The sequence below is a fragment of the Kiloniellales bacterium genome (genome assembly GCA_030066685.1).
GTDB lineage: Bacteria > Pseudomonadota > Alphaproteobacteria > Kiloniellales > JAKSBE01 > JAKSBE01.
In genome coordinates this window covers 1-53,168 of the sequence record JASJBF010000041.1, presented here as the reverse complement: position 1 = coordinate 53,168, position 53,168 = coordinate 1, and the positions used below count along the sequence as shown (strand labels likewise).

Here is a 53,168-nt window from a genome sequence, read left to right as displayed (position 1 = left end):
CTTGCGAGGGTGAAGAGGCGTGATGGCAAGGTCGGTGAAGCGACAGATCGAGAGCAGCCTTACCCGGGTCAAGGGGCCAAGCAACCCCGCGGACTTGATCAGGCCTCGATCCACGGTTCCCATCAGGGCCTGCGGCTCACCGCCGCGACAACAGGCCGGACACATGACCGCAAGCAAAGACCGACGCCAAAACGCAAAACAAACCCTGGCAAGGCGGGGGCCATCCACACATGATCCGGGCATCCATCGTGCCGTCTGCACCATGGATTGCCAGGTCGCGCGAAGCGGTGCGAAGCACTGGGCTACGCCCCCCTACGCGCCCCGGCAATGACAGCGGGGTGTGGTCATCTCCTATTCACATTAAGACCGCGTCAAAGAAAACGAAGCAACCCTCTAAAGAATCGAAAGAAACCGGTTCACGAGAGCACCGCGATCTGTACGACGGCGGCCAGGGTCAGTTGCGCTCCGACCGCGACGACGGCCCAGAAATCCAGCTTGCTCATGGTGGCTCCCCATCCCTTGCTCTGCGATCTCATCAAAAAGAACATATCATGAACATTTGCTCCGTGCAAGCGCGCTTCCCGGCAGTCGGCGCAAGAACGCCGGGACCTTTGTCCGCTTCTGCGCCATAAGGGGGAATGACCGAGGCGAAGTTCCTGGAAGGCTCGATCCTTCGGCACATCACGGTGATGACCGCCACCGCCTCGATCGGCCTGATGGCGCTCTTCGTCGTCGACCTGGTGGACCTCTATTTCCTCAGCCTGCTCGGCGAGGTCGAGCTGGCGGCCGCGGTCGGCTATGCCGGCTCGATCCTGTTCTTCACCACCTCGATCTGCATCGGCCTGGCGATCGCCATGGCGGCCCTGGTGGCGCGCGCCGTCGGCGCCCGAGAGACCGCGCGAGCCAAGCGCTACGTGGTCCACGTCAGCCTCTTCGCGCTGATCGTCACGGTCCCGCTGGCGGTGCTGGTCTGGCTGGCGATCCCCGATCTGCTGCGCCTGGTGGGGGCCGAGGGCCGGGCCCTGGAGCTCTCGGCGACCTACCTGCGGATCATCGTGCCGTCGATGCCGGTCCTCGCCCTGGCGATGGCCTCGGGCGGCGTGCTGCGCGCGGTCGGCGCCGCCCGGCTGGCAATGTCTGCGACCCTGGCCGGGGGACTGGTCAACGCCGTGCTCGACCCGATTCTGATCTTCGGCCTTGAACTGGGCGTGGCCGGGGCGGCCTGGGCCTCGCTCGCGGCCCGCGCCACGGTCTTCCTGGCCGGCACCTACGGGGTGGTCGTCCGGGTCGAGATGCTGGGCCGCTTCAAGGCCCGCGTCTTCGGCCGCGACGCCGCACGCATCGCCGCCATCGCCGGGCCGGCGGTCCTGACCAACGTCGCGACCCCGGTCGGCAACGCCTACGTCACCGCCAGCATGGCAGCCTTCGGCGACGACGCGGTCGCCGGCTTCTCGATCGTCGGCCGGATCATCCCGGTCGCCTTTGGCGTGATCTTCGCGCTGTCGGGCGCGGTCGGCCCGGTGATCGGGCAGAACTACGGCGCCGGCAGCTTCGCGCGGATACGCCGCGCCCTGCTCGACGCCCTGCTGCTCTCGACCGCGGTTGTCCTGGTCTCGGCGAGCCTGCTTTTCCTCCTGCAGGACCAGATCGCCGCGGCCTTCGGCGCCAGCCCCGGCGCGGCGGCGGTCTGGGGCTTCTTCGCCAGCTTCATCGCCGTCACCTTCGCCTTCATGGGCGCCCAGTTCGTCGCCCACGCGGCCTTCAACAATCTGGGCCGCCCGCTCTGGTCGACCTGGTCGAACTGGGGCCGGGCGACGCTCGGCACCATCCCCCTGGTCTGGCTCGGCGCCGCCTGGCTGGGCCCGGAGGGCGTGCTCTTGGGACAGGCGGCCGGCGGGGTGATCTTCGGCGCCGGCGCCTACCTCGTCGCCTGGTGGCTCTGCGCCGTGCCGGAGCGCCTCGGCCCCTCGCCGACCCGGACCCAGATGTTCCGCATCCCGCTCTCGCCGCTGACCGTCTACCGCGGCTGGACGGGTTTCTTCGACCAGGATCGGGCCAAGACGCGCGGCGAGCCGGAAGGCGGCGCGTGACTCCCTTCCCGGGAGGCTGCCATGCGCGCGCGGGCCTTGTCTCCCAGGCCCGGAGAGGTCACACCTAGGCGCAGGGCCGCAAGCCCGCCTTCACGGCGAACGGGGGAGACGACGGCGCCGCGACAAGCGCCCGGATTCGGGCGCGATGCCCGCTTCGCCTTCGGACTTGGCATGACGACCAACAGCACAGCGCCCGCGCGGATCGGCAGCAACGGCAAGGCCTATCTTCTGCTCACGGTCACCGCCCTCTGCTGGGGCGCGAACGCGGTCTTCGGCCGCCTGGCGGTCGGCGAGATCTCGCCCATGGCGCTGGTCGCCTTGCGCTGGCTGGGGGTGGTCCTGCTGCTCCTGGTCTTCGCCCGTGAGGCCCTGCGCCGCGACTGGCCGTTGCTGCGCCGGCGCCTGCCTTTCGTCCTGACCATGGGCGCCCTGGGCTTCACCGCCTTCAACGCGCTGTTCTACGTCGCCGCCCATTCGACCACCGCCGTCAACATCGGCATTCTCCAGGGCTCGATCCCGGTCTTCGTGCTGCTCGGCGCCTTTGCCGCCTATCGGACCGGAGTCCGGGCGCTGCAGCTCTCCGGCGTGCTGGTCACCCTGGTCGGGGTCGCCACCGTCGCCTCCGGCGGCGAGCCGGCCCGCTTGGCCGCCCTGGCGTTCAATCCCGGCGACCTGCTGATGTTGCTCGCCTGCCTGCTCTACGCCGGCTACACCGTGGGCCTGCGTCGGCGCCCCGAGGTCTCCTCCCTCGGCCTCTTCGCGATCATGGCGATGGCCGCCTTGGCGACCTCCCTGCCCCTCGCCCTGGCCGAGGCCGCCTTCGGCGACTTCGCCTGGCCGACGACGACCGGCTGGGTGATCGTCGTCCTGGTCGCGGTCTTCCCCTCCTTCCTGGCCCAGCTCAGCTTCATGCGCGGCGTGCAGCTCATCGGGCCCGGCCGGGCCGGGGTCTTCGTGAACCTCGTGCCGGTCTTCGCCTCGATCTTCGCCGTCGTCTTCCTGCAGGAGCCCTTCGAGGCCTTCCACGCCGTGGCACTCGGCCTCGTGCTGGGCGGCATCTGGCTGTCCGAGCGCGGCAAGGCCGATTGAGCCGATGGCGTGGCAGGCCGCGGGCCGGAACGGCTCGCGGCCTGCATTTGAATGAGCGATCAGTCCTTCGGCTGCGGGACGATCCGCAGGTAGGGCTTCGGCGCCTTCCAGCCGTCCGGGAACTTCTCCTTCGCGGCCTCGTCGGAGACCGCGGGGACGATGATCACCTCTTCGCCCTTCTGCCAGTTGACCGGGGTCGCGACCTGGTGCTTGGCGGTCAGCTGGATCGAGTCTAGGACCCGGAGGATCTCGTCGAAGTTCCGCCCGGTGCTCATCGGGTAGGCGATGATCAGCTTGATCTTCTTGTCCGGGCCGACCACGAAGACGTTGCGCACCGTGGCGTTGTCGACCGGCGTGCGGCCCTCCGAGCTGTCGCCGGCGTCGGCCGGGAGCATGTTGTAGAGCTTGGCGACCTTGAGGTCGCTGTCGCCGATCATCGGGTAGTTCACCTTGCCGCCGGTCACCTCCTCGATGTCCTGGGCCCAGCGCTCGTGGTCCCCGACGGGATCGACGCTTAGGCCGATGATCTTGGTGTTGCGCCGGTCAAACTCCGGCTTGAGCCGGGCCATGTAGCCGAGCTCGGTGGTGCAGACCGGCGTGAAGTCCTTGGGATGCGAGAACAGGATCACCCAGGAATCCCCGCCCCAATCGTGGAACTTGATCCGGCCGTCCGTGGTCTCGGCTTCGAAGTCCGGCGCCGTGTCGCCAATCCTCAGTGTCATCCTTCTCCCCTTCCTTTGCTGCGGCCGCATCGCCGGCCGCCTGCGGCCGGCGCTATGCACAGCCCTGAACTGTGATGTGTGTGAAATACCACCGGGCTTCAAGGAAAACGCAACGGCGGCAGCCTGTCCAGGACGGTCTTTCGAGAAGGCGCCGTCAGTCCGCCATGGATCGATCGAAGAACGCGGCGATCGTCCGGTCGTGCCAGGCAGCCCGGCTGCCTTTGCCGTGAAAGCCGACATGGCCGCCGCCGGGCGCCAAGCGGATCCGCAGGTTGGCTTGCGCCCGCGCGGCGGCGGCATCGTAGGCGGCCGCCGGGATCCAGGGATCGTCGCGCGCGTGGAGCAGAAGCGCCGGGACCTCGATAGCGGGCAGGAAACCCTGAGCGGAGCAGCGGGCGTAGTAATCCTCGGCGCCGTTGAAGCCGGCCGCGGGCGCGACGACGGTGTCGTCGAAGGCGAGGACGCTGCGCGCCCGCCGTGCCCTCGTCGCCACCTCCGGCAGGACGCCGCCCGGGGTGGCCAGCAGCTCGGCCTTCATGCGCGACAGCAGGTAGGCATGATAGACCCGGTTCCGCGCCGCCATGATGCGGACCTGGGTCGCCTTGAGGTCGATCGGCGCCGAGACGCTGGCGGCGGCCACGACCGGGAGCTCGCGCCCCGCCTCGGCCAGGAACTTGAGCAGGATGTTGCCGCCGAGGGAATAGCCGACCAGGGCGAGGCCCCGGGCCAGAAGCCGGCCGTCCTGCGCCCCAAGCGCCCGCAGGGCCGCGGCCAGGTCCGCGCTGCTGCCGGCGTTGTAGCCCCGCCGGGCCAGCGGCCGCCCCGGCCCGGCGCCGCGCAGGTTGAGGCGCAGCACCGGATAGCCTTGCTCCAGGAGAAGCCGCGTCGTGCCGAGGACGTAGAAGCTGTCCTGGCAGCCGGTCAGGCCGTGGACCAGGACCACCAGCGGCTTGGCCCCGTCGGCGTTCTCCTGCAGCACTGCCAGCAGGCGGTCCCCCGAGCCGTCGTCCAATGCCAGCTCGACCCGCCGCGCGGGCCAGGGCGAGAGGTCCGGCCGCGGCCGCACGATGAAGTTGCGCAGGGTCTGCAGATCGCCGCCGAGCCAGGGGAAGCGGGCGACGAAGTCCGGCGGGTCGAAGCTCGCCCCCGCCCCGGCCGCCGTGGGCCGCTCCTGCCCCTTAGAGAAAGGCCTTGAAAGATCCTCTATGTTCATGTTGTGTTCTTTTCTTACGATCCTCTTGCGGTCCTACAGGGAGCATAGCGTGAGCGAAGTGAACGTCTGGGCGGTCCTTGCCGTCGGCACCCAACTGCTGCTTGCCGTGGTCGTTCAGTTTGCGGTCCTGTCCTGAGCGCAACACGTCGTAAGATCACGACATGGGGAGTCCCGGCGGGCAAGGCCAGCGGCACGAGCCTTTTCCCCGACCGCACTGCCGGACCCGCGCCGGGTGAGAGAGGACTTCGGCCCATGGAGCAGCGCATCAGCATCGTCACCCTTGGCGTGAAAGACCTGGGGGCCGCCCGCGCCTTCTACGAGAGACTCGGCTGGCGGATCGCCAACGAGGGCGAGGAAGCCGCGAGCATCGTCGCCTACGACCTCCACGGCATGACCCTTTGCCTCTACCCTTGGGACAAGCTGGCGGAGGACGCGCAGGTGCCGCCCGCGGGCGAGGGCTTCCGGGGCATGGTCCTGGCCTACAACGTGCGCGCCAAGGAAGAGGTCGCCCACGTCCTGGCCGCCGTCGAGACGGCCGGTGGCCGGGTCGTCAAGCCGGCCCAGGACGCCTTCTGGGGCGGACACTCCGGCATCTTCGCCGACCCGGAAGGCCACCTCTGGGAGGTCGCCTGGAATCCCTTTGCGCCGCTCGGCCCGAAGGGCGAGTTCCGATGGAAGGGCTGCGCGCCCGAATCGTGAAGATTTGGAACCCGGATCTGCGGACTCCGCAAGAACTCCCGCGGGTCGGAGCAATGGCCGCCAGCCGCGGCCAATCCCATTGGTCCGAGAACGCACCCCGGATTTTGCGTGTCTCGGAGCGGAGAGTCAGCGAGAGGATCGTGCGGCACTCGACGCCGACGACCGCCGGACCGGCAGCCACATCCTGAAGTCCCGGTAGAGGCTCGGCGAGGCCGAACCCTTGTCTTCGACCGTCGACGGCCCGACTTCGATCGCCTCGACGAAGGCCCGGGAACCTGTCGTGGGGTCATCCGTCTTCAGGACATCGAGCACGACGAAGCCCGAACGCGGGCTCGCCATCACCGTGTTCTCCGCCACGCCGACCGGCGTCGGAGGATAGATCGTGCCGGAGCCCGAGAGGATCTGCAGCACGTCCGGGGCACCCTCGATCCGGTGCGAGAGGATCTGCAGGTTGTGTTCGTGCCCACTCGCCACGACGACCTCGACATCTGGATGGCGCCGCAGCACGGCATCGAACCTCTCGATGAAATCCCGGTAGTTCCGGTGCGCAAGATCGTCCCTGGTGTAGAGACCGGCCTGCCTCGGCCAGACGTAGACCAGGGACGGCAGGACCGGAAGCGGCAGCAGATAGGGCACCGGCGTGCCCCGGAGGTCGGGTTGGTTCCAAAGCGGAAAGAAGTGGACCTGCCAGGGGTAGAAACCGCCATGCATCCCGTAGGACGCCAGCGGATGGTGGGCGGCGATGACGACCAGGCGACCCTCGGCGCCGGACAGCGCAGCATCGAGCGCGTCATAGACGTCCTGCGCCGGATCGATCCCGGCGTCGGGATCTCCCGCGGCGCAGGGATGAAGCCGGTCCCTGCGAACCAGCCATTCGCTGTCGAGATAGATGAGCCGCAGCCGCGGCCCTACGTCCCGCACGATGGGCCCGGGACAGGCGCCGCGCGGGAGCAGTTCCGCGCCGCCGCCGCTTAAAGACCTGACATAGTCCGCCTGCCGAACCAGCGCCGCTTGGCCCTCCCGCCCGTAGTCGTGGTTCCCCGGGACGAAGACGGTTTCGGCGCCGTTCGCGATCGCGGCATCGATCTGCTCCTTCAGGCGCGATTTGGCGACCTCGTGGAGCGGGTGGTCCTCGGGCGGCAGACCGTCGGGATAGATGTTGTCGCCGAGGAAGACGATGGTCGTCCGCGCACTGTCGAATTCGGCCGCGACACGCCGCAGTTCGGCCAAGACGGGGTCGCCCGCTTCGGCTTCGCCGGCATCCCCGATCAGGATGACCCGGTGCGTGATCTGCGCCTCCTCAGGAGGGCTGGGTGGTGCGGGATTCTGATGCGCAGGGTAGCGGGTATCCAGCGCGCAGGCATTCGCCGACAGTGCAAGCGTCAGGGCCAATGTGGTCAAGACCTTGCGGCGGGTCATTCCCCCCATGCCTTCTCTCCCCGACGCGGGAGAGTCAGGCGACCCGTCTTCGCGGCCTGAGCCGACGCAATGCGCGGCACAGCGGTTCGATCGCTCGCTCTTCCCGATCACGTTAGGTGGGAAAGAGCGGCGCGCTGTCAACTCGTGTTGGCGCAGCGACCGACCCGGGACCCCGGTCGCAACCGGCCATCGGATCGGCCGGGGCACCGAAGATCCGGTTCGACCCGTTATGCGCCGTGCCGGAGCCAGTCGCGGACCACGGCGATCTGGTCCTCGTCCATCAGCGCCGGCGCGTGGCCGCAATCCGGAAACTCGACCAGGGTCGCCTGCGCGCCCCGGCGGGTCATCTCCCGGGCGACCTCGGCGGTCAGGAGATCGGACTCGGCGCCGCGCAGCACCAGCACAGGGCAGGCGATGCGCTCCCAGAGGCCCCAGAGGTCGACGTCCTCCGGCGGCGCCTCGGCGAAGGGCCGGGCGATGCCGGGGTCGTAGCGCAGGCGGAAGCCCCTGCCCGCCTCGTCGCCGCTGTCCTCGCTCACGCCGTGCCGGGTCAGGTGTTGCCACTGCGCGTCGCTCAGCCGGCCGAAGGGCGCGTGGACCTCGCGGAAGTAGGCCTCGGCCGCCGCCAGGTCGGGGAAGCGCGGGTCCCGGCCGACGTAGCCGGCGATGCGCTCCAGCGCCGCCTTGGGAATGAAGGGGCCGACATCGTTGACGATCAGCCGCCGGATCGGCGTGCCCGGCTGGGCCGCCAGCATCATGCCGATCAGGCCGCCCATCGAGGTGCCCAGCCAGTCGAGGCGCTCGGCGCCCAGGCGCGCGATCAGAGCGGTCATGTCCGAGAGGTACTGTGGATAGCCGTAGCCGGCGGGATCCCGCAGCCAGTCGCTGCCGCCGCGCCCGACGACGTCCGGACAGGCGATGCGGAACTCCGCCGAGAGCGCCCGGCAGAGCAGGTCGAAGTCGTGGCGATTGCGGGTCAGGCCGTGGACGCAGAGCAGTGTCTCGGGCCGTTCCGGGTCGCCCCACTCGCCGTAGGCGACCTTGTGGAAGCCCTGGGCAGAGAGCCCCAGGACGAAGCGCTCGCGCAGGGCAGACGCCAGGCTGCCGGCGGCCTCGCTTGGTCCCGGCGGGATCATCCGAGCCGGCTGGGCGGAGTGTCGTGCACGGTCACGAAGGTCTCCGGATGGAATCCATTGAAGTGCGTGGCCAGGGCGTTGGAATAGGCGCCCATCTGGTCGAACTCGATCCAGTCGCCCTCGCGCAGGTCCGCCGGCAGGTCGAACTCGCCCGGCAGGACGTCGAGGGAATCGCAGGTCGGACCGTTGATGGTGAAGCGCTCCCTGGCCTCGGCGACCGCGCCCTCGAGGCGCAGCAGCCGCGCCGGCGGCTTGATCCTGACCTGGTTCATTTCCGACAGCGAGCCGTAGATGCCGTCGTTGATGTAGACCTGGTTGTCCTTGCGCAGCTGGACCTGAACCAGCAGCGAGCAGCCGGAGGCGACCAGCGCCCGGCCCGGCTCGGCCCAGAGCTCGACCGTCGGCTTGAGCGCGATCGCCTTGGCGCCGGCGCGGATCGCGTCCATGAAGTCCTCCAGGGGCGGCGTCTTGTGGCTGACGTAGTCGGCCGGGAAGCCGCCGCCAACGTCGACACAGTGCGGATCGAAGCCCGCGCCCTCGATCACCCGGCCGACCATCTCGAGCGCCTGGGTGTAGGCCTGGGGCGTCATGCACTGGGAGCCGACGTGGAAGCAGATCCCGCCCTGCATGCCCAGGCGGCGCGCCTCGCTCAGCAGCTCGATCGCCTCCGGGACCTCGCAACCGAACTTCGCCGCCAGGTGGTAGAGCGTGCCGTCGGCCGGCGGGGTCCTGAGCCGGACCACGGCGACCACGCCCTCGCCGCCGGTCTCGTCATAGATCTTCTTGAGCTCGCCGAGGTGGTCGACCGAGAAAACCTGCACGCCATAGACTTTGTGGGCGGAGCGGATCACCGCCCGGGCCTTGACCGGATGCATGAAGTAGGAGCGCGCATCGGAGACCGCATCGGCGACCGTCGCGATCTCGGGCAGAGAGGCCGTGTCGAAGTCGCGGATCCCGCCGCGGTAGAGCGCGCCCAGGACCAGGGGATGCGGGTTGCACTTGATGGCGTAGAGCACCCGGCCGGGGAAGAGGGTGACGAAGCGGCGCGCCGAGTCCTCCAGCACCTCCGGCCGGACGCAGTGGACCGGATAACTCGGCTTCAGCGCCCGGGCCACGGCCTGCACGCTTTCGAAGCTGTGTGATTTCTTGACGGTACAGGCGCCTGCGAGCAAATCGTGCCTCCGCGCAGCGTGCGCAACCATGCTTGGCCCTTGTCAGGACTTTCTCTGTCGGCGGTTAATAATCGGTGAGCCTTTCGCGTCGCGCCAGCCGCGCAGCAGGCCCTGGACCGGTGCGCCCAAGGCCAAGCGGCCCTCGCTCATGAAGGCTTCGTGGTTCTTTTCCACTTCTTCCGGGAAATAGCAATAGTTGACCATCATGCCGCAGGCCTGGCGCAGGCCGTTGGCCGAGGTGTCGCCCAGCCAGTTGACCCGCTCCAGCCGGGCGCCGTTCTTCAGGTGGAAGCGCGCCACGGGATCGATCGGCTGGCCGCCGTCCCGGCGCTCCAGGAAATAGCGTGCGCAGAGGCGCTGCAGCGGCGCCTCCAGGACCCGCGCCACGCCCGGCTCGCTCGGCCAGTCGGGCTCGGACACCAGGCTGACGAGCGCCTCCTGCGGCGCCTCGGTCCCGGCGGCGATCCGGATCTCCAGCTTCTCCTCCTCGGTCAGGAGGCCGGGCACCGCCTCCTTGCCGGCGCCCTCCAGCCAGGCGCGGAAACCGGGGATCGGCGACAGGGTGGCGAAGTTCTTGATCTGCGGGAACTCCTGGGAGAGCCAGACAGTCGCCCGCTTGATCAGGAACTCGCCGAAGCTGATGCCGCGCAGGCCCTTCTGGGTGTTGGAGATCGAATAGAAGATCGCCGTGTCGGCCTCGGCCGGGTCGCCGGTCGGCACCGTGACGTCGAGCAAGGCCTGGACGTTGCTGGCCAGGCCCCGGACCAGGGCGACCTCGACGAAGGCCAGGGGCTCCTCGGGCATGCGCGGGTGGAAGAGCGCGAAGAGGCAGCGGTCGGAGTCCAGGCGGTTGCGCAGGTCGTCCCAGGACCGGATCTCGTGCACCGCCTCGTAGGCGATCAGCTTCTCCAGCAGGGAGGCCGGCGAATCCCAGGTGATCCGCCGCAGGTCGAGGAAGCCGAGGTCGAACCAGGAGGTCAAGAGCTCGCGCAGGTCCCGGTCGAGGTCGCGCAGGAGCGGGTCCTCGGCGATCAGCGGCAGCAGGTCGGCGCGCAGATCGACCAGGAACTTCACGCCTTCCGGCAAGGCGTTGAACTGGGTGAGCAACTTGACCCGCGGCGGCTGCAGCGCACGGCGCAGCTGGTGATGGCCGACGAGCCGGCCCTTGAGGTCGTCGGCTGCACGGTAGGCGATGATCGCGTCCTCGACCGCGGCGTCGTCGGTGGCGAAGCGCCGGGCCAGGATCTCCAGGAACTGCCGCCGGCCGGCGGCGTCGCTCTCCAGGTAAGCCTGGCCCAGCTCGGCGGCACGCAGGCGGGCCGAGACCTCGCCGCCGCGGGCCAGCAGGCAGTCGGTCATGAGGCGGGTCAGGGTATCGGGGTCGGCGGCGTCCGGCGGCATCGCCAGGCCGAGAGTGCGCGCCGCCCCGCTGGCGACGTCGCGCCAAGCCGTCTTGAGGTTGCCGAGGGCCCGATCGAAGAAGTTCTCGTTCGCGATGTCACCCATGTCTGCCGCCTAGAGTCCTGGTCCCATCAAGACCTCCGGAAGCCACAGCGCGATGCCGGGGAAGAGGCACAGCAATACTATCCCCAGAATCATACAAAGCATGAACGGCAAAGCGCCCCAGAGAATCGTCTGGAGTCTAACATCGGGCGCGATGCCGTTGATGACATAGAGGTTAAGGCCGACTGGCGGCGTGATCAGGCCGATTTCCATGTTGATGGTTAGGACCACGGCGAACCAGATCGGATCGAAGCCGGCGGCCTCGACGATCGGCACCAGGGTCGGCGCGGTCATCAGGATCACCGCCACCGGCGGCAGGAAGAAACCGGCGATCAGCAGGAAGATGTTGATCGACAGCATCAGCAGCCAGGGATTGACGTCCAGATTGCCGATCCATTCCGCCAGCGACTGGGTGATGAAGAGCGAAGACATCATGTAGCTGAACAGGGCCGCGGCGGCGATGATCATCAGGATCATCACCGATTCCCGCATGGAGTCGCGCAGCACGCCCCAGAGCTCGCGCGGCCTGCGCAGCTTGTAGATCACCATGACCAGCAGGATGCAGAAGACCGCCCCGACCCCGGCCGCCTCCGAGGGGGTGGCGACGCCGCCGTAGAGCACCCAGAGGATGCCGGCGATGACCAGCAGAAAGGGCCCGATCTTGGGCAGCACCTCCAAGCGCTCGCGCCAGGAGAAGTGGCGGTCACCGAGGGCGAAGGTATGGCCCTGGATGCGCGCGTTGATCAGGCCCCAGGCGATGAACAGACCGGTCAGCATGAGGCCTGGCAGCAGGCCGGCGATGAACAGCCGGCCGATCGAGGTCTCGGTGGCGATGCCGTAGACGATCATGGTGATCGAGGGCGGGATCAGGATGCCCAGCGTGCCGCCGGCGGCGATCGAGCCGGTCGCCAGGCCGGCGGGATAGCCGCGCCGGCGCATCTCGGGCACGCCCATCTTGCCGATGGCGGCGCAGGTCGCGGGCGAGGAGCCGGAGAGCGCGGCGAAGATCGCGCAGGCCCCGATGTTGGAGGCCATGAGCCCGCCCGGCACCCGGGTCAGCCAGCGGTCCAGCGCCTCGTAGAGGTCGGCCCCGGCCCGCGAGGAGGCGATGGCGCCGCCCATCAAAATGAACATCGGGATCGACAGTAGGGCGAAGTTGTCGAGCCCGCCGTAGAAGATGTCGGGCACCACCGAAAGCGCGCCCAGGCCGTCGAAGATGACCAGGAAGAGAATCGCGACGAAGCCGAGCGAGAAGGCCACCGGCGCCCCAGAGAGCAGCACCAGCACGGTGACGACGGCAACGATCAGGCCCAGGATTAGGGGGCTCATGGCAGGCTCTCCTCGGCGGCGAAGGGTAGCGCCCGACCGGTGAGCAGGGCGGCGATGTCGGCCAGATACTGCAGGGAGAGCAGGCCGATGCCGAGCGGCATGGCGGCCCATGGGATCCAGAGCCGCGGCGCCCAGACCGTCTCGCCCCGCCAGCCGTTGACGTAGGCCTCGTGCCACCACGAGATCGAGGTCCAGCCGATGATCCCGCAGAAGGCCAGCGACAGGAGGGAGGCCAGCAGCGCCATCCCCAGCCTGCCCCGGGGCCCGAGGTAATGCGGCAGCAGGTCCACGTTGACGTGACCGCGAGTCAGCAGGACGTAGGGGCTGCCGAGGAAGGTCGCGGCGACCAGCGAATAGGTGACGAACTCGTGCTGCCAGATCGCGGAGGTGCCGAGCACGTAGCGCACGAAGACCAGCTGGCAGACCACCAGCACGGCAGCCAGCAGTAGGCCGACCGCGACGATCCCACAGAGCGTGGACAGGCGCCGCACGCCTTGGACGAAGAGGTCCATGATGAGGAGTCCTTCCCGTGAAAGAGCAGCCGGTGACCCGGGCCCATGCCGCCAAATCGTGTCGCCGTCGTCCCCTCACCCAGCTCCGGCTAAGGCTCGGCCTCGGCCTCGCCAAGCCTTCTCAACCCTCTCCCTCGGGGAGAGGGTGGGAGCGGCGCGAGCCGCGAGCGGGTGAGGGGAAGACTGTGCTCCGGACTTAGCCGTTTTCACTCCACCGCCAGGGCCTTCTCGATCAGCTCCTTGCCGCCCGGGACCTTCTCGGCGAAGTTCTTGTAGGACGACTGCTTGGCGATCTCGAGCCAGGCCGCATGCTGCTCCTTGCTCATGGAGACCACCTCGACGCCGGCCTTCTTGTAGGCCTCGACCAGCTTCGTATCGAGGCCCTTGGCGGCGTCGAAGAAGAAGTCCTCGGCCTTCTGCCCGGCCGCCTCGAAGGCCGCCTTCTGCTTGTCGTCCAGCTTGTCCCAGGACTTCTTGGACATGAGGATCGGCTCGTACATGAACCAGAGGGCGTAGTCGCCGGGCTCGGTCAGACAGCTCACCTGCTCGTAGATCCGGTAGGACACGAAGCTGCCCGAGGAGGTGTTGGCGCCGTCCAGCACGCCGGTCTGCAGCGCCGGGTAGATCTCCGACGACGGCATAGCGTTGATCGAGGCGCCCGCGGCCGAGAGCATCTGCTCGAAGGCCGGCCCGGCCGCCCGCAGCACCTGGCCCTCGGCGTCCTTGGGGTCCAGGATGCAGGTCTTCTTGGAGACGAAGCCGCCGGCGAGCCAGGCATCGGAAAGCACAACGATGCCAGAGTCGTCGATGATCTTCTTGATGTCGGCCATGAAGGGCGAGTCGTTCAGGCGCTTGGCGTGGTCGTGGTTCTTGACCAAGCCCGGCATCAGGGTCGCGCTGAACTGCGGATGCTTGCCGCTGGCGTAGTCCAGCGGGAAGGCCGAGATGTCGAGCTGGCCCTTGACCATGGCGTCCCACTGCTGCTTGGGCTTGAACAGGGACTTGCCCGGATAGACCTGCACGGCGACGCCGACGTCCGCGGCCTCGACCTCCTTCTTGATGATCTGCACCATCTCGTCGCGGACATCGCCCTTGCCGCCCGGCCACTGGTGCGAGGCCTTGAGCTTGATGTCGGCGGCCCAGGCCCCGCCGGCCCAATCACCAACCAAGCCGGCGCCGAGTGCCACGACTGCGGCGCTCAGCAAAGCTTTCTTGAAAGACGTCATGCGTTACCTCCCATGGATGCGCCGGCACCGCGCAGGGGCGGTCCGCCAGCCTCTTCTTCCGACAGCGGCCCGGTGCTTTGCCTGTCCGGGCCCGGCGGCTTTCGTGAACCGCTCTTGCCTTTCCTGGACGCGAGCTTAGCGAGCTTGAGAGCGCGAGTCCATCCTTGTATACAAAAAAATTGAAATTGCATCCTTGAGATGCGTTCTGGCATGCGATAGGCTGAAGGTTGATCAGAAAGTCGGGAGTCACAAGCTTGGCCACCAAGGCGAAAACCCAGGCCACCCGGCGCGCCGACGCGCTCCGCGTCCGCCTCGAGAGCGAGATCGCCTCGGGCCAGCTCGGGCCCGGGACGCGCCTGGACGAGAGCCGCCTGGCCGCCCGCTTCGGCGTATCCCGCACTCCCGTGCGCGAGGCCCTGCAGCAGCTTTCGACCGCCGGCCTGGTCGAGTTGCGGCCCCGCCAGGGCGCGGTGGTTGCGGCCATGACCGTGCAGCAGCTGCTGCAGATGTTCGAGGTCATGGCCGAGCTGGAGGCGCTTTGCGCCCGCCTGGCGGCGCGCCGGATCACGCCCGAGCAGCGCGAGGCCCTGACCCGCAGCCACGAGACCTGCGTCGCCCTGGCCGAGACCGGCGACCCCGAGGCCTACTACGAGGAGAACCGGCGCTTCCACGAGGTGATCTACGCCGCCTCCCAGAACGCCTACCTGCAGGAGTCGACCCGTAGCCTGCGCAACCGGCTGCAGCCCTATCGTCGCTTCCAGCTTCACCACCCCGGCCGCATCGACCGTTCGCTGGCCGAGCACCGCGAGGTGGTCGAGGCGATCCTGGCCGGCGACGGCGAGGCTGCCGCCCAGCGCTTGCGGGCCCACGTCAACATTCAGGGCGACGTCTTCACCGACCTGGTGACCGCCCTGCCCCCTTCCTACCTGCAGGCCGCCTCGGCCTGAGACCGGAAGCGAGCGCCATGTCCGAGAACCTCTTCCAGAAGCTGCGGGCCGGCTTTCCCGACGACCGGAGCCGGACCGCGATCGAGCTGCCGGACGGGCGGATCCACAGCTATGCCGATCTCGAGGCGGCCTCGGGACGCTTCGCCCGCCTGCTCCGCGACCTCGGCGTCGCGCCGGGCGACCGGGTCGCGGTCCAGGTCGAGAAGTCGGCCGAGGCCCTCTTCCTCTACCTCGCCTGCCTGCGCGCCGGCGCGATCTACCTGCCCCTCAACACCGCCTACACGCCCGCCGAGATCGCCTACTTCCTGGGCGACGCCGAGCCCGTGGTCTTCGTCTGCACCCCGGCGGCCGAGGCGGCGCTGCGCGACGTGGCCGGGGCAGCAGGGGTCGCCCATCTCCTCACCCAGGGCCAGTCGGGCGAGGGCAGCCTGGCCGAGGCCGCGCGCGACCTGGATCCCGAGGCCGGCTGCGCCGAGGCCGCCGCCGACGACATCGCCGCGATCCTCTACACCTCGGGCACCACCGGGCGCTCCAAGGGCGCCATGCTGAGCCACGGCAACCTGGCCTCCAACGCCGCGGCCCTGCACCGGATCTGGGGCTTCCGGGCGGGCGACGTGCTACTCCACGCCCTGCCCCTGTTCCACGTCCACGGCCTTTTCGTCGCCAGCAACACGGCGCTGCTGAACGGCTCCAGGATCATCCTGCTGCCCCGCTTCGATGTCGAGGAGGTCCTCCGCCGGCTGCCGGAGGCGACGGTCTTCATGGGCGTGCCGACCTTCTACACCCGGCTGCTCGCGACGCCGGACTTCGACGCCGAGACCTGCGGCAACATCCGGCTCTTCGTCTCCGGCTCGGCGCCCCTGCTGACCGAGACCTTCGAGGCCTTCCGGGCGCGCAGCGGGCACAGCATCCTTGAGCGCTACGGCATGACCGAGGCCGGCATGATCACCTCCAACCCTTTGGAGGGCGAGCGCCGCGCCGGCACCGTCGGCCTGCCCCTGCCGGAGGTCGAGGTCCGCATCCGCGCCGAGAACGGCGGCGCGGTCCCGGCCGGCGAGATCGGCGTGCTGGAGCTGAGGGGGCCAAACGTTTTCAAGGGCTACTGGCGCAACCCTGAGAAGACGGCTGAGGAGTTTCGGGCCGACGGCTTCTTCGTCACCGGCGACCTGGCCCGGATCGACGACCGCGGCTATGTCCAGATCGTCGGCCGCGCCAAGGACCTGATCATCTCCGGCGGCTACAACGTCTACCCCAAGGAGGTCGAGCAGGCCATCGACGAGCTGGACGGGGTCCAGGAATCCGCGGTGATCGGCCTGCCCCATCCGGATTTCGGCGAGGCGGTGGCCGCCGTCGTGGTCCCCGCCTCGGGCGGCCCGTCGCCCGAGGAAAGCGAGATCATCGCCCGGCTGAAGGGCCGGCTCGCCGGCTACAAAGTGCCGAAGCGGATCTTCACCGCCGAGACCCTGCCCCGCAACGCCATGGGCAAGGTCCAGAAGAATGAGCTGCGGGAAGAGCATCGCGATGCCTTCCCATGAAGGTCAGGCGCGCAGAAATGACGCTGTCCTTGGCGTTCTTGGAATGGCGCGTTCTTGGAATGGCTCGACCTGACCACCGATTGCCCAGACGCGTCGCGCTCTCGGGCTCTCGAAACTATTCCTTCCGCTCTGCCAATTCGACAGCGTAGAGGATGCCATCCCGCTCCTCGCAGGCGACGACATCGCCTCCCTTGAACTGCCAGTCGGTTTCGTTCTCGCCTTCAAAGCTTATGATTTGATAGCGGTCGGTGTGGTGCTGAAGTTCCGCGTGGACGGTCGTCCATTCCTCCGGGCCGGCCTGCAGCTTGACTTGGATCGGCACGATCGTGACGAAGCCCTCCGTCCAATGGTCTTCGTCAAGCGAGTACTCCTCGATCGTGAAGCACTTCGGATAGTCCCGGAATCCAGGCTGTCCGCGCAGCCTTTCGACGGCGGACTCCGCACTTATTCTCGACGAATACACGCCAATGAAACAGACGTTCTCAATGTCGTCACGTTCATAGGAATGGTGGACAACGAAGACGGAATCATCGCGTTTCAAGACTTCACCCATCAAATCGTGCGTTCTGTCCGTGAAGCACCTCCGCGGACCACGGGCAAGGTCGAGAAGAACGAGCTGGACGAAGCCTACGGCCGCAGCTTCCAGTAGGTCCTGCCTTTACCTTTCCCGGCCAGAAGGCTCCTAGACGAAGGCTTCCGGACACTTCTCCTCAAGAGCCGCGCGCAAGGCCTTGTGGTAGCGGTCAGCTTGATCGAGACCCGCAATCAAGGTTGAGAGATAGTAGCCGGTTTTCGGTTCCTGGTGGTTCCACTGCGGATCAAGATCGTGGCGACGCAGTTCGGCGAGGACGAGGTTGGCGAAGGCCTCGGCCTTCATCATTCCGGAGGCCGCGTCGATGAGGCCGTATTCGTTCCAGATCAGCGACTCCGGGACGCGGCCGCCCCAGATCCGGTTGATGGCGAAGAACACGCCGAAGCCCAGGACCGCGGGGTCGCGCCAGCCGTACCGCTTCAGGAAATCGGGCAGGATGACATCGCCGCAGAAGCACTCGTGCTCACCGTCCCGCTTCGTCATATAGAGTCGCAGGACGTCGAGGAACCCGGGATCCAGCAGAACCAAAGCCCGGACCGCATGACCGAAGGCCGCGATGCCCTCCTCCCCCTCCGACCAGGGCTGTTTCCCTTCGCCGCCTTCGATCCCATCCAGGTAGGCCAGGATCAGCTTCCGCAGGGCACCGCCGACCGGGAGGTCCTGCTCCACGATCCTCTGATAGAAGCTCTCCTCCGAAAGATCCTCGCCGTCGAGTTCAAAACGCACCCGCAGGTACTCGCCCCAGATCAGATCGGCGAGCCGCGTCTCGACCTGTTCAGTCAACGATGACAGCGCCACTTCGACGCCGGCGGCGGTGAAGGACTCCACCGGCTGCTCGACCATCGTGGCCTTGTTCACGAAGGCGTCGAAGGCGGCGCCGTGATCGTGTGGAGGCTCGAACCCGTCCTCGTCTTCATCGAAGACATGGATATCGCCAGCCTGCTCCATGCAAATCGCGGGATCGAAGCAGACGAAGCCGTCACGGGGGCTACCGAAACGAAGACGGCCGTCCGAAAGGAATTCCAGGCCGAGCTCTCGACATCCGTGCCAGGGACCGGCGTAGGGGTCGCCTTCATGCGACCAGCGGGCAAAGGAAATCAGCGGCGAGAGGTTGCCCTCGAGCGACACGCGGCGGAGGACGGAAGGATGGAACTGCACCCAGAAAGCCCGTTCCTCGGGCTCCCAGTACACCTGCTGTACAGTGTCGTGCAGCAGACGCAGGCTTCGCGAGACCGGCAGATCGAACCACCGAGCCAGCTCCGTCGTACCGTTTGGACTGTTGTGGATCCTTTCGATCTGCTCCGCCAAAGACAGAAGCCGATCTTCGCCGACAAAACCGTCGCCGAGAGTATTGCCGCGCATATGCCCGTGCTCGATCATCCGGACCATGGGCCTCTGCGCGATCTTCGGCTCACCGGCAAGGTCCCATAGCTCAAGCGTTTGGCCGAATCGCAGCTTGCCGTCCCACTTCGCGTCGCGATGCGCCTCCGAGCCGTCGCCGCTCCCGAGGCCGAGGAGCCCTTTGAGACCTCTGCGCCCGTTCGTGTAGGGCAATGCCAGGTAGTCCGAGCGGATGGCATAGCGCCCTGAGGGACTGAAACCCCGGAAGTAGTTCAGGATACCGGCTTGCGTCTCGGGCAGGATGAAGGGCTCGAGAGACCAGTCGCTCGGATCGATCCGATAGATGCCGTAGGACGGCGACGAGCCGCTGGGAAGATCGAAATAGCGGCCGATGAGCAGCTTGCCGTCGGCGCACTCACGAAAGGACTCGGGGTTGAGGCCGAGCTGCTGGAACTCCAAGGCTCGCCTTTCCTCGCGCCAGCGTTCGAGCACCGATTTGTCTTCACCTGCGGGGGGCGGTGAGGAGTCGTAGAGCTGCCAGCGATTCGACCGCCGTACCCATCCGTTGAACTGCGTTTCGAGTTCAAGCGGGTCACTGCACCAGACCCAGAGCTTGTATTGGCTGAGAAGCAGGAAGCGTTGGCCACCGCGAAGAACCCGGAGCTTCGGGAAGCGTTCTTCCGACTTGGCCCGACGCAAGACCTGCCCGGTCGAGGCATCGCAGACGGCGAGGCTGCCGTCGGAGCCAGCCGCCAAGACCTCCCTTTCGTTCAAGGGCGCGGCGGCTTCCACCTGCTCGCCCTTGAAGGGAAGGACCATGACCGGATCCGTCTCTCCCTGTCGCTCGATCACGAGTCCAAAGGCATAGATCGACCGCGCGCCGACAACCGAAACAGCAATTTCCACCGGAATCTTCCCCCATGAGGCGTGCTGCCGAGGAGCTATACCCGGTCTTGCTTGCCAGAGTATTGCTGGCCAGTGTGGCCGCGGCGAAGGCTCAGTAGAATTCACGGCGGTAGACCCGGCTCCGGCGTTCGGGAAATTTCAAGGCGGTGAAGCGGACTTCAATCCTCTCGCCCGGGATCGAGCCGAGTGTGTCGCAGTCTCCGATCATCGGGCCCTGGCTCAGTACCTGGCCGGCCAGGTCCTGCGCGAAGGCCCAGACCTCCCGGGCGTTGCCCCGGGCCGCTGTTCCACACTGCGCCCTGGGACCGCTTCATGGCAGCGCCGCTGTGGGGTCGGCGCACCTGAGATATCAGTCGTCCCGGACGATCGGCACCGCGTGCTCGGTCGCGAAGCGGTTCATCACCATGAAGCAGGACAAGGCGTAGACCGCAAGGCTGCGGACCTCGTCCTCGGGGGGCGGCGGCTCGCTCCGCTGCCGCCTGGCTTTGTAGACCTCGAACCAGCGGCGCCCGCGGCGGCCGACGGCGAAGCCGCTCGGCGGCGGCCCGGCCTCGACGATCCGCTCCGCGGAGCTCGCCCTGAGGTGCAGGCTGGGGGCGACCGCCCGGATCGCCTGCTTCAGGGTGGCACTGGTGGTGACCGAAAGCGTGTGGCCGCGGGGATCGACTTCGCTGCTGATCCGCTCCGCGCCGCCGGGCACCACCATGTTGACCTCGAAGACCGCCATGGGTCCGGCGTAGTAGCCGCCCTCGACGGCCTCGGCGACCGCCGGCGCGCGCCAGGGATCGGCGGGCAGGCGCAGCGGCCGCGGCAGGTCGGGCCGGTAGAGCTGCGCGGTCCAGAGCAGGAGAGCGCCCAGGCCCTCGTAGGTCAGGCGCAGGGACATGTAGGGCAGATCCGGCGACTCGTTCCAGAAGGGCCCGTCGCTCAGCTCGAGCTTCGGCTGCAGGCGCTTGGCGAAGTCGCGGACTCCCGCCGCGACCGCGCGCTCTTCGAGCGGCGCCGGATCGTTCTCCAGCGTGTAGGCCATGCGGTAGTCCAGGCCCTGGGCCCGCGCAGCGGCCCCGCCGGGAGTCTCCCAGTGTCTGGTGTAATAGCGCTGCAAGGAGCCCGCGAAGAGGTCGACTCCCACTGGCACGCCCTCCCTACCTGAGCTCTCGGCACAAACTTGGACCGCAAGCGGCCCGGATCGAGCCGGGCCGCGCCGTCACCGCCGAACCATCGTAGCAACTCGGAGCGTGATCAAGCCGAGGATTTCCTGCTTGCTAGCGAACGCAGCTCGATCCGGCTCGGCTTGCTTGCCCCCAGGATCAGGTCGGGGCCGAGGCCGCTCAGGCTGGTCACGCCGCAGAGGCCCATCGCGCGGTCGATCTCGCGGCGGTAGATGTCCAGGACGTGCACCACGCCGGCCTCGCCGGCGACCGCCAGGCCCCAGAGCTGCGGGCGGCCGATCAGGCAGGCGGTCGCGCCCAGGGCGAGGGCCCGGACCACGTCGCCGCCGCGCCGCAGGCCGCCGTCGATCAGCACCGGCACCCGTCCTTCGACCGCGGCGATGACCGCGGGTAAGGCCTCGATCGTGGCGGCGGCGCCGTCGAGCTGGCGGCCGCCGTGGTTGGAGACCACGAGGCCGTCGGCGCCGCGCTCGACGGCGCCCGCCGCCTCCGCCGGGTGCAGGATCCCCTTGACGATCAGAGGGCCCGTCCAGAGCCCGCGCAACCAGTCGATGTCGCGCCACGACAGGGAGGGGTCGAGCAGCTCGGTCATGCGCGCGGCCAGGGCCCTGATGTCGCCGTCCTCGCCGGCGCGCCGGTAGTTGGCGAAGGTCAGGCTCGGCAGCCGCGGGCCAAGGCGCAGCAGCCAGGGCAGCTTGGTCGCCATGGCTGCCAGGTCGGCCGCGCGGAACCGGGGCGGGATGGTGAAGCCGTTGCGCGTGTCGCGCTCGCGGTGGCCGAGGATCTGGTTGTCGACGGTCACCACCAGGCCGTCATAGCCCGCCGCCTGGGCGCGCTCGACGAACTCGCGGGTCAGGCCCCGGTCGCGATAGACGAAGACCTGCATCCAGCGCGGCGCGACGCCCGTCTCGGCCAATTCCTCCAGGGTGCAGACCGAGCCGTGGCTCAGGCAGAAGGCGGTCCCGGCCGCCCGGGCCGCCCGCGCGGCGGCGCGTTCGCCGTCGGGCCAGAACAGGCCGGAGAGGCCGGTCGGCCCGATGACCACCGGCAGGCTCAGCTGATGTCCGAAGAGCTCCAGGGAGAGGTCGCGCGCGGCGGCGCCTTCGAGCGGCCGGGGCAGCAGCTGGATCTCCTCGAAGGCCGCCTCGTTGCGCCGGAGGGTGCGCTCGTCCTCGGCCCCGCCGTCGGCGAAGTCGAAGACCGGACGCGGCAGGCGGCGGCGCGCCAGCTCCCGCAGCGCGGCGACGTTGTAGGCCCGGCGCTTCCAGGACGGCGGTCGCTCACTCATTGCGCAAAATCCCCCGGGCCCTCATCCTTGCGGTCTGCCGGAAGAGGATCGCAACTGCGCGCGCCGAAGGCAAAAGGGAAGAGCAGCATGATCGAGGACCCACCGCTCCTGACCATCCGGCGGAACTTTCCGCGCCCGAGGCCCGAGCAGGTCGCCGCCCTGACCGGCGTGCCGACCGGCCAAGTGGTCGACTGCCTGGACGGCCGCGGCGCCCTCGACGGCCGGATCAAGCCGATCGATCCGGCGGCGGCCGGCTTCTGCGGCGTCGCCCTGCCCTGCCACGCCGGGCCAGCCGACAACCTGGCGGTCTTCGGCGCCCTCGACGCCGCGCAGCCGAGCGACGTCATCCTGATCGGGACCGACGGCTTCACCGCCACCGCGGTCATCGGCGACCTGGTCCACGGGATGCTGCGCAACCGCGGCGTCGCCGCGGTCGTGACCGACGGCTACGTGCGCGACATCGTCGGGCTGCGCGCGGTCGGCCTGCCCTGCTTCTGCGCCGGCGTCACCCCGAACTCGCCGGCCCGCAACGGCCCCGGGACGGTCGGTCTGCCGGTCACCCTGGGCGACGTGACGGTGGCGGCCGGCGACCTGGTGGTCGGCGATCTCGACGGCGTGGTGGTCGTGCCCTTGGCCAGGGTCGACGCCGTGATCGCCCGGCTCGAGACGGTGCGGAAAGCCGAGGCCGAGCTGGAAGCCAAGGTCAAGGCCGGGCTCGAACTGCCTGATTTCGTTAAGACCCTCCTGGCCAGCGACCAGGTGCGCGAGATCGACTAGAGCGGGATGACATGAAGCCAATCCGGCTTCATGTCATCCCGCTCTCTTTCAAAAGTTTAAAGCACGATTCAGACAAGAGGTCGATTCGACCTCATGTCATCGTGCTCTAGGCGGCCGGTCCCGCGTTTGGGCCAGGAGGTCGTGGTCGGACGGCCCGGGCTACCAGAACTTCCGCCGGGCGCAGAGGTCCTCGACCCGCTTGCCCTGACCGGCCAGCGTCTCGGGTGCCGCCGGGCCGAGCAGGTCGGCCTCTTCCTCGGGCCGGGCGGACGCGGCCTCGGGAACTTCGATGGTGATCTCGACGACGCCATCGGCGCCCAGGCCGCGGCGCAGTTCCGCGGGCAGCTTCTTCACCGGGAAGGCTTGGTAGGTCCTTTTCACGAGAGGCTCCGTGTCGGGAGGGCGGCTGCGGCAGGTGCGAAGCTTGACGCTCCGCCGTCGTCCGCCGCGCTGGACACCAAAGTCGCTTCGACACGCTTTTATTTGGTGGGACGCGGAGGCTATACCACGGGGGTAAAGCATTCGTCTAGGAACGACACGAAATTGTCGCAAATGGGAACATCGTGGCGACGGAACGAGTTGCTGCAGTCGGGCTCTGAATCCTGGGCCGAAGCCGAGGGCGATCTGGCGCCATGACCTCCGCGCAGAACCTGACCTGGGTTCTGGAGGCCGAGGTCTTTGATGATCGCCATGAGGGTCTGCAGGCGGCCGCCAGAGCGGCCGGGCAAGATGTCCTCGCCTGGGACGACATCTGGTGGTCGAATGGCGCTTGGCCGAGGCTGTTCGACCAATCCGTCGTTTTCCACGGCAGCCTGGGTAACGCGGACAGAGTCCGGCGGTCGCTTCCCTGGCGACCCGGCGCCTTCTGCAATACCGAGGCATTCCGCTGCTCAAGCTGGTATCGGCAACTGCCCGACGGCCTCTTGAACCGGAGACATGCCTTCACGACCGTGCGGCAGTTCTGCGACGATCCTGAAAGCCACTTCGAGGCGCTGGCCTGTGCCGACGCCGTCTTCGTGCGCCCGGACAGCGCGCTCAAGCCCTTTTCGGGGCGCCTGCTGACACGTGGCGAAGTCTCACCGAAGGCGCTCGATCACGGTTTCTACTACGATGAACTGGACCTCCCGATCGTCCTGGCCCCGCCGCGGACCGTGGAGCAGGAATGGCGCTTGGTCGTCGTCGACGGAGTGCCGGTCGCCGGGTCGGCCTACGACGCCGAGGGCCGCTGCGGTCGGAGCACCGGAGTTCCGTCTGAGGTCTTTCTGTTTGCCGAGAATGCGGGAAAACGGATCGCGGTCGGCGATCGTGTCTACGTCATCGATATCTGCTTGACCAACGACGGCCTCAGCGTGTTGGAGCTGAACCCCTTCAGCGGCGCTGACCTCTATCTTTGCGATCGCGATCGGGTCGTGGAGGCCCTCGGCAAGATCCTGGTGCGGAAACCTAATGCCTGAGCAATCTTTCGGACGCCATCAAATCTCCACCTCGGCTCGGGCCGCGGCGTCGTCAGGCACTATTCATCCCGTACGATCGGCACCCTGTGGGCCACCGCGAAGTCGCGCGTCACCATGAAGGCTGCGAGCGCATATTCGGCAAGAGCTTTGACTTCGTCCTCCAGGGGCGGCGTTTCTTCCTGGATCCACTTCGGCTTGTAGAACTCGTACCACCTCCGGTCGGCCAAGCGCATCACGGCTCCCCTGCTCGGCGCGCCGCTCTTGACGAGCGCCTGCGCCTTTTCTGAAGTGAGATCGAGGCTGGGCGCGAGAAACTCGATCGTCTGGTCCAGGGCGGCGCTGGTGGTGACGAAGAGCTCGCGCCCGATGGGGTCTTCGGCCATGACGATGGCACTCTCCGGACCCGGCACGATCATATGCGCCTCCAGGGTTGACATCGCTCCCATGTAGTAGCCCTTGTCGGAGGCCTCCGCGACCGCGGCCACTTGATAGTGGTCTTCCGGCAAAGCCTTAGGTCGTTCCAGGTCGCCGCGATGTTGAAAGGCTGCCCATATGATCAAGGCCTTGAGGCCGTCCGGGGTCAGCTGCACCGACAGGTAGGGCGAATCGAAGGACTCTTGCCAACAGGGGCTTTCGACCAGGTGGAGATCGGGCTTGAGTCGCTCGGCGAAGTCCCGAACCTCGGCGATGGCCGTCCGATCGTCTAGGGAGAGCGGATCGACACCGTCCGGGAAGACCATCTTGTATTTCATGCCTGCCTCGCGCGCCGCCACCTCGCCGGGAGTTTCCCAGCGCCGCGTGAAATAGCGTTGCAACGGACCCGTGTAGAGGTCGATGGCCATGTGTGATGCTCCCGCATTTGCTTAGCCTTCGTCGGGCTTCTAGCATAGCGATAACGTCATTCCTTTAAGGCAAGCGAAGCGTCTCTTCCGACAACCATTTTTGCGATCATCGACGGCGCGAGCATGCCTGGAGTAGCGGGCGCGGATCGGATAGAACCCCAGGATGGCGCATCGAATCGGGAAGTGGTTGCTTTGGGGGCTGCTCGGCCTGACCGGCCTCGCGGCGGTGGCGGGGCTCGGCGGCACGCTGTGGCTGCGCGGCTCCCTGCCGCAGACCAGTGGCGAGATCCGGCTCGAAGGGCTGGCGGCGCCGGTCGAGGTCCTGCGCGACGCCGAGGGCCTCATTACCCTGCGCGCCGAGGATGATCTCGACGCCTACCGGGCGCTCGGCTTCGTCCACGCCCAGGAGCGGCTCTGGCAGATGGACTTCATGCGCCGCCTGGGCGCCGGCCGGCTGTCCGAGATCATCGGGGCCGCGACCTTGGGAACGGACCGCTTCATGCGCACCCTCGGGCTCTACCGCCAGGCCGAAGAGCAACTCGCCTGGGTGAGGCCCGAGACCCGAGCCACGGTGGAGGCCTACACGGCCGGGGTCAACGCCTTCCTGGCCCGGCGCAGCGGCCCCCTGCCACTGGAGTTCCAGCTGCTGCGCTACGAGCCCGAGCCCTGGCGGCCGGCCGACTCCCTGGTCTGGGGCCGCATCATGGCCTTGCTGCTGTCCGGCAACTGGCGCCACGAGGTGCTGCGCGCCAAGCTGCTGAAGCACATGGACCCGGCCGAGGTGGCCTTCCTCTGGCCGGGCGATCCCGAGGGCGCGCCGACCACGATCAAGGCAGCCTCGGCCGCCCGCCTGCCGGCCGCGCCACGGCTGCGCGCCCTGCTCGACCGAGTGCCGCCGGAGCTGCGCCCGCAGTCGGCCTCCAACGCCTGGGCGATCGACGGCAGCCTGACCGCTAGCGGCAAGCCGATCCTGGCCAACGACCCGCACCTTTCGCTCCAGGCCCCTGGGAAATGGTTCCTGGTCCGAATCGAGACCCCGGCACGGACCCTGGCCGGGGCCACCGCCCCCGGCGTGCCCTTCGTCGTCATCGGCCACAACGACCGCATCGCCTGGGGCTTCACCACCACCCACAGCGACACCCAGGACCTCTTCGTCGAGCGACTGACCGAGGACGGCGGCTACGAGACGCCGGAGGGCCCGCGGGCCTTCGAGGTGGTCCGCGAGGTCATCGCGGTGAAGGACGCCGATCCGGTCGATCTGGAGGTCCGGATCAGCCGCCACGGCCCGGTGATCTCTGACGCCTTCATGGGTCCGCGCAACCTGCCCGACGAAGGCCACGTACTCGCCCTCGCTTGGACCGCCCTCAAGGTCAACGACCGGACCCCGGACGGCCTGCTCGCGCTCAACCGGGCCGGCAACTGGAGCGAGTTCCAGGCCGCCCTGGAGGATTTCCACAGCCCGCAGCAGAACATCGTCTACGCCGACGTCGACGGTAACATCGGTTTCCTGGCGCCGGGCCGGGTGCCCCTGCGCAAGGCGGGCAACGGCACGGCCCCTGTCCCCGGCTGGACCGGCGACTACGATTGGACCGGCCTCCTGCCCTATGCCGAGCTGCCGCGCGCCCTGAATCCGCGCCAGGGCCGCATCGTCTCGGGCAACAACCGGGTCGTGCCCGACGACTACCCGCACTTCCTTACCGCCCACTGGCCGCCGCCCCAGCGGGCGCGGCGGATCCTCGAGCTGCTGAGCGCCGAGGCCCCGCTCGACCCGGCGCTGGTCGGCGCCATGCAGATGGACAGCCACGCCACGGACGCCGCCGAGCTGCTGCCCCGCCTGCTGGCTGCGACGCCCGAGAGCCCGCTGGCGCAAGAGGCGCTGGCCAAGCTGAAGGCCTGGGACTTCGACATGGACCGGACGCGGCCGGAGCCGCTGATCTACGCCGCCTGGACCATCGAGCTCACCCGCCTGCTGCTGGCCGACGAGTTGGGCGAGGACTTCCCCGACCTCGCCCGCCCGGAACCAAGGCGCCTGGCCGCGCTGGTGACCGGGGGCGCGGTTTGGTGCGACGACACCGCGACCGCCGAGCGGACGGAAAGTTGCGACGAACGCATCACCGCCGCCCTGGAGGCGGCGGTCGCCGGCCTGGCCCGCGACCTCGGCGGCGACCTTGAAGACTGGCGCTGGGGCGACCTGCACCGTGCCGAGCTGGCTCATCCCGTCCTGAGCCGGATCCCCCTGGTCGCCGATCTCTTCGGCTTCGGCCAGGAGACCGACGGCGGCAACGAGACGATCAACCGGGGCGTCTACGCGATCGACGGCGGCAATCGCTTCTCCCACGTCGCCGGAGCCAGCCTGCGCATCGTCTTCGACCTGGACGACCTGGACGCGACCCGCGCGATCACCGCCACCGGGCAGTCCGGCAATCCCCTGTCGCCGCACTACGGCAGCTTCGCCCGGCGCTGGCGCGACGGCGCACTTTTGCGCCTCAAGAACGACAGCGAGAAGGAGGTCGAGCAGCTTACCCTCGCGCCGCCCTAGTATTCACGACGGCTCCGGCCATGACAGAGCGTGGCGCCGGGCCCATACTGGCCAAGGGGACAGCCATGACCGTCGGCATCGAGGACATCAGGGCCGCCGCGGAGGCGATCGAAGGCGAGGTAGTGCGCACGCCGCTGATCGCCGCGCCGCGGCTGTCGCAGACCCTGGGCTGCGAGATTTCCTTGAAGCTGGAGAACCTGCAGTTCACTGGCTCCTTCAAGGACCGCGGCGCGCTCAACAAGCTGAAGAGCCTCTCCGCGGCCGAGGCCGAGCGCGGCGTGATCGCCATGTCGGCCGGCAACCACGCCCAGGGCGTCGCGCATCACGCCCAGCGCCTGGGCATCCCGGCGACCATCGTCATGCCGGTCTTCGCACCCTTCACCAAGGTCGAGCGGACCCGCAGCTTCGGCGCCCGGGTGGTGCTGGAGGGCGACACCATCGACGCGGCAGCCGAGGCCGCGCGGCGCATCCAGCAGGAGGAAGGCCTCGCCTTCATCCATCCCTACGACGACCCGATGATCATCGCCGGCCAGGGCACCATCGGCCTGGAGATGCTGGCCGAGCGGCCCGACCTCGAGCTGATCGTGGTGCCGGTCGGCGGCGGCGGCATCGCCTCCGGCATCGCCCTTGCGGCCAAGGCACTGAACCCGGAGATCCGGATCCTCGGAGTCGAGGCCGAGCTCTACCCCTCGATGTACCAGGCGCTGAACGCCCTGGCGCCCAGCGCCGGCGGCACCACCCTGGCCGACGGCATCGCGGTCAAAACGCCCGGCGGCCTGACCAAGGCCATGGTCGCCGAGCTGGTCGACGAGATCCTGCTGGTCGACGAGGCCGGTATCGAGGCCGCGGTGCAGCTGCTGGTCGAGGAGCAGAAGCTGGTCGCCGAGGGCGCCGGCGCGGCCGGCGTCGCCGCCGTGATGAAGCACCCTGAGCGCTTCGCCGGGCGCCGGGTCGCCACGGTGATCTGCGGCGGCAACATCGACGTCCGCCTGCTCGCCTCGGTGCTGACCCGCGGCCTGATCCGCGACGGCCGCCTGGTCAAGCTGCGCGTCGAGATCATCGACCGGCCGGGGGTGCTGGCCAAGATCGCCGAGTGCATCGGCCAGACCGGCGGCAACATCATCGAGGTCCACCACCAGCGCATGTTCTCCGACGTGCCGGCCAAGCAGGCCGATCTCGACATCATGGTCGAGACCCGCAACCCGGCCCACGTCGAGCACATCGTCGGCCTGCTCAAGGCACAGGGCTTCCCGACGCGGATCGTCTCCAGCCGCTCCATCGACTCGGGATCCTGACCGCGGCCGGCCTTGCCCGCGATTGAGGATCATCGCGCAGCCGGCTACACTCTCTGGGTTACGCCAAGTGTGAGGTCGCGATGACGGGGGGAGACGACGGCACGGGGCGCTTCGGCGCGCTGCAGCAGCGGGCGGTCGACGCCTGGCAGGCAGACGACTTGGAGGCGGCGCGGCTCGGCTTCCTGCAGGCGCTAAGCCTGGCCCAGGAACGCGAGGATGTCCCCGGCCAGGCGCTCTGCTGGCACCGGCTCGGGGCGGTCGCGCTGCGCAAGGGCGACTTCGGCGCGGCGGTCGAGCCCTTCGAGACCGCCCTCGCTCTCTACCGGACCCTCAAGGACGCCCCGGGCTACAGCGCGACCCTGCATCAGCTCGGCACAATCTCCCTGCAGCGGCGCGACTACGAGGAGGCGCGCCGCCTGTCGCGGGCGGCGCTGGACGTCCAGCACCAGATCGGCGACGCAAAGGGCGAGGCCCGCTCGCTCTACCAGATCGCCGCCAGCTTCATGGAGGAGGACAACCTCGCCGAGGCCGCCGAGGGCTTCGGCCACGCCATCAAGGTCATGCGGCAGGTGGAGGACCTCACCGGCCTGGCCCTGACCCTGCAGAACCTGAGCGTCATGGCCGAGCGCAACGGCAAGGCGGAGATCGGCTTCCGCTTCCTGGCCGCCGCCGCCGCGCTGCAGGCGAGAGGCGACCAGCCGGAGGCCGAGGCGACCCGCGCTCAGCTCGCGGAACAGACGGCGAAGGCCGGTATGGACGTGGACGGCCTCGACGAGATCATCGCGGCCGCGGCCCTGGCTTTCGAGTGCGACGACGGGGCCGGGCTGATCGCCGAGGCCTTCGGCCCGCCAAAGACGACTGGCGACGGCGGTGACCTGCGCGCGGCGGAAAAGCGGCGGTGACCTCGACGTATCCCCGACCTCCGACCTCGGCAGCCGTCTCGCGGCTCCTACGCCCCGGGTGAGGCGCCGGTCTTGCCCTCCGGCCCGTCACCGAAAGGACCGGCACTTACCGGACTTGACCTGTCGCTTCCATCCCTATCGAGGAATCTGTAGCCTCTATGGCCGGGAGTTGAAGCTGAGTCGGCAACAGGAGAACACACGGGTGGCTCCAAAGCTCGCTCGATCATCGGACTTCTACCTGCGCGTAAAGGAGTCAGGGCAGTGACCTTGAGGTCTTATTCGATTTCGCTAAGACCTTTTGCAGATGTGGTAGCCCCGGAGGAAAAGACGCAACCTCCGGTGGGGCTGACCGCCTTTGGAATCGAGTGTCTGTGCCGAACCAGCGAAGACAACGTTAGACAGCACGCAGTGCCTTGACCGTCTGAGGACAAGAAGATGCTGGGACACAAAGAAGGCCGGCGAGCCAACGCTCTTGTCGCCGCGTTAGCCGTGTACACCTTTTCATCCATCACCGCCCCTGCCTTTGCGGATCAGCTGATGCTTTCGCGGGGGACTTACATGTATGTCGTCGACTATATTAACACGGATATAAGCAATCTCTCGAAACTGGAGTGGCCCAAAAAGTTCTCTAAAGTCTACCTCCCTCCGGGCGAGAAGATGATTCAGATCGATGATTCCGACTTTGGTCCCGACGATTCGAAACGTGCTGAATTCTGGAGCTCGCTCGTCGTGCTAACACAGAAAGGGCTTTTCGGAATCATTGAGGACTATCGGACCAAGGTCTTCGACGAGGACTGGATACGAAAGTTCAACGTGAATACCTCTGTTCGAAAAGACTTGTTTGGCGAGCTTTGGCACTTCATCGACGATGGCTGTAGTACGAACCATAAATACCCGTCCTTGGCTTTCATCCTTGAGAACACCGAAGCGGAGAACCAGCTGAACAGAGGTCAGGTAATCCAATTGCGGCGTGGTGAGGCATTCAAGGTGGTTGAGAGGTTTCCCGATGCCCTGTGGCTGGAAGACTTTGACCCAAACTACGAGGAGTGCGATTCTTTAAGCTCAAGCCCAAGTTTCCGTGTGAAGGTTCCTGAGAGCGCGGTGAAAATCGTAAGAATCGACGAGGATTTTGGAGGCGGATGGGCGGAGGTCGAAGACACCAGGCAGCTCAGGGCCGCGTTCTTCGAAAGAAGCTATTTCTTGGTGCCCGTAAGTTACGAAGGATACTGCACGACCGTTGACGTGCGAAAGGAGGAAAGCAGGGTTTACGAGCTACAGAGTGAATGGGCCGCCACAGTCAAAGCGGCTTTGAGCGCTGTCAGCTTAGACGGTTCATTCAAACGATCCACGAAGACTGTCAGTTCCAATAAAGTCGTTCAGTCTGTAAAGCGTGGATACGAAGGTGCTGACTTTACGGCTGTTCAATATTATCGCCCGTTGGACAATAGCCAAATCGTCCTCGAGACCTGGACTTATCCCTGTGCGGCCGCGCAAGGGGTGCAAACGGAGGCAGGAGTTCGAGAAAATCTCGTTCTTCGCAGGGTCGGTGGATCCTACATAAACATCAACTGCGATCTTTCCAAGAAGCTGGGGCTTCAGATACATAAGGAAAGAAACAAGGTCGTTTTGTCGACCACGGATGAGTATCAGAAGCTGTTCGAGCATATTGCGGAGCGGTTCGGTTATGAGGACGAGGAGAGCATCCTGTCGAAGGTCACGGTTTGGGCGGAGGGCGCCGTCGAAGATCTGAAAGCCTGTTCAGGCGCGCGCACCGCCGAGCCGTCCTAGGGGCCGGTCTCAGTCTTCGATCGCGCATGCCAATGCTGGTGCTCGTAACTGGCCGTCACCTGCAAATCCCGGGCTCGAACCTCAGGGCCGCCAGCGTTTCATTAAAGGCAGCTTGATCTAGGGCACGCCGTTGCGGCCGTGGGCGCGGAAGGCCGGGCGTTCGCTCAGGCGGTCGTAGTAGGCCCCGACCGCCGGCAGCGCGGGCCGCTCGATCGGAGTCAGAAACCAGCGGTTGACGGTCAGGCCGATGGGAATGTCGGCCAGGGTGAAGTCCGGTCCGGCGACATGGCCGCCGGTCTTGGCAAGCTGGCCCTCCAGGACCTCCATCATGCGAACCCAGGCCCGGCGGGAGGCTTCGATCACCGCCGGATCGGCGTAGTCGGGGTTCTTGCGGACCAGGCCGTGGAAGGCCGCGCGCAGGGCGTTGGAGAAGTCCGAGGCCTGCCAGTCCATCCAGATCTCGACCCGGGCCCGGGCCGCCGGGTCCTCGGGCAGCAGGTCGGCGCGTCGGTGCTTGGCCGCGAGATAGCGCAGGATGACGTTGGATTCCCAGAGCACGACCTCGCCGTCGACCACAACCGGGATCATGCCGACGGGATTGAGCGCCCTGAACTCCGGGTCGTCGGTGCCGCGGTGGCCCTGGCCCCAGTCCTCCCGCGCATAGGCGAGGCCCAGTTCCTCGCAGAGCCAGAGCACCTTGCGCACGTTGATCGAATTGTCCCGTCCGAGGATCCTCAGCATAGGCACCGCGCCCCTCCTTACCCACTTCGCCGGCCCCGTCCCGAGACCAAGGCAGCCAGGATACGACGCGACCCGGCCGCGGCTAAGCGAAGAGTCGCCCGGGGCTCGCGACAGGCCGCGATCCGGCTGTTATCTTCGAAGCGTAAGCCAGCTTCGTGCCATCCTGATCGGCGAAAGGCGGATCATGACCCAGGCCCCTAAGGCCGTCTCCAACGTGCTTGAGACCATCGGCAACACGCCCATGGTCGAGGCCAGGGACCTGGACGCCGGGCCCTGCCGGCTGTTCCTCAAGCTGGAGAACCAGAACCCCGGCGGCTCGATCAAGGACCGCATCGGCCGCTCGATGATCGAGGCGGCGGAGCGCGACGGTCGCCTGAAGCCCGGCGGCAGGATCATCGAGGCGACGGCCGGCAACACCGGACTGGGCCTGGCCCTGGTCGCGGCGCAGAAGGGCTATCCCCTGACCATCGTGCTGCCCGACAAGATGGCCCAGGAGAAGATCTTCCACCTGCGCGCCCTGGGCGCCGAGGTGCTGCTGACCCGCTCCGACGTCGGCAAGGGCCATCCGGAGTATTACCAGGACATGGCCGAGCGGATCGCCGCCGAGACCGGCGCCTTCTACGTCAACCAGTTCGGCAACCCGGCCAACCCCCGGGCCCACGTCGAGACCACCGGCCCCGAGATCTGGACCCAGATGGACCAGGAGCTCGACGCCGTGGTCTGCGGGGTCGGCTCGGGCGGGACCATCACCGGCCTGTCGCGCTACTTCGCCGAGGTCGCGCCCCATGTCGAGATGGTCCTGGCCGACCCGGTCGGCTCCGTCCTGGCCGAGTACGTCGAGACCGGGCGGGTCAGCGACGAGGTCGGCTCCTGGCTGGTCGAAGGCATCGGCGAGGATTTCATCCCGCCGATCTCGGACTTCTCGAGGGTCAAGCGGGCCTACACCGTGTCCGACGCCGAGGCTTTCGCCACCGCCCGCGCAGTCCTCCTCAAGGAGGGCATCCTGGCCGGCTCCTCCTCGGGCACCCTGATCGCGGCCGCGCTGCGCTACTGCCGGGAGCAGACTGCGCCCAAGCGAGTGGTCACCTTCGTCTGCGACAGCGGCAACAAATACCTGTCGAAGATGTTCAACGACTACTGGATGATGGACCAGGGCTTCCTGGAGCGGGAGAGCTTCGGCGACTTGCGCGACCTGATCAGCCGGCGCTACCAGGAGCACGCCACGGTCACCGTCAAGCCGGAGGACAGCCTGTTGGCCGCCTACGGGCGGATGAAGCTCTACGACGTCTCCCAGCTGCCGGTGATGGCCGAGGACCGCGTGATCGGAATCATCGACGAGGAGGACATCCTCCTGGCGGTCTTCAGCCACGAGGACCGCTTCGCGGACCCGGTGGAAAGCGCCATGACCTCGCGCCTGGAGACCCTGCAGGCGACGGAGCCGGTCGACCGCCTGATGCCGGTCTTCCAGAAGGGCCTTGTCGCGATCGTGCTGGAGGGTGAGGCCTTCCTCGGCCTGATCACCCGTATCGACCTGCTGAACTACCTGCGCCGGCGGATGAGATAGGCCCACCGCAAAAGTGGGCCTGCCGCGGCGGCTACTTGTGGCGGAAGGTGATCCGGCCCTTGGTCAGGTCATATGGGGTCATCTCGACGTCGACGCGGTCGCCGACCATGACCCGAATCCGGAACTTGCGCATCTTGCCCTTGGGCTGCGCGATGATCTCGTGGTCGTTCTCGAGCCGCACCTTGAACATGGCGTTCGGCAGCTTCTCGACGACCGTTCCACTGAAAGCCAGGAATTCCTCTTTCAAACCATTACTCCATTGTTGCTTTGACGATGCTTTGCAAACGGCCCGCCCGACGCTGGCCGCCCCTCTGTCAGGGCGGCCCCGCGCCAGGTGCGGGTCAGTCGGCCTGCAGGTTGACGGCCTTGGGGCCGCGCGCGTCCTGCTGGACCTCGAAGCTCAACTTCTGCCCCTCGGAGAGCTGTCCGAGACCGGAGCGCTCGACCGCGGAGATGTGAACGAAAACGTCCTTCGAGCCGTCGTCGGGCGAGATGAAACCATAGCCGCGCGTGGCGTTGAAGAACTTAACGGTACCGGAAGTCATGTATCAGTCGTCCCAATAAAAGGTTACCGCCGGGGCACCTTGCCCCGCCAGGGTGAAAGCCGGCACTACAGTGAGGAGAGACGTATTCGGACGCGATGCGTCAAAATGCGGTCTGCCGGATTCGGAATGCAGCCGTCACACGCCCCTATATGGACGCTTCCGCCCTGCCGGACAAGACCTTTCCGGACCGCAGGAGCGCCAGAAGACAAGAAAAAATCCCTGAATCTCAACGGATTGAGACAGCGCGAGGGCGATCCGGCGGAAACGCTATTTCAAGTTGTACTCGGGATCGCCCTTGGCGTCCAAGTGTGCTAAGCTCGCTCCTGGCCGAAAAAGGTCAAGGGCAGATGGCCGGTTGGCGGCGGGCCGGGAGCCGTTCTACGACTGGTCGATGATGCTGAGCTTGGACCTGATTGCGAGAATGAAATCCTGGGTCTTCGTCGCCCCCGTGCCCGGAAGTCGGGCGCGGGCCTTCGAAGTCGCCACCGTCGCCGGGCCCCACGGGCGCAAGCCTCGAGCCGGGTCGCCTGGAACCCATTATAGTCCATTTTTCAAAGACTTGTTGATTATCGGCCGGCCGGACGCCCAAGCCCCTCCACCCAGACAAACGTGAGTGGTCCCATGCGTTTTGCTGCTTTGGTGGTCTCTACCCTCTTCGCCGTCGGGCTCCTCGGCCCGGCCGCGGGCGCGGAAGAGCCACGCCAGGGCCAGGTGCAGCTGTCCCAAAGCTCGCCCGGCACCTCCAACTCCCGACTCGTCGCCCGTGGCGACGACCTCATGGCGATCGGCGACATCTCCGCCGCCCGGTTGCTCTACGAGACCGCAGCCAGCCAGGGCGATGCCATAGCGGCCGCCAAGCTCGGCATGACCTACGACCCGATAGAGCTGAGCGCCAAAGGCGTCGTTGGCATGGTCGGCGACCCTGAAACCGCCGCCAAGTGGTACCGCCTGGCGGTCGACCGGGGCTATAACCCGGCCGCCTCCAGCCTGGCCGCCCTGCAGAATTACTTGCAGTCCGGTGACCCGCCGTCGCGCGGCCAAGCCATCACCAGGGACCCTAGTCCGCCCGCGCCGCAAAACCGAATTCCGGCAAACCAGGGCGGTCAGCGGCTGCAGGAGGCCAACAAGCCGGCGATCCTGGGGGTCGCCGAACGCCTGGATGCGGGCAACGAAATCGTCAAGCCGGAGGGTGCCGTCGGCGAGCTGCGTGTGCAGCTCGCGGCGCTCAACTCGAGGCAAGCGGCGATCGAACAGGGCGTCGAGCTGCAGGTCCGGCATTGGGACCTCATCGGCAGCAAGGTCCTGTCGATCGAGCGGCTGGCGCTCTCAGAGAACCGCGGCACGATGTACGGCATACAAGTCGGCCCCTTCTGGGACGTCGGCTCGGCCACGAACCTCTGCAAGCAGTTGAAGAACCAAGGTCAGGACTGCTTCGTCGTTCCCTGAGCCTTCAGCTCTTGCCCCGGAGCCGCTTTCAGCCCGCGGAACCAGGATCCGTTGGGCGGACAGCTGGACTGGACCTTTCTTACCCTCCAGAACAGCATCGCCAGGGCCGCGAAGGCGGCGGCCAGCACGCCGTCGACCGTCACCATGCGCCAGGCGGCGTCCCGCGGCACCGCGCCGACCACGGCGATGATCAGCAGAAACCCCGAGAAGATCGCGCAGAAGACTGCGCCGAAACGGGCCGTGTCCGGCGCGAGGCGCTGGGCCAGCAGACCGGTCCAGGTGATGCTCAGGGCGAGTTCCGGCGGGGCCGGCTGGGCCTGGCGCAGGATGCGCCGGTAGTCGTCCATCTGGGCGCGATACCAGAAGAAGGCCGAGACACCGAGAAATCCAAGGACCAAGGGCAGCAGCGGCTCCAGACGGTCGAGCTTGAGCAAGATCGGCGCGAGGGCGACAAGAACGACCGCCGGAAGCACCATCTGCAGAAGACGCCAGTGGTGGTGCCGGATTCCCTGGGCGACCCGCCGCGCCGAGACCGGATCGAGCAGAAAGGTCCGGCTCCAGGGGCTGGCCCGGAACAGGAAGCGGCCGTCCTCGAGGTTCCGGAACTGTCGGAGCCGCGATAGATCTTCGAGGTCGTTGGTCACTTTGTCTCCCTCTCCCCGTCCCTGGTCTTGGCTCTTTCCCAAGGGTGCCGTCATGCTGCGCTTCTCCCCCGTCGGCATCCCCGGGCTGGCCCGGAGCCGCCGCCCCCCAAAGGGTGCCACGCCGCGTTCGAAGAATCCGTAAACCCGGCGCGCGGCGGCCGCCCGACGGAGCCGGCGGGGAAAGCGATTGACAGCGGGCAGTCAGGGGTCGAAGTCTCGGGGCCAGCCGTCGGAACCGCGCCACAGGGATTCCGCCAAATGCCGGACGAGCAGCAGAACCGCAAGAACCGCCTGGGTTTCGCGACCCGGACCATCCACGCTGGCCAGGCGCCGGACCCGACGACCGGGGCGATTATGCCGCCGATCTACGCCACCTCGACCTACGTCCAGGAAAGCCCGGGCCAGCACAAGGGCTACGAGTACAGCCGGACCCAGAACCCGACCCGCATGGCCTACGAGCGCTGCCTCGCCGACCTTGAAAGCGGCAGCGCGGGCTTCGCCTTCGCCTCGGGCATGGCGGCCACGGCAACCCTGCTCGAGCTGCTGGACAGCGGCAGCCACGTTCTCGCCATGGACGATCTCTATGGCGGCAGCTACCGGCTGTTCCACAACGTCCGGGAGCGCTCGGCCGGCCTCGCCTTCACCTTCGCCGACCTGAGCGACCGGGCCACGGTCGAGGCGGCGCTCCGCCCGGATACCCGCATGATCTGGGTCGAGAGCCCGACCAACCCGCTGCTCAAGCTGGTCGATTTCGAGATGATCGCCGGCATCGCGAGAACGCGCGGCATCCTGACCGTCTGCGACAACACCTTCGCCAGCCCCTACGTCCAGCGGCCGCTGGAGGCAGGCTTCGACGTGGTCATGCATTCAGCCACCAAGTACCTCAACGGCCACTCCGACATGGTCGGCGGGATCGTGGCGGTCGGCGACAATCCGGACCTCGTGGAGCGTCTGGCCTACCTGCAGAACGCCGTCGGCGCGGTCGCCGGGCCCTTCGACAGCTTCCTCGCCCTGCGCGGCCTCAAGACCCTGGCCCTGCGCATGCAGCGCCACTGCGAGAACGCGGCCGTGGTGGCCGAGTACCTGGAGGACCACCTCAAGGTCGAGGCGGTCTACTACCCGGGCCTCGCCAGCCACCCCCAGCACGAGCTGGCGAAGCGCCAGATGAGCCGCTACGGCGGCATGGTCACGGCGGTTCTGGAGGGCGGCCTTCCGGCGGCCAAGCGCTTCCTGGAGCGAGTGCGGATCTTCGCCCTGGCGGAGAGCCTGGGCGGGGTCGAAAGCCTGATCGAGCACCCGGCGATCATGACCCACGCCTCGATCCCGGCCGAGACCCGCGCCCAGCTCGGCATCGGCGACGGGCTGGTCCGGCTCTCGGTCGGAGTCGAGGACGCCGACGACCTGATCGCCGACCTGGCCCAGGCTCTGGGCTGACGGATTTCGAGCCCGGACCGTCCTGGGCTCTGGGCTCCGGGCCCTGGGCTCCGGACTGACGTTCGCAACGCGCGCGATTTCGGGCCTCGCAACCGCCTGTCGGTCCTTGGACCGCCACCGCGCCGGATGCGAATTTAAACCATTCAACCAGTTTTTAACCGAAGTAGGCGAGGCTTCCGGCCTACGTCTTTTTGGTCAATTTATCTGCTTATTGGGATAGCGGTCGGGTCATGCTTCTGATCGTCGGAATGCTTGTGGTCATCGGCTGCACCTTCGGCGGCTACGTCGCCCTGGGCGGCAAGCTGGGCGTGCTGTGGCAGCCCTTCGAGGTCGTGATCATCTGCGGCGCGGCCCTGGGCGCCTTCATCATCGGCAACCCCAGCCCGGTCATCAAGAAGGCGGCCAAGGCCATCGGCCACGTCATGAAGGGCTCGAAGTTCAACAAGGACAGCTATCTGGAGCTGCTGACCCTGCAGTACCAAATCTTCAAGCTGGCCCGCACCAAGGGCTTCCTCGCCCTGGAGCAACACATCGAGAGCCCCGAAGACAGCGCCCTGTTCCAGCAGTTCCCCAAGTTCATCGGCGACCACCATGCGGTGGAGTTCCTCTGCGACTACCTGCGGCTGATCGGCCTCGGCGCCGAGAATCCGCACGAGATGGAAACGCTGATGGACGAGGAGATCGAGACCCATCACCACGAGCAGCACGCCGTGGCCGGCGCCATTCAGACCATGGCCGACGGCATGCCGGCGCTGGGCATCGTCGCGGCGGTGCTGGGCGTCATCAAGACCATGGGCTCGATCACCGAGCCGCCGGAGGTCCTCGGCGCCCTGATCGGCGGCGCCCTGGTCGGCACCTTCCTGGGGGTCTGGATCTCCTACGGCTTTCTGGCCCCGATCGCCGCCAAGGCGCAGGCGGTCTACGACGCCGAGGGCAAGTACTTCCAGTGCATGAAGGCCGGGCTGCTGGCCTACATGCACGGCAGTTCGCCGCCGGTGGCGGTCGAGTTCGCCCGCAAGGCGCTGCTGTCCCACGATCGGCCCAGCTTCTCCGAGGTCGAGCAAGCTCTCGACGGCTTGCCGTCGGTCGGCTAAGCGCCGGTCCCTTTCGGAGCCCGGGCAGAGGCCATGGCGCAGGACGAAAACAGGCCGATCATCATCAAGAAGGTGAAGAAGGGCGGCGGCCATGGCCATCACGGCGGCGCCTGGAAGGTCGCCTACGCCGACTTCGTCACCGCGATGATGGCCTTCTTCCTGCTGCTCTGGCTGCTGAACGCCACCACCGAGGAGCAGAAGCGGGGCATCGCCGACTACTTCTCGCCCCATTCGGTCGCGCCGAGCTCCAGCGGCGCCGGCGGGGTCATGGGCGGCCAGTCGATGGACCTGCAGGGCACCTTGAACAGCGACCGCTCGCCGGTCGGGATCACGATCTCGATTCCCTCCTCGACCGAGGAGGCGGACCCCACGGAGCAGGGCGAGGAGAGCGAGGCGGCCGCGAAGAGCCCGGACGAGATCTCCGACGAGGCGCTTGAACGCGAGCTGGCGGAACGCGAGGCCGAGCAGTTCGAGGCAGCCGAGGCCGCCCTGCGTCAGGCGATCCAGGGCGTGCCCGAGATTCAAGACCTGGCCGAGAACCTGGTCGTCGACCAGACGCCGGAAGGTCTGCGGATCCAGATCGTCGACCGTGAGAACACCTCGATGTTCCCCAGCGGCAGCGCACAGATGTATGGCCGGACCCAGCAACTCATGGGGCTGGTTGCCGACGCCATCGCGGGCCTGCCGAACCGGGTCGCGATCAAGGGCCACACCGACGCGACGCCCTTCTCCAGCGGCTCCGGCTACTCCAACTGGGAACTCTCCACCGATCGGGCCAACGCCAGCCGACGGGCCCTGCTGGATGCCGGGCTGGACCCCCGCCGGATCGAATCGGTGGCCGGCCGGGCCGATCAGGAACCCCTGATCGCGGAGGATCCTCACTCGCCCCGGAACCGACGCATCTCGGTCATCCTGCTGCGCGAGAACAAGACCCAGATCGGCGGCTCCGGAGCGGGCGGCGACTCCGACGGCTGATCCTGCCCTCCGTGCGCCCTCGGTCGCTGTGCCGGCGTCTTGGCACTGGCCTCCGCCCCCCAGAACCTGTCATAATCCGTCCGAGCCAAGATCAGGACCCCAACCGGCGGCGGCGAAGAGGTATTGGGAGGGCAGCACAACCATGCCTATAGAAATCGCAAGAGGCTTAGCCTCCGGGGCGAGCGCAAGGCGCCGGACCGCGGCACCGTCATGAAGACCGAGACCCCCGGCAAGGAAGCCCGGCCGCCGAGGGGCGGAGGGCTGCGCCGCCACGAGGTTCTGCTGCCGCCGGCGCACACCTTCTACGTCATGGCCGAATCGCCCTGCCCCTACCTGCCCGGGCAGCTCGAACGCAAGCTCTTCACCGAACTGCGGCCCGAAGACGCGGGCGCCTTCTACGCCAGCCTGTCGCGCGGCGGCTTCCGCCGCAGCCACAACTTCGCCTACCGGCCGGCCTGCACGGGCTGCACCGCCTGCGTGCCCGTGCGGATCGATGCCGCGGCCTTCCATCTGTCCAGGTCGTTGCGCCGCATCGCCCGGATGAACCGCGACCTCGTCGCCCGCGAGCGCCAGGCGCGCGCGACGACCGAGCAGTTTCGCATCTTCGCGCGCTACATCACGACACGCCATGCCGACGGCGAGATGGCCAACATGTCCTTCGGCGACTACCGCAGCATGGTCGAGGAAAGCGTCCTGGACACCAAGCTGATCGAGTTCCGCAGCGCCGCAGGGGATCTCGTCGCCGGCCTGCTGACCGATTGGTCGGGCGATGGCGCCTCGGCGGTTTACAGCTTCTTCGATCCGGCGCTCGCCGAACGCAGCCTCGGCAGCTACATGGTGCTCTGGCTGGTCGAGGAATGCCGGCGCCGCGGCCTGCCCTATGTCTACCTCGGATATTGGATCGAAGGGTCGCGCAAGATGTCCTACAAGGCGCGCTTCCGGCCGCTGGAATCGCTGGGTCCCTCGGGCTGGCAGAAGCTGGTGCCGGCCGACGCGCCGGCCTGAGATCCGACCGCCCGAATTCGATCGCCCGACACCTTGTCGATCCGCGCTCCAGGCGTCGCCGCATCGCCGGCCCGCCGCTCGAAACCGCGCAATCGATCCAAGCGAAGAACATTCTTGCATCGGAAGTCTATGCCATCGGTTGTCTTTCCGGACATCCTAGGCTTAATTAGCGCCACACCTGTTCGGCGCGGCCCGCGCCGAGGCGCAGGAACGGTCTTCCCGGCGGCCGAAGTCGAAGTTGCGGGGGACGGAATCACGTACGGCGAAGCGGACGCTTTCTGAGAACAGTCCGGCGCGCCACGAAACAGGGAGAAAACGCAATGGATCGTCGTTCTTTCATCAAAAAGGCGAGTGTGGCTGCAGGCGGGGCCGCTGCGGCGACGACCTTGGCGGCGCCAGCCGTTGCCCAAGCGCGCAAGGAAATGGTCATCGTTTCGAGCTGGCCGCGCGACTTCCCGGGCCTCGGTCTCAGCGCACAACGCCTGGCCCAGCGCATCACCGACATGACCGAAGGCCGGATCACGACGCAGTACTTCGCCTCCGGCGAACGCGTCGGCGGATTCGACGTCTTCGACGAAGTGGCCTCCGGCAACGCCCAGGCCTACAACTCGGCGGACTACTACTGGAAGGGCAAGCACCCGGGCTGGGCCTTCTTCACCTCGGTGCCCTTCGGACTGACCTATACCGAGCAGAGCGCCTGGATCAATCACCTGGGCGGCCAGGAGCTCTGGGACGAGCTGGCCGGCGAGTTCGGCCTGAAGGCGCTGCCTTCGGGCAACACCGGCGTGCAGATGGGCGGCTGGTTCAACAAGGAGATCGAGACGGTCGACGACCTCAAGGGCCTGAAGATGCGCATCCCGGGTCTCGGCGGCGACGTCATGGCCAAGGTCGGCGCCTCGCCGGTCTCCCTGCCGGGCAGCCAGATCTACGAGAACCTGGTGTCCGGCGCGATCGACGCCACCGAGTGGGTCGGCCCCTACAACGACTACTTCCTCAAGTTCTACGAGGCGGCCAAGTATTACTATTATCCCGGCATGCACGAGCCCGGCGGCTTCATCTCCTTCGGCATGAACAAGTCCTGGTGGGGCGGCCTGACCAAGTCCGAGCAGATTTCCATCGAGGCGGCTTGCCAGATGGAGTGCGAGATCGCGATGTCGGAGAACAATGCCAACAACGCGACCTACCTCAACCGGCTGATCAACGAGCACGGCGTCGAGCTGCGCGAGTTCGGCGACGAGATCTACGACAGCTTCGGGGACGCGGCGACAGAGGTCATGGAAGAGGCGCGCAAGCACAGCGACCTGGCGAACCGGATCTACGAGAGCTTCGCCAAGGCCCGCAAGGACGTCGCCGGCTGGATGAAGCTGTCCGACGTCGGCTATTCGCTGAAGCGCAACCGGGTTCTCGGCCTCTAGCAGGCCTAGTCGGCAAGACCTGAGCGAGGGGCGGAGCCGGCGGCTCCGCCCCGATCCTCCGCCCGGAGTCTCGAGACCGTTGCGCGATGGCTGAAGCCGCATCCCACGGAAAGGTGGACGAGTACCTGCCGAGCGGGCCGGTCTTGGGCGTCCGCTACTTCGGCTGGACCATCGTCGCCACCCTCGTCGTCTTTCTGCTCAACGCCTACCTGAAGTTCTGGCTGGGCTGGCCCGGGGTTGCCGCGGCCTTCGGCGGCGGCGGCGCCCTGGCCTGGCTGCACGTCTTGTTCTACCTCGCGGCGGTCGCGGCCCCGGCGGTCTTCGTCGTCAAGACCAAGGACCGCAGCCTGCGCCGGGACGGCCAGGCGATGACCGCCCTGGCCGCCTACATCACCCGGGCGGCCTTCTGGATGGTGTTCCTGGTCGGGATCGTCGACGCGGCGATCTCCTTCCTGCGGGTCGAGGGGCTGCTGGAAGGCGTCGTCGGCCAGGAGTTGGCTCAGGATCTCGGCCGCAACCAGTTCCGCGGCCCCTACGTTCACATGCCCCTGATCGGCCTTTCCCTGGTCGTCGCGATCTTCACCCGGACCTTGGGCTTCACCTGGCTCGCCCTGCTCGTGGTCCTGGCCGAACTGCAGATCGTGCTCTCGCGTTTCGTCTTCTCCTATGAACAGGCCTTCATGGGCGACCTCGTGCGCTTCTGGTACGGCGGCCTGTTCCTCTTCGCCAGCGCGCACACCCTGCTCGAGGACGGCCACGTCCGGGTCGACGTGCTCTACGCCGCCTTTACCGAGCGGACCAAGGGCCTGGTCAACGCGGCGGGCGCCCTGGTGCTCGGGATCCCGCTCTGCTGGGTGGTCCTGGCCATCGGCTTCAGCCAGCGCTCGAGCATCATCGCCAGCCCGCTCCTCGCCTTCGAAGTGACCCAGGCCGGCTTCGGGATGTACGTCAAGTATCTGCTGGCGGGCTTCCTGGCGATCTTCGCCGCTTCGATGATGATCCAGTTCGCGGCCACCCTCCTGGAAGGCGTCGCCGACTACCGCGGCGAGCCCGGCAAGCGCCGGGTGGCATCCGAGACCGCGCACTGAGGGACGGAGGCAACGAGACGGCCCCATGGAGCTGCTTTTCCTCGCCCTGCTGATCGTCCTGATGATCTGGGCTCTGGGCTCCGGCTTTCCGGTGGCCTTCGCCCTGCCGGGTTCGGCTATCCTTGCCATCGCCGCCGCCGCCCTGGCCGGCTGGCTCTTCGCCGGCGACACCGGCGCCTATTTCGCCCAGGGCGGTCCGGTCCAGTGGCTGACCGCCGGGGTCACCAATTTCCGCGGCATCTATTGGGAGGCCGAGCGCGACACACTGATCGCCATCCCGCTCTTCGTGTTCATGGGGATCATGCTGCAACGCTCGAAGATCGCCGAGGACCTGCTGGTCACCATGGCGCAGCTCTTCGGGCCGATGCCCGGCGGCTTGGGCATCTCCGTGGTCTTCGTCGGCGCGCTCCTGGCCGCCACCACCGGCATCGTGGGTGCGACCGTGGTCGCGATGGGCCTGATCTCCCTGCCCGCGATGATGCGCAACAAGTACTCCAACCCCCTGGCGACCGGCACCATCGCCGCTTCGGGCACCCTGGGCCAGATCATCCCGCCCTCGATCGTGCTGATCATCCTGGCGGACCAGCTCGCCAGCGCCGTCGACCAGGCGAGCACCACCCGCAAGGCGCTCTACAAGGAAGCGACCGGCGAGCTCTCGATGCCCTCGGCCTTCGACATCGTCTCGACCAGCGCCGGCGACATGTTCATGGGCGCCTTCGTCCCGGGCTTCGTGCTGGTCCTGGTCTACATGGCCTTCATCCTGATCCTCGCCCTGCTGCGCCCCAAGGTGGCGCCGCCGGTGCCCTTCGAGGGCCGCTTCGACACCGCCTTCGCGTTCAGGGTCCTGCTGATCCTGGTGCCGCCCCTGACCCTGATCTTCGTGGTCCTCGGCTCGATCATCATGGGCATCGCCACGGTCAACCAGGCCGGCGCGATCGGCGCCGTCGGCGCGACCATCATGGCCGGCTACCGGCTCGCGGAAGGCAGCCCCGGGGCCTACCGGCCGGGGATCCTGGCCGTGGCCTCGGTCGTCGCCCTGGCCCTGATCACCAACATCGCGCCGATCAACGTCAAGAACATCCAGACCGGCGGCGACGTGGTCGCCCTGGTCCTCGCGGTCATCGCCGCCGCCGGATTCCTGGCTTCCGTGATCTGGAGCTTCTGGCGGACCTTCAAGATCGAGGACACCCTGCGCGGCGTCATGCTGGATACCGCGAAGACGACCTCCCTAGTCTTCATCATCCTGCTGGGCGCCGCCATGCTGACGGCCGCCTTCCGCGCCTTCGGCGGCGAGGAGCTGGTGCGCGAGTTCCTGACCGGCCTGCCCGGCGGCTTCTGGACCCAGTTCGTCATCGTGATGGCGGTGATCTTCCTGCTCGGCTTCTTTCTCGACTTCATCGAGATCGCCGTGGTGGTGGTGCCGATCGTCGCGCCGATCCTGCTGGCCGATCCCTCGGCCAACGTCACCGCGGTCTGGCTGGGGGTCATGATCGGCCTCAACATCCAGACCTCCTTTCTGACCCCGCCCTTCGGCTTCGCCCTCTTCTACCTGCGCGGCGTCGCCCCCCCGTCGGTGCGGACGGTCCAGATCTACAAGGGCGTGATCGCCTTCATCGGCCTGCAGCTACTGGCCCTGGTGATCGTCGGCGCCTTCCCGACCCTGGTGAACCACCTGCCGAACCGGATCTCCCTGACCTCGGACACCGCGCCGCCGCCGATCAACCCGAAGCTCCAGTACTGCCTGGAAGAGCATATCTTCGGAGTCTACGAGCGGCGCGGCGCGGAGATCCGGGCAACGATCCAGACGGCGCGCGGACTCGAGATCGGCTACCTGCCCGAAAAGCACCAGACGGCCTTCACGACCAGCCTCGACAAGGCCGAGGCGACCTTCGGCCTGATCGAGGAGATCCGCAAGGCCGAGGCGGCGGTCGCGGCGCGCAGCGACGCCTATCGCCCGCTCCATGTCGAGGTCCGGGCGATCCAGTCCGACATGGCGCGCCACGATCTCGAGATCCGCGAGCTCAAGACGCAGATCAGCCGGATCCGCGGCGAGAACGCGGAAGATCAGAGCCGGAAGGCCGAACTGGAAGAAGAAGTGGCGACCCTGGAGGCGGAGCGCGAGGCGCTGGCCGCCTCGATCCCGGAGGCCTGGGAGGAGGAGAACAAGACCTTCACCGGCTTCCTCAAGACGGCGGAGCGAGCCCGGGCCACCTATCGCCGCAACGTCGACGACGCCTACAAGGCGGTGCGCGAGCTGACCGCGGTCGTCGCCGACGCCGGCGCCCTGGCGGCGCTCGAAGCCGAGATCAGGGGACTCGGCAACGTCGTCGCCGGCAGCCCGCCCGCCGAGGCCGGCGACCGGGTCGCCGAGATCGCCAAGCTGGTCGGCCGGGTCGAGGGCGCCAGCGCCATCCGCTCGCCGCTGAACAAGGCCCGCCGCACCCTCAAGGCCAAGACCCCGGACGTCCAGGCCGCAACCACGGAGATCGACACCGCGATCGCCGCCTACGCCGAGGACCTGGCCTGGCGACAGAGGGCGGCGGCCGAGCTGCTGCCCGGGCTCCAGGCCTACGAGGCCGGGATCCGCGACACCATCGGCCTGCGCCAGCAGCGGCGCCTGCCCGACGCCGAGGCGGTCGCCGTAGCCAGCTGCAACGCCCACCACCGAGACATCTCGCTGCACTTCTAGCACCTGTAGCGCTGGGCCCGCGCCTTCGGGGCCGGGCTCGCCTGTCACGGAAATGCCCCGGAAATGCCCGGTTTGGGGCCGTCCCGGGCAACCCGATGTTTACCATCCCCGACGTAGTCTGCTCGCCAGCGATGGCCGGCGCGCGGGCGCCGGTCGCGATTAACCTCCAGGTAAGGAGCGGATCGGACCAGGCGATGCGGCGGCTCGTGGCACTCCTCTGCACCCTGCCCCTCGTGGCCTGGAGCCTCCCGGCAAAGGCCGACCCCCTCCACGATGCGGCCCAGGACGGCGACCTCGCCCGGGTCGAGGCCCTGCTCGCCCAGGGCCGCTCGCCCGACGCGACCGGCAGCGACGGCAACACCGCGCTCTACGCCGCCGCCTACCGGGGCAACGCGGAGGTCGTCGAGGCCCTGCTGGCCAGGGGCGCCGACGCGACCCGCGCCGGCCGCAAGGAGATCTCGCCGCTGCACGCCGCGATCGGCCGCGGTCACGTCGAGATCGCTGAGCGGCTGATCGAGGCCGGGGCCGACGTCGACCGCCGGACCACGAAGGGCGAGACGCCCTTGCACCGGGCGGCCAAGACCGGGACCGCGGTCACCGAGCTGCTGGTCAACTGGGGCGCCGAGCTCGAGCTGCGCGACTCCCGCCGGCGGAGCGCCCTGCACATCGCGACCGCCGGCGGCGTCCTGGGCAGCGTTTTCGTTCTGGTCAAGTTCGGCAGCGACGTCGAGGCCCGCGACGCCGAGGGGCGCACGCCGCTGCACCTCGCCGCCGCCCGCGGCCACGCCACCTCGGCCGAGGTGCTGCTGCTCCACGGCGCCGAGGTCAACGCCCGGGACGCCGACGGCCGGACCCCTCTCGCGCTGGCCCTCAAGAAGGGCCACCGGGGGGTCGCCGCCGCCCTGCGGCGACGCGGCGCCCGCGAGTGAATGCCGGGGGCCGAGCGCAGAGGAACAAAGGGCCGCGGACAGAGGGCCCGCTGGAAACGGAAGGATCGAGACGAAGATGAAGATCATCGGCGCCTGCCTCACCCTCTGCCTGCTGCTCGCCGTCGGCGGCATGATCGCGACCCGCGACTTCCACCCCGCCGCCGCCAGCGCCAGCGGGGCGCCGGCCCTGCACCGCGCCGCCCTGGCCGGCGACCTTGGGCGGGTCGAGGCCTTGCTGGCGCAAGGCGTTCCGGTCGAGATCCGCGATGCCTCCGGCAACACGGCCCTGCATCCGGCCGCCAGCATGGGTCACGTCGAGATCGCCCGGCTGCTGATCGAGGCCGGCGCGTCGGTCGATGGCAACAACGCCCTCGCCTTCACGCCGCTGCATCAGGCCGCGGCCTTCGGCCAGCTGAAGGTCGCCGAGCTCTTGATCGAGAAGGGCGCCGACGTCAACGCACGCCAGCAGCAGGGCGCCTCGCCCCTGCACCTGGCGGCGATGGGCGGCCAGGGCCGCCTGGTCGCGCTGCTGCTCTCGGCCGAGGCCGAGGTCGACGCCCGCAACGACAAGGACGCGACGCCCCTGGACCTGGCGGTCCTGATGGGCGAGGCCGCGGTGGTCGGCCAGCTGCTCGACCGCGGCGCGGCCCTCAGCGGAGGTGCCGGCAGCGGGCAGTCCTCGCTCGCCCTGGCCCGCGAGTTGGGCCATCACGAGGTGGTCGCCGTCCTGGCGCAGTACAGCGTGACCGACTGATTCCGGCGCGTCGGGAGCGAGCTACTCTGCCTTGCCCCGGCCCTTTGCCAGCAGCTTCCAGGCCAGAGGCAGGGCCGCGGCGGCCAAGGCCAGCTTCAGCGCGTCGCCGAGCAGGAAAGGCGTCAGGCCGGCGCTCAGCGCGACCGTGAAGGCGGCATCCATGGTCAGGGCCTTTGCCGAGGCCAGGAAGACCGTGAGCCAGGCCAGGCCGGGCAGGTAGATCACGATATTGCCCAGCAGCATCGCCAATGCCGTGGTCAGCGGGCCGCGGTCCCAGCCGCGCTCGGCCAAGTAGCCGATCAGCCCGGCCGCCAGCACGAAGCCCAGGAGATAGCCGCCGGTCGGGCCCATCAGCACCGCAGGACCCGCAGCGAAGCCGGCGAAGACCGGCAGGCCCGCCGCGCCCTGGGCGAAGTAGAGGGCCAGGGTGGCCGCGCCAAGGCGCGCGCCGTAGGCCATGCCGATGACCAGGACGGCGAAGGTCTGGCCGGTGATCGGGACCGGCCAGAGCGGCACCTCGACCTGCGCCGAGGCCGCGACCAGGAGGCTGCCGAGCAGCGCCAGCAGAGCCGGGCGCAGCAGACGCTGGGCGTCCCGGCGCGGCCAGAGGACCGAGGCGAGGGTCGGCTGCGCGCCCTGGAGTCCGGCGGAGTGGGTGAGGCTCATGGTCTGCTCCCTGCTGCTGATGACGCGGCACCGGTGTATCCGCGCCGAACCGCGCTGTCGTGAATCTCGCTTATCCCGGCCGCAGATATATCGCGGCGCCTCGGCCGCGTCACTGGAATTTGTTGGAGCGTGGGAAGCCGCGCGGCGCCAGGCGGCCGGCCTGGGCGCGCTTGCCGACCCAGGCCAGGAGGTCCGTCTCGGTGCGGGTCCGCCCGGCGCCCTGCTGCCAGGTTAGGCCCGCCTCCAGGGTAAAGGTCTTGGCGTCGGAGAGGCCGCCATCCTTGTAGCGCTGCAGGATGACGCCGCGGCCGCGGGTCATCTCCGGCAGCTCCTCCAGGGGGAAGACGATCAGCTTGCGGTTTTCGCCGACCACCGCGACGCTGTCGCCCTCGACCACGCTGCAGGCCGCCGCCTCGACCCCGGCGCTGAGGTTGAGCACCTGCTTGCCGTTCTTGGTCTGGGCCAGGACCTCGTCGGCCGGGACCACGAAGCCGCGGCCGTCGGCCGAGGCGACCAGCAGCCTCTGCCCCGGCGCGTGCACCAGCAGGGTCACGATGTCCTCGTCCTTGGGCAGGTCGACGATCAGGCGGATCGGGTCGCCGAAGCCGCGGCCGCCCGGCAGCTTGTCGACCCCGACCGTGTAGAAGCGGCCGTTGGTCGCGAAGATCAGCAGCTTGTCGGTGGTGAAGGCCTTGAGCTGGAAGCGGCCGCGGTCGCCTTCCTTGTACTTGGGCGCGCTCTGCTTGCCGTTGCCGTTCTCGCCCTCCTCCAGGTGCCCCTTCATGGCCCGGATCCAGCCCTTGTCGGAGCAGAGCACGGTCACCGCCTCGCGCTCGATCACCGCTTCAAGCGGGACGACGACCTCGGCCGGCGGCTCGCCGATCACGCAGCGGCGCCGGCCGAGCTCGGTCTTGGCACCGAAGGTGTCGCGGATGTACTGGACCTGCTTGCCGACCACCTTCCAGCGCCGGCCTTCGTCCTTCATCAGGGCCTTGAGCGCCTTCTGCTCTTCGCTGAGCTCCTGGTGCTCCTTGCGGATCCCCTCCTCTTCCAGCTTCCTGAGGGCGCGCAGGCGCATGTTGAGGATCGCGTTGGCCTGGGTCTCGGTCAGGTCGAAGGTGGCCATCAGGGCCTCCTTGGGCTCGTCCTCCTCGCGGACGATGCGGATCACCTCGTCGATGTTGAGGTAGACGACGAGGTAGCCCTCGAGGATCTCCAGCCGGGCGGCGATCTTCTCCAGGCGGAAGCGGGTGCGCCGCTCCAGCACCTCCAGGCGGTGGTCGAGGAAGGCCTGCAGGACCTCGCGCAGGTCCATGACCCGCGGCGTGTTGGTCCTGTCCAGGACGTTCATGTTGAGGCCGACGCGGACCTCGAGGTCGGTCTGGCGGAACAGGGACTCCATCAGGACCACGGGCTCGACGTTGCGGCTCTTCGGCGTCAGGACCAGGCGCACCTCGGCGGTCGATTCGTCGTGCACGTCGCCCAGCAGGATCAGCTTCCGCGCCTCCATCAGCTCGGCGATCTTCTCGATCAGGCGCGACTTCTGGACCTGGTAGGGGATCTCGGTGACCACGATCTGGTAGCCGCCGCCCTTGACCTTCTCGACCTCCCAGCGGGCGCGCAGGCGGAAGGCGCCGCGCCCGGTCTTGTAGGCCTCGACGATGGTCGCGCGCTCGTCGACCAGCTCGCCGCCGGTCGGGAAGTCGGGCCCGGGGATCAGCTCGACCAGCTTGTCGATCCGCGCCTTGGGATGCTTGATCAGGTGCAGCAGGGCATCGCAGACCTCGCCGACGTTGTGCGGCGGGATCGAGGTCGCCATGCCGACCGCGATGCCCTGGGCGCCGTTGGCCAGCAGGTTCGGGAAGGCCGCCGGCAGGACCACCGGCTCCTCGGACTCGCCGTCGTAGGTCTGGCGGAAGTCGACCGTATCCTCGTCGATGCCCTCGAGCAGGGCCATGGCGACCGAGGTCATGCGCGCCTCGGTGTAGCGCATGGCCGCGGCCGAGTCGCCGTCGATGTTGCCGAAGTTGCCCTGGCCGTCGACCAGGGGGTAGCGCTGGGCGAAGTCCTGGGCCAGGCGGACCAGAGCGTCGTAGATCGACTGGTCGCCGTGGGGATGGTACTGGCCCATGGTGTCGCCGACCACCCGCGCCGCCTTCTTGTAGCCCTGGTCCGGGTTCAGGCGCAGCTCGCGCATGGCGTAGAGGATGCGGCGGTGGACCGGCTTCAGGCCGTCGCGCACGTCCGGCAGCGAGCGCGACACTATGGTCGAGAGCGCATAGGAGAGGTAGCGGTCGGAGAGCGCCTCGACGAGGCGCACGTCGCGGACCTCACCGGCGGGCTGGGCGGCGGAATCGCGGCTCATGGAACTCCTTCAAGCGCGCAAGATATAGGAAGCCCGGCCCGGAGTCGTCCAGCGGGAATTCCGTGACCTTCCCGGGCCGGGCCTCCCCTCCGGAAGATGAACGGGAGATGAAAGCGGCGATAACGGCCGATGAAGCGGCTTGCCCGGCGGCGGGCCGGCGCCCTATCTCTCCCGCATCGGTGGCGGCGGACGGCCGGGACGGAAAATTCCCGACGCTCCGGGAATAAGGCCGCCGCCGCACCGTTCTACCGGGGAGCACGCCACAGCGTTCCCCTGCGAGGAGACGAGATCATGCCCAGCCCTTCGACCGCCGCCGCCCGGCCCCGCCTCAGGACCGCCCTGGTCCTGGGCGCCGTCCTGGGCGCCGCCCTGATCCTGGCGGCCTGCAGCACGCCGCCGCGGGTGCCCGGGATCTACCAGCCGGAGAACGAGGTCTCCGAGCGCCTGGGCCGCAGCCCCCTGCCCGAGTACCGCCGGGGCGACGTCTTCCGCTTCTCCGGCGGCCGGGTCGAGCGGGTCGCCGCGGTCAAGGGCGAGGACGTCTACTGGAAGCGCGAGAGCGGCCGCGAGCTGGTCCGCCACCGCAGCTTCCTGCTGCCGACCCTGGCCTGGGAGACCACCAGTCGCCGCGGCGCCCAGCGCCTGCTCGACGAGCCCGGCGACATGTGGCCGCTGGCGATCGGCAAGCTGGGCAGCTTCCGGGTCGAGCGCAGCCTGACCGACAAGGCCAGCGGCGCGGTCAAGCGCAGCCAGCGCAAGTTCGACTGCCACGTCGAGACCGCCGAGACCATCACCGTCAAAGCCGGCAGCTTCGACACCTACCGGATCTCCTGCCGCCGCTACAACACCCGCGGCTCGCGCCTCTTTGAGACCCAGACCTGGCACTACGCCCCCGCCGTCGGCCACTACGTCCGCCGCGAGACCGAGAACCACTCCAGTGGCAAGCGCCGGGTCATCGAGCTCGCGAGCTACAAGAAGGCGGGGTCGTAGGAGCAGCACCGAAACGCGGCGCGCCGCCTCCGAACTGCTCAGCCTTGGTCATCGCCTGGTCCGCTTGAGCTCTCCAAGCAAACCACCGCCTTCACTCCGAGGCCTGCCGTCTGACAACGGAAATCAAATCCATTGGAGAAAGCTGCAACGCATCCGCCAAGGCCTTAACGAACTCTACGGGCCACGCAAGCAAAGTAGATGTATCCGTCTCTGCCTGCTCGATTCCCTGCTCCTTGACGCCAGCAGCATCCGAAAGTTCTGCAACGCTGAGACCACGGCTTTCTCGGATCCGGCTTATGATATCTTTATGCGCCATTTCCCCATGGGATAACCTTGCACCCGCCTGCCAGCCAAATAGCTGGCCAATTTCTAGGTCTAGACGGTCGCAGACGCAGAGAAGGTTCCCGAGCCTCAGGACCGCAAAGGCTTCGTCAGGATAAGCCTCTAGGTCGTGATACTCCATTATTGACAGCCCGCAACTTTCGGAAATCTCAGCTTCGGGCAAACCGAGTGCTTTACGCTTTTCCCGAATCAACTCGTTTACTTGGCCTTTCGCACTCATCGTAATCACCTGCGAACGTCAAAGAATTCCCATTGGCCCAAAAACCGACGGGAAACTTGGAGGCGGATTAGAATTGCAGGGGCCCTTCGGTCCCAATGGCAAACCAGCTTGCTGACCATAGCATCGCTCTGGAAAAACTAGGCACTCCAGAGCCCTCGGATAGGTCCAGGGCCGAAACGGCACGCGCCAAGGTGTTCTTGGCTGAGGTCGTCTCCATGGTTCTGCATCTCCGTTTGGATCTTCTCCTGACTGATCACCATAGGGCGGCTTTTTCTGATTGGGCCAGGGCTTCCGAGATTTCTTTGGAACTCGTTCGCTTTTACCACCTTCGGCAGGTTCCTTATCCCAGTGCCTCCAATGGCCATCGTCTTCAGGGTGCTCCGTCCAGGTGTTTCCGTCTGGATCCTTCAAGTAACCCTTCCCGTTAGAGTGCTCGCCCTGCGTCCAGGTTTCAGAGTCGTAGCCGGGAGGAAATGGCGGCGGATCACCAATTGCAAGGCCATAAAGATCCACCGAGCGAACAGGGTTCACTCCTGCGTAGTGAAATTGGTTCAACCCACCCGCAAGCCCTATCGGATCGCTCTGAATATAGCGGCCCAGGCTAGGGTCATAATCCCTAAAGTAGTTATAATGGAGCGCGCTCTCGCCATCCGCGTACTGCCCCGGGAAGCGCACGGGGGTGGCGGCGGCGCCGGTGACGGCGTGGTCGAGGCCGAAGGGGGTCTGGAGGCGGTCCCAGACCACCGCGCCCGCGCTGTCGGTCAGCTTCCGGGG

46 protein-coding genes are annotated in these 53,168 nt (G+C 67.7%); 23 read left to right on the top strand and 23 right to left on the bottom strand.

The window, feature by feature from the left end; genetic code table 11:
• Positions 1–638 precede the first annotated feature (638 nt).
• Together QNJ30_23005 and QNJ30_23000 are read left to right on the top strand one after the other, a co-directional pair.
• Positions 639–2,090 carry an MATE family efflux transporter gene (locus QNJ30_23005; protein MDJ0946331.1) on the top strand — a complete coding sequence of 484 codons (1,452 nt, stop codon included), beginning with the start codon at positions 639–641 and terminating at the stop codon, positions 2,088–2,090.
• A gap of 171 nt (positions 2,091–2,261) precedes the next feature.
• A complete protein-coding gene (locus tag QNJ30_23000; GenBank protein MDJ0946330.1) occupies positions 2,262–3,179 on the top strand; it encodes a DMT family transporter in 918 nt (305 codons plus the stop codon).
• Between the two features lie 59 nt (positions 3,180–3,238).
• Here the strand turns inward: QNJ30_23000 and QNJ30_22995 are convergent, their stop codons facing one another.
• The gene (locus QNJ30_22995; GenBank protein MDJ0946329.1) at positions 3,239–3,901 is read right to left on the bottom strand and encodes a peroxiredoxin; all 663 of its coding nucleotides are present in this window, start codon (positions 3,899–3,901) and stop codon (positions 3,239–3,241) included.
• A gap of 154 nt (positions 3,902–4,055) precedes the next feature.
• On the bottom strand, positions 4,056–5,114 hold the full coding sequence (locus QNJ30_22990) for an alpha/beta fold hydrolase (protein MDJ0946328.1): 1,059 nt from the start codon (positions 5,112–5,114) through the stop codon (positions 4,056–4,058).
• Positions 5,115–5,366: 252 nt separating this feature from the next.
• Here QNJ30_22990 and QNJ30_22985 point away from each other — a divergent pair, with 252 nt between their 5' ends.
• Positions 5,367–5,813: a VOC family protein gene (locus QNJ30_22985; GenBank protein ID MDJ0946327.1), complete on the top strand. Its 447-nt coding sequence runs from the start codon at positions 5,367–5,369 to the stop codon at positions 5,811–5,813.
• Between the two features lie 126 nt (positions 5,814–5,939).
• Here QNJ30_22985 and QNJ30_22980 read toward each other — a convergent pair whose 3' ends face one another.
• From QNJ30_22980 to dctP, 7 genes are all read right to left on the bottom strand, one after another.
• Positions 5,940–7,241, bottom strand: coding sequence for a metallophosphoesterase (locus QNJ30_22980; GenBank protein MDJ0946326.1), 1,302 nt, complete (start codon positions 7,239–7,241; stop codon positions 5,940–5,942).
• A 218-nt stretch (positions 7,242–7,459) separates the two neighbouring features.
• Positions 7,460–8,368 (bottom strand): alpha/beta hydrolase, encoded by a 909-nt coding sequence (locus QNJ30_22975; GenBank protein ID MDJ0946325.1) that lies wholly within the window; start codon positions 8,366–8,368, stop codon positions 7,460–7,462.
• A complete protein-coding gene (locus tag QNJ30_22970; GenBank protein MDJ0946324.1) occupies positions 8,365–9,540 on the bottom strand; it encodes a type III PLP-dependent enzyme in 1,176 nt (391 codons plus the stop codon). Before QNJ30_22970 ends, QNJ30_22975 begins: the two co-directional genes overlap by 4 nt.
• 42 nt (positions 9,541–9,582) lie before the next feature.
• Positions 9,583–11,046 carry a malonyl-CoA decarboxylase family protein gene (locus QNJ30_22965; protein MDJ0946323.1) on the bottom strand — a complete coding sequence of 488 codons (1,464 nt, stop codon included), beginning with the start codon at positions 11,044–11,046 and terminating at the stop codon, positions 9,583–9,585.
• A gap of 9 nt (positions 11,047–11,055) precedes the next feature.
• Entirely contained in the window at positions 11,056–12,372 is a 1,317-nt protein-coding gene (locus QNJ30_22960; GenBank protein MDJ0946322.1) for a TRAP transporter large permease, read from the bottom strand.
• Positions 12,369–12,884, bottom strand: a complete 516-nt coding sequence (locus QNJ30_22955; protein ID MDJ0946321.1) for a TRAP transporter small permease — start codon at positions 12,882–12,884, stop codon at positions 12,369–12,371. The genes QNJ30_22960 and QNJ30_22955 overlap by 4 nt, the downstream gene beginning before the upstream one ends.
• 206 nt (positions 12,885–13,090) lie before the next feature.
• Entirely contained in the window at positions 13,091–14,110 is a 1,020-nt protein-coding gene (dctP, locus tag QNJ30_22950) for a TRAP transporter substrate-binding protein DctP (protein MDJ0946320.1), read from the bottom strand.
• 254 nt (positions 14,111–14,364) lie between these two features.
• Here dctP and QNJ30_22945 point away from each other — a divergent pair, with 254 nt between their 5' ends.
• Positions 14,365–15,057, top strand: coding sequence for a GntR family transcriptional regulator (locus QNJ30_22945; protein MDJ0946319.1), 693 nt, complete (start codon positions 14,365–14,367; stop codon positions 15,055–15,057).
• A gap of 17 nt (positions 15,058–15,074) precedes the next feature.
• Complete coding sequence (locus QNJ30_22940; GenBank protein MDJ0946318.1) at positions 15,075–16,592, top strand: malonyl-CoA synthase; 1,518 nt, start codon at positions 15,075–15,077, stop codon at positions 16,590–16,592.
• A gap of 115 nt (positions 16,593–16,707) precedes the next feature.
• Here QNJ30_22940 and QNJ30_22935 read toward each other — a convergent pair whose 3' ends face one another.
• The 4 genes from QNJ30_22935 to QNJ30_22920 all read right to left on the bottom strand — a co-directional run bounded on the left by QNJ30_22935 (position 16,708) and on the right by QNJ30_22920 (position 21,891).
• The gene (locus QNJ30_22935; protein MDJ0946317.1) at positions 16,708–17,145 is read right to left on the bottom strand and encodes a hypothetical protein; all 438 of its coding nucleotides are present in this window, start codon (positions 17,143–17,145) and stop codon (positions 16,708–16,710) included.
• A gap of 129 nt (positions 17,146–17,274) precedes the next feature.
• Positions 17,275–19,431: a hypothetical protein gene (locus tag QNJ30_22930; protein MDJ0946316.1), complete on the bottom strand. Its 2,157-nt coding sequence runs from the start codon at positions 19,429–19,431 to the stop codon at positions 17,275–17,277.
• Between the two features lie 349 nt (positions 19,432–19,780).
• Complete coding sequence (locus QNJ30_22925; protein ID MDJ0946315.1) at positions 19,781–20,563, bottom strand: hypothetical protein; 783 nt, start codon at positions 20,561–20,563, stop codon at positions 19,781–19,783.
• A 110-nt stretch (positions 20,564–20,673) separates the two neighbouring features.
• Positions 20,674–21,891 (bottom strand): alpha-hydroxy acid oxidase, encoded by a 1,218-nt coding sequence (locus QNJ30_22920; GenBank protein ID MDJ0946314.1) that lies wholly within the window; start codon positions 21,889–21,891, stop codon positions 20,674–20,676.
• Positions 21,892–21,978: 87 nt separating this feature from the next.
• On the opposite strand from QNJ30_22920, the gene QNJ30_22915 reads away from it, so the two are divergent.
• The gene (locus QNJ30_22915) at positions 21,979–22,668 is read left to right on the top strand and encodes a 4-hydroxy-4-methyl-2-oxoglutarate aldolase (GenBank protein MDJ0946313.1); all 690 of its coding nucleotides are present in this window, start codon (positions 21,979–21,981) and stop codon (positions 22,666–22,668) included.
• A gap of 159 nt (positions 22,669–22,827) precedes the next feature.
• Here the strand turns inward: QNJ30_22915 and QNJ30_22910 are convergent, their stop codons facing one another.
• Positions 22,828–23,049, bottom strand: a complete 222-nt coding sequence (locus tag QNJ30_22910; protein MDJ0946312.1) for a hypothetical protein — start codon at positions 23,047–23,049, stop codon at positions 22,828–22,830.
• A 251-nt stretch (positions 23,050–23,300) separates the two neighbouring features.
• Between QNJ30_22910 and QNJ30_22905 the strand changes: the two genes are divergently transcribed.
• The gene (locus QNJ30_22905; GenBank protein MDJ0946311.1) at positions 23,301–24,122 is read left to right on the top strand and encodes an ATP-grasp domain-containing protein; all 822 of its coding nucleotides are present in this window, start codon (positions 23,301–23,303) and stop codon (positions 24,120–24,122) included.
• A 59-nt stretch (positions 24,123–24,181) separates the two neighbouring features.
• Here the strand turns inward: QNJ30_22905 and QNJ30_22900 are convergent, their stop codons facing one another.
• Positions 24,182–24,964 (bottom strand): hypothetical protein, encoded by a 783-nt coding sequence (locus QNJ30_22900; GenBank protein MDJ0946310.1) that lies wholly within the window; start codon positions 24,962–24,964, stop codon positions 24,182–24,184.
• Positions 24,965–25,127: 163 nt separating this feature from the next.
• Between QNJ30_22900 and QNJ30_22895 the strand changes: the two genes are divergently transcribed.
• From QNJ30_22895 to QNJ30_22880, 4 genes are all read left to right on the top strand, one after another.
• On the top strand, positions 25,128–27,503 hold the full coding sequence (locus tag QNJ30_22895; GenBank protein ID MDJ0946309.1) for a penicillin acylase family protein: 2,376 nt from the start codon (positions 25,128–25,130) through the stop codon (positions 27,501–27,503).
• A gap of 65 nt (positions 27,504–27,568) precedes the next feature.
• Complete coding sequence (locus QNJ30_22890) at positions 27,569–28,798, top strand: threonine ammonia-lyase (protein ID MDJ0946308.1); 1,230 nt, start codon at positions 27,569–27,571, stop codon at positions 28,796–28,798.
• Between the two features lie 80 nt (positions 28,799–28,878).
• The gene (locus tag QNJ30_22885) at positions 28,879–29,700 is read left to right on the top strand and encodes a tetratricopeptide repeat protein (protein ID MDJ0946307.1); all 822 of its coding nucleotides are present in this window, start codon (positions 28,879–28,881) and stop codon (positions 29,698–29,700) included.
• A gap of 435 nt (positions 29,701–30,135) precedes the next feature.
• On the top strand, positions 30,136–31,488 hold the full coding sequence (locus tag QNJ30_22880) for a hypothetical protein (protein ID MDJ0946306.1): 1,353 nt from the start codon (positions 30,136–30,138) through the stop codon (positions 31,486–31,488).
• 117 nt (positions 31,489–31,605) lie between these two features.
• Here QNJ30_22880 and QNJ30_22875 read toward each other — a convergent pair whose 3' ends face one another.
• On the bottom strand, positions 31,606–32,229 hold the full coding sequence (locus tag QNJ30_22875) for a glutathione S-transferase (GenBank protein ID MDJ0946305.1): 624 nt from the start codon (positions 32,227–32,229) through the stop codon (positions 31,606–31,608).
• A 184-nt stretch (positions 32,230–32,413) separates the two neighbouring features.
• Between QNJ30_22875 and QNJ30_22870 the strand changes: the two genes are divergently transcribed.
• Positions 32,414–33,793, top strand: a complete 1,380-nt coding sequence (locus QNJ30_22870; protein MDJ0946304.1) for a cystathionine beta-synthase — start codon at positions 32,414–32,416, stop codon at positions 33,791–33,793.
• Positions 33,794–33,824: 31 nt separating this feature from the next.
• Here QNJ30_22870 and infA read toward each other — a convergent pair whose 3' ends face one another.
• The gene (infA, locus tag QNJ30_22865) at positions 33,825–34,040 is read right to left on the bottom strand and encodes a translation initiation factor IF-1 (GenBank protein MDJ0946303.1); all 216 of its coding nucleotides are present in this window, start codon (positions 34,038–34,040) and stop codon (positions 33,825–33,827) included.
• Positions 34,041–34,134: 94 nt separating this feature from the next.
• Positions 34,135–34,338: a cold-shock protein gene (locus QNJ30_22860; protein MDJ0946302.1), complete on the bottom strand. Its 204-nt coding sequence runs from the start codon at positions 34,336–34,338 to the stop codon at positions 34,135–34,137.
• A gap of 621 nt (positions 34,339–34,959) precedes the next feature.
• Here QNJ30_22860 and QNJ30_22855 point away from each other — a divergent pair.
• Positions 34,960–35,784, top strand: a complete 825-nt coding sequence (locus tag QNJ30_22855) for an SPOR domain-containing protein (protein MDJ0946301.1) — start codon at positions 34,960–34,962, stop codon at positions 35,782–35,784.
• Here the strand turns inward: QNJ30_22855 and QNJ30_22850 are convergent.
• Positions 35,760–36,428: a hypothetical protein gene (locus QNJ30_22850; GenBank protein ID MDJ0946300.1), complete on the bottom strand. Its 669-nt coding sequence runs from the start codon at positions 36,426–36,428 to the stop codon at positions 35,760–35,762. The two genes, QNJ30_22855 and QNJ30_22850, sit on opposite strands and share 25 nt — an antisense overlap.
• Positions 36,429–36,686: 258 nt before the next feature.
• Between QNJ30_22850 and QNJ30_22845 the strand changes: the two genes are divergently transcribed.
• The 9 genes from QNJ30_22845 (at position 36,687) to QNJ30_22805 (ending at position 47,811) form a co-directional block, all read left to right on the top strand.
• Complete coding sequence (locus QNJ30_22845; protein ID MDJ0946299.1) at positions 36,687–37,862, top strand: cystathionine gamma-synthase; 1,176 nt, start codon at positions 36,687–36,689, stop codon at positions 37,860–37,862.
• 230 nt (positions 37,863–38,092) lie between these two features.
• A complete protein-coding gene (motA, locus tag QNJ30_22840; protein ID MDJ0946298.1) occupies positions 38,093–38,956 on the top strand; it encodes a flagellar motor stator protein MotA in 864 nt (287 codons plus the stop codon).
• Positions 38,957–38,989: 33 nt separating this feature from the next.
• Complete coding sequence (gene motB / locus QNJ30_22835) at positions 38,990–39,931, top strand: flagellar motor protein MotB (GenBank protein ID MDJ0946297.1); 942 nt, start codon at positions 38,990–38,992, stop codon at positions 39,929–39,931.
• A gap of 210 nt (positions 39,932–40,141) precedes the next feature.
• The gene (locus QNJ30_22830) at positions 40,142–40,936 is read left to right on the top strand and encodes an arginyltransferase (GenBank protein ID MDJ0946296.1); all 795 of its coding nucleotides are present in this window, start codon (positions 40,142–40,144) and stop codon (positions 40,934–40,936) included.
• 320 nt (positions 40,937–41,256) lie between these two features.
• Positions 41,257–42,351, top strand: coding sequence for a TRAP transporter substrate-binding protein (locus QNJ30_22825; GenBank protein ID MDJ0946295.1), 1,095 nt, complete (start codon positions 41,257–41,259; stop codon positions 42,349–42,351).
• A gap of 86 nt (positions 42,352–42,437) precedes the next feature.
• Positions 42,438–43,439: a TRAP transporter small permease subunit gene (locus QNJ30_22820; protein ID MDJ0946294.1), complete on the top strand. Its 1,002-nt coding sequence runs from the start codon at positions 42,438–42,440 to the stop codon at positions 43,437–43,439.
• Between the two features lie 25 nt (positions 43,440–43,464).
• Positions 43,465–46,128, top strand: coding sequence for a TRAP transporter large permease subunit (locus QNJ30_22815; GenBank protein MDJ0946293.1), 2,664 nt, complete (start codon positions 43,465–43,467; stop codon positions 46,126–46,128).
• Between the two features lie 206 nt (positions 46,129–46,334).
• Positions 46,335–47,057, top strand: a complete 723-nt coding sequence (locus QNJ30_22810) for an ankyrin repeat domain-containing protein (GenBank protein MDJ0946292.1) — start codon at positions 46,335–46,337, stop codon at positions 47,055–47,057.
• 76 nt (positions 47,058–47,133) lie between these two features.
• Positions 47,134–47,811: an ankyrin repeat domain-containing protein gene (locus tag QNJ30_22805; protein ID MDJ0946291.1), complete on the top strand. Its 678-nt coding sequence runs from the start codon at positions 47,134–47,136 to the stop codon at positions 47,809–47,811.
• A 21-nt stretch (positions 47,812–47,832) separates the two neighbouring features.
• Here the strand turns inward: QNJ30_22805 and QNJ30_22800 are convergent, their stop codons facing one another.
• Positions 47,833–48,477 (bottom strand): biotin transporter BioY, encoded by a 645-nt coding sequence (locus QNJ30_22800; GenBank protein ID MDJ0946290.1) that lies wholly within the window; start codon positions 48,475–48,477, stop codon positions 47,833–47,835.
• 109 nt (positions 48,478–48,586) lie between these two features.
• On the bottom strand, positions 48,587–50,842 hold the full coding sequence (parC, locus tag QNJ30_22795) for a DNA topoisomerase IV subunit A (GenBank protein MDJ0946289.1): 2,256 nt from the start codon (positions 50,840–50,842) through the stop codon (positions 48,587–48,589).
• A 291-nt stretch (positions 50,843–51,133) separates the two neighbouring features.
• On the opposite strand from parC, the gene QNJ30_22790 reads away from it, so the two are divergent.
• Positions 51,134–51,832: a hypothetical protein gene (locus QNJ30_22790; protein ID MDJ0946288.1), complete on the top strand. Its 699-nt coding sequence runs from the start codon at positions 51,134–51,136 to the stop codon at positions 51,830–51,832.
• Between the two features lie 91 nt (positions 51,833–51,923).
• On the opposite strand, the gene QNJ30_22785 is transcribed toward QNJ30_22790, so the two are convergent.
• Together QNJ30_22785 and QNJ30_22780 are read right to left on the bottom strand one after the other, a co-directional pair.
• The gene (locus tag QNJ30_22785; protein ID MDJ0946287.1) at positions 51,924–52,394 is read right to left on the bottom strand and encodes a helix-turn-helix transcriptional regulator; all 471 of its coding nucleotides are present in this window, start codon (positions 52,392–52,394) and stop codon (positions 51,924–51,926) included.
• An 18-nt stretch (positions 52,395–52,412) separates the two neighbouring features.
• On the bottom strand, positions 52,413–53,168 hold a 756-nt coding region (locus QNJ30_22780; GenBank protein MDJ0946286.1), incomplete at its 5' end, for an RHS repeat-associated core domain-containing protein.

Bases quoted from the DNA above. Each gene is read 5' to 3' on its own strand.
- QNJ30_23005 (MDJ0946331.1), top strand. From the start codon at position 639: ATGACCGAGGCGAAGTTCCTGGAAGGCTCGATCCTTCGGCACATCACG.
- QNJ30_23000 (MDJ0946330.1), top strand. From the start codon at position 2,262: ATGACGACCAACAGCACAGCGCCCGCGCGGATCGGCAGCAACGGCAAG.
- QNJ30_22995 (MDJ0946329.1), bottom strand. From the start codon at position 3,901: ATGACACTGAGGATTGGCGACACGGCGCCGGACTTCGAAGCCGAGACC.
- QNJ30_22990 (MDJ0946328.1), bottom strand. From the start codon at position 5,114: ATGAACATAGAGGATCTTTCAAGGCCTTTCTCTAAGGGGCAGGAGCGG.
- QNJ30_22985 (MDJ0946327.1), top strand. From the start codon at position 5,367: ATGGAGCAGCGCATCAGCATCGTCACCCTTGGCGTGAAAGACCTGGGG.
- QNJ30_22980 (MDJ0946326.1), bottom strand. From the start codon at position 7,241: ATGGGGGGAATGACCCGCCGCAAGGTCTTGACCACATTGGCCCTGACG.
- QNJ30_22975 (MDJ0946325.1), bottom strand. From the start codon at position 8,368: ATGATCCCGCCGGGACCAAGCGAGGCCGCCGGCAGCCTGGCGTCTGCC.
- QNJ30_22965 (MDJ0946323.1), bottom strand. From the start codon at position 11,046: ATGGGTGACATCGCGAACGAGAACTTCTTCGATCGGGCCCTCGGCAAC.
- QNJ30_22960 (MDJ0946322.1), bottom strand. From the start codon at position 12,372: ATGAGCCCCCTAATCCTGGGCCTGATCGTTGCCGTCGTCACCGTGCTG.
- QNJ30_22955 (MDJ0946321.1), bottom strand. From the start codon at position 12,884: ATGGACCTCTTCGTCCAAGGCGTGCGGCGCCTGTCCACGCTCTGTGGG.
- dctP (MDJ0946320.1), bottom strand. From the start codon at position 14,110: ATGACGTCTTTCAAGAAAGCTTTGCTGAGCGCCGCAGTCGTGGCACTC.
- QNJ30_22940 (MDJ0946318.1), top strand. From the start codon at position 15,075: ATGTCCGAGAACCTCTTCCAGAAGCTGCGGGCCGGCTTTCCCGACGAC.
- QNJ30_22935 (MDJ0946317.1), bottom strand. From the start codon at position 17,145: ATGGGTGAAGTCTTGAAACGCGATGATTCCGTCTTCGTTGTCCACCAT.
- QNJ30_22920 (MDJ0946314.1), bottom strand. From the start codon at position 21,891: ATGAGTGAGCGACCGCCGTCCTGGAAGCGCCGGGCCTACAACGTCGCC.
- QNJ30_22915 (MDJ0946313.1), top strand. From the start codon at position 21,979: ATGATCGAGGACCCACCGCTCCTGACCATCCGGCGGAACTTTCCGCGC.
- QNJ30_22905 (MDJ0946311.1), top strand. From the start codon at position 23,301: ATGACCTCCGCGCAGAACCTGACCTGGGTTCTGGAGGCCGAGGTCTTT.
- QNJ30_22900 (MDJ0946310.1), bottom strand. From the start codon at position 24,964: ATGGCCATCGACCTCTACACGGGTCCGTTGCAACGCTATTTCACGCGG.
- QNJ30_22895 (MDJ0946309.1), top strand. From the start codon at position 25,128: ATGGCGCATCGAATCGGGAAGTGGTTGCTTTGGGGGCTGCTCGGCCTG.
- QNJ30_22890 (MDJ0946308.1), top strand. From the start codon at position 27,569: ATGACCGTCGGCATCGAGGACATCAGGGCCGCCGCGGAGGCGATCGAA.
- QNJ30_22885 (MDJ0946307.1), top strand. From the start codon at position 28,879: ATGACGGGGGGAGACGACGGCACGGGGCGCTTCGGCGCGCTGCAGCAG.
- QNJ30_22880 (MDJ0946306.1), top strand. From the start codon at position 30,136: ATGCTGGGACACAAAGAAGGCCGGCGAGCCAACGCTCTTGTCGCCGCG.
- QNJ30_22875 (MDJ0946305.1), bottom strand. From the start codon at position 32,229: ATGCTGAGGATCCTCGGACGGGACAATTCGATCAACGTGCGCAAGGTG.
- QNJ30_22870 (MDJ0946304.1), top strand. From the start codon at position 32,414: ATGACCCAGGCCCCTAAGGCCGTCTCCAACGTGCTTGAGACCATCGGC.
- QNJ30_22860 (MDJ0946302.1), bottom strand. From the start codon at position 34,338: ATGACTTCCGGTACCGTTAAGTTCTTCAACGCCACGCGCGGCTATGGT.
- QNJ30_22855 (MDJ0946301.1), top strand. From the start codon at position 34,960: ATGCGTTTTGCTGCTTTGGTGGTCTCTACCCTCTTCGCCGTCGGGCTC.
- QNJ30_22845 (MDJ0946299.1), top strand. From the start codon at position 36,687: ATGCCGGACGAGCAGCAGAACCGCAAGAACCGCCTGGGTTTCGCGACC.
- motA (MDJ0946298.1), top strand. From the start codon at position 38,093: ATGCTTCTGATCGTCGGAATGCTTGTGGTCATCGGCTGCACCTTCGGC.
- motB (MDJ0946297.1), top strand. From the start codon at position 38,990: ATGGCGCAGGACGAAAACAGGCCGATCATCATCAAGAAGGTGAAGAAG.
- QNJ30_22830 (MDJ0946296.1), top strand. From the start codon at position 40,142: ATGAAGACCGAGACCCCCGGCAAGGAAGCCCGGCCGCCGAGGGGCGGA.
- QNJ30_22825 (MDJ0946295.1), top strand. From the start codon at position 41,257: ATGGATCGTCGTTCTTTCATCAAAAAGGCGAGTGTGGCTGCAGGCGGG.
- QNJ30_22820 (MDJ0946294.1), top strand. From the start codon at position 42,438: ATGGCTGAAGCCGCATCCCACGGAAAGGTGGACGAGTACCTGCCGAGC.
- QNJ30_22815 (MDJ0946293.1), top strand. From the start codon at position 43,465: ATGGAGCTGCTTTTCCTCGCCCTGCTGATCGTCCTGATGATCTGGGCT.
- QNJ30_22805 (MDJ0946291.1), top strand. From the start codon at position 47,134: ATGAAGATCATCGGCGCCTGCCTCACCCTCTGCCTGCTGCTCGCCGTC.
- QNJ30_22800 (MDJ0946290.1), bottom strand. From the start codon at position 48,477: ATGAGCCTCACCCACTCCGCCGGACTCCAGGGCGCGCAGCCGACCCTC.
- parC (MDJ0946289.1), bottom strand. From the start codon at position 50,842: ATGAGCCGCGATTCCGCCGCCCAGCCCGCCGGTGAGGTCCGCGACGTG.
- QNJ30_22790 (MDJ0946288.1), top strand. From the start codon at position 51,134: ATGCCCAGCCCTTCGACCGCCGCCGCCCGGCCCCGCCTCAGGACCGCC.
- QNJ30_22785 (MDJ0946287.1), bottom strand. From the start codon at position 52,394: ATGAGTGCGAAAGGCCAAGTAAACGAGTTGATTCGGGAAAAGCGTAAA.